60 protein-coding genes and 1 tRNA gene (2 of these 61 running past the window's edge) are annotated in these 54,540 nt (G+C 66.0%); 46 read left to right on the top strand and 15 right to left on the bottom strand.

All coding sequences use genetic code 11. The features are described from left to right. The 6 genes in view from D8S75_RS13970 to D8S75_RS13995 are tightly spaced (at most 15 nt apart) and all read right to left on the bottom strand, a layout consistent with a single transcriptional unit that may run on beyond the window. Positions 1–948 carry the start of a pilus assembly protein gene (locus D8S75_RS13970; protein ID WP_119966966.1) on the bottom strand. Its footprint begins 2,064 nt before the window's first position, so the window shows 948 of its 3,012 coding nt (coding positions 1–948); the start codon lies at positions 946–948; its stop codon lies beyond the left edge, outside the window. 15 nt (positions 949–963) lie between these two features. Next, on the bottom strand, positions 964–1,542 hold the full coding sequence (locus D8S75_RS13975; protein ID WP_119966967.1) for a pilus assembly PilX family protein: 579 nt from the start codon (positions 1,540–1,542) through the stop codon (positions 964–966). Beyond that, on the bottom strand, positions 1,539–2,636 hold the full coding sequence (locus tag D8S75_RS13980) for a PilW family protein (RefSeq protein WP_232829050.1): 1,098 nt from the start codon (positions 2,634–2,636) through the stop codon (positions 1,539–1,541). The genes D8S75_RS13975 and D8S75_RS13980 overlap by 4 nt, the downstream gene beginning before the upstream one ends. Continuing rightward, complete coding sequence (gene pilV / locus D8S75_RS13985; protein ID WP_119966969.1) at positions 2,633–3,175, bottom strand: type IV pilus modification protein PilV; 543 nt, start codon at positions 3,173–3,175, stop codon at positions 2,633–2,635. The genes D8S75_RS13980 and pilV overlap by 4 nt, the downstream gene beginning before the upstream one ends. After that, positions 3,172–3,660 (bottom strand): GspH/FimT family pseudopilin, encoded by a 489-nt coding sequence (locus D8S75_RS13990; protein ID WP_232829051.1) that lies wholly within the window; start codon positions 3,658–3,660, stop codon positions 3,172–3,174. The genes pilV and D8S75_RS13990 overlap by 4 nt, the downstream gene beginning before the upstream one ends. Positions 3,661–3,673: 13 nt before the next feature. After that, positions 3,674–4,063: a type IV pilin protein gene (locus D8S75_RS13995; RefSeq protein ID WP_119966971.1), complete on the bottom strand. Its 390-nt coding sequence runs from the start codon at positions 4,061–4,063 to the stop codon at positions 3,674–3,676. A gap of 243 nt (positions 4,064–4,306) precedes the next feature. Here D8S75_RS13995 and D8S75_RS14000 point away from each other — a divergent pair, with 243 nt between their 5' ends. The 3 genes from D8S75_RS14000 to gph all read left to right on the top strand — a co-directional run bounded on the left by D8S75_RS14000 (position 4,307) and on the right by gph (position 7,395). Next, positions 4,307–5,167 carry a DUF6502 family protein gene (locus tag D8S75_RS14000; RefSeq protein ID WP_232829053.1) on the top strand — a complete coding sequence of 287 codons (861 nt, stop codon included), beginning with the start codon at positions 4,307–4,309 and terminating at the stop codon, positions 5,165–5,167. Further along, positions 5,164–6,633 (top strand): DUF5666 domain-containing protein, encoded by a 1,470-nt coding sequence (locus tag D8S75_RS17880; protein ID WP_269814001.1) that lies wholly within the window; start codon positions 5,164–5,166, stop codon positions 6,631–6,633. Before D8S75_RS14000 ends, D8S75_RS17880 begins: the two co-directional genes overlap by 4 nt. A gap of 69 nt (positions 6,634–6,702) precedes the next feature. Then, positions 6,703–7,395, top strand: coding sequence for a phosphoglycolate phosphatase (gene gph, locus D8S75_RS14015; RefSeq protein WP_119967035.1), 693 nt, complete (start codon positions 6,703–6,705; stop codon positions 7,393–7,395). A gap of 31 nt (positions 7,396–7,426) precedes the next feature. Here gph and D8S75_RS14020 read toward each other — a convergent pair whose 3' ends face one another. Beyond that, complete coding sequence (locus tag D8S75_RS14020) at positions 7,427–9,088, bottom strand: methyl-accepting chemotaxis protein (protein ID WP_119966974.1); 1,662 nt, start codon at positions 9,086–9,088, stop codon at positions 7,427–7,429. 276 nt (positions 9,089–9,364) lie between these two features. Beyond that, positions 9,365–9,958, bottom strand: coding sequence for a chalcone isomerase family protein (locus D8S75_RS14025; protein WP_119966975.1), 594 nt, complete (start codon positions 9,956–9,958; stop codon positions 9,365–9,367). Between the two features lie 350 nt (positions 9,959–10,308). On the opposite strand from D8S75_RS14025, the gene trpE reads away from it, so the two are divergent. The 8 genes from trpE to D8S75_RS14060 are packed head-to-tail and all read left to right on the top strand — an operon-like array spanning position 10,309 to position 16,144. Then, the gene (gene trpE / locus D8S75_RS14030; RefSeq protein ID WP_119966976.1) at positions 10,309–11,808 is read left to right on the top strand and encodes an anthranilate synthase component I; all 1,500 of its coding nucleotides are present in this window, start codon (positions 10,309–10,311) and stop codon (positions 11,806–11,808) included. Then, complete coding sequence (locus D8S75_RS14035; RefSeq protein ID WP_119966977.1) at positions 11,805–12,137, top strand: chorismate mutase; 333 nt, start codon at positions 11,805–11,807, stop codon at positions 12,135–12,137. Before trpE ends, D8S75_RS14035 begins: the two co-directional genes overlap by 4 nt. Beyond that, positions 12,134–12,706: an aminodeoxychorismate/anthranilate synthase component II gene (locus D8S75_RS14040; protein WP_119966978.1), complete on the top strand. Its 573-nt coding sequence runs from the start codon at positions 12,134–12,136 to the stop codon at positions 12,704–12,706. The genes D8S75_RS14035 and D8S75_RS14040 overlap by 4 nt, the downstream gene beginning before the upstream one ends. Further along, positions 12,703–13,365: a LysE family translocator gene (locus D8S75_RS14045; RefSeq protein WP_119966979.1), complete on the top strand. Its 663-nt coding sequence runs from the start codon at positions 12,703–12,705 to the stop codon at positions 13,363–13,365. The genes D8S75_RS14040 and D8S75_RS14045 overlap by 4 nt, the downstream gene beginning before the upstream one ends. A 16-nt stretch (positions 13,366–13,381) precedes the next feature. Then, on the top strand, positions 13,382–14,416 hold the full coding sequence (gene trpD / locus D8S75_RS14050) for an anthranilate phosphoribosyltransferase (protein WP_119966980.1): 1,035 nt from the start codon (positions 13,382–13,384) through the stop codon (positions 14,414–14,416). A gap of 5 nt (positions 14,417–14,421) precedes the next feature. Beyond that, a complete protein-coding gene (locus D8S75_RS17595; RefSeq protein ID WP_198673215.1) occupies positions 14,422–14,562 on the top strand; it encodes a hypothetical protein in 141 nt (46 codons plus the stop codon). Continuing rightward, positions 14,555–15,355 (top strand): indole-3-glycerol phosphate synthase TrpC, encoded by an 801-nt coding sequence (gene trpC / locus D8S75_RS14055; protein ID WP_119966981.1) that lies wholly within the window; start codon positions 14,555–14,557, stop codon positions 15,353–15,355. The genes D8S75_RS17595 and trpC overlap by 8 nt, the downstream gene beginning before the upstream one ends. A gap of 57 nt (positions 15,356–15,412) precedes the next feature. Next, positions 15,413–16,144 carry a uracil-DNA glycosylase gene (locus tag D8S75_RS14060; protein ID WP_119967036.1) on the top strand — a complete coding sequence of 244 codons (732 nt, stop codon included), beginning with the start codon at positions 15,413–15,415 and terminating at the stop codon, positions 16,142–16,144. 41 nt (positions 16,145–16,185) lie between these two features. Here the strand turns inward: D8S75_RS14060 and queA are convergent, their stop codons facing one another. Next, positions 16,186–17,292, bottom strand: a complete 1,107-nt coding sequence (gene queA / locus D8S75_RS14065; RefSeq protein ID WP_119966982.1) for a tRNA preQ1(34) S-adenosylmethionine ribosyltransferase-isomerase QueA — start codon at positions 17,290–17,292, stop codon at positions 16,186–16,188. Between the two features lie 143 nt (positions 17,293–17,435). Here queA and D8S75_RS14070 point away from each other — a divergent pair, with 143 nt between their 5' ends. Next, entirely contained in the window at positions 17,436–18,578 is a 1,143-nt protein-coding gene (locus D8S75_RS14070; protein ID WP_119966983.1) for a GGDEF domain-containing protein, read from the top strand. A 115-nt stretch (positions 18,579–18,693) separates the two neighbouring features. On the opposite strand, the gene D8S75_RS14075 is transcribed toward D8S75_RS14070, so the two are convergent. Further along, positions 18,694–19,977, bottom strand: a complete 1,284-nt coding sequence (locus D8S75_RS14075) for an HD-GYP domain-containing protein (protein WP_119966984.1) — start codon at positions 19,975–19,977, stop codon at positions 18,694–18,696. 62 nt (positions 19,978–20,039) lie between these two features. Between D8S75_RS14075 and recG the strand changes: the two genes are divergently transcribed. Continuing rightward, entirely contained in the window at positions 20,040–22,151 is a 2,112-nt protein-coding gene (recG, locus tag D8S75_RS14080) for an ATP-dependent DNA helicase RecG (RefSeq protein ID WP_119966985.1), read from the top strand. Here the strand turns inward: recG and D8S75_RS14085 are convergent. Beyond that, the gene (locus D8S75_RS14085; protein ID WP_119967037.1) at positions 22,141–24,921 is read right to left on the bottom strand and encodes a bifunctional diguanylate cyclase/phosphodiesterase; all 2,781 of its coding nucleotides are present in this window, start codon (positions 24,919–24,921) and stop codon (positions 22,141–22,143) included. The two genes, recG and D8S75_RS14085, sit on opposite strands and share 11 nt — an antisense overlap. A 139-nt stretch (positions 24,922–25,060) precedes the next feature. Between D8S75_RS14085 and D8S75_RS14090 the strand changes: the two genes are divergently transcribed. The 4 genes from D8S75_RS14090 to ubiA all read left to right on the top strand — a co-directional run bounded on the left by D8S75_RS14090 (position 25,061) and on the right by ubiA (position 29,109). Continuing rightward, on the top strand, positions 25,061–26,026 hold the full coding sequence (locus tag D8S75_RS14090) for a hydrogen peroxide-inducible genes activator (RefSeq protein WP_119966986.1): 966 nt from the start codon (positions 25,061–25,063) through the stop codon (positions 26,024–26,026). 105 nt (positions 26,027–26,131) lie between these two features. Then, positions 26,132–26,632 carry a Dps family protein gene (locus D8S75_RS14095; protein ID WP_119966987.1) on the top strand — a complete coding sequence of 167 codons (501 nt, stop codon included), beginning with the start codon at positions 26,132–26,134 and terminating at the stop codon, positions 26,630–26,632. Positions 26,633–26,648: 16 nt separating this feature from the next. After that, positions 26,649–28,172 (top strand): CYTH and CHAD domain-containing protein, encoded by a 1,524-nt coding sequence (locus D8S75_RS14100; protein ID WP_119966988.1) that lies wholly within the window; start codon positions 26,649–26,651, stop codon positions 28,170–28,172. Between the two features lie 67 nt (positions 28,173–28,239). Next, positions 28,240–29,109 (top strand): 4-hydroxybenzoate octaprenyltransferase, encoded by an 870-nt coding sequence (ubiA, locus tag D8S75_RS14105; protein WP_119966989.1) that lies wholly within the window; start codon positions 28,240–28,242, stop codon positions 29,107–29,109. Between the two features lie 60 nt (positions 29,110–29,169). Here the strand turns inward: ubiA and proC are convergent, their stop codons facing one another. The 3 genes from proC to D8S75_RS14120 all read right to left on the bottom strand — a co-directional run bounded on the left by proC (position 29,170) and on the right by D8S75_RS14120 (position 32,358). Beyond that, positions 29,170–30,009, bottom strand: coding sequence for a pyrroline-5-carboxylate reductase (proC, locus tag D8S75_RS14110; RefSeq protein WP_119966990.1), 840 nt, complete (start codon positions 30,007–30,009; stop codon positions 29,170–29,172). A gap of 68 nt (positions 30,010–30,077) precedes the next feature. Further along, positions 30,078–31,571, bottom strand: coding sequence for a glycerol kinase GlpK (glpK, locus tag D8S75_RS14115; protein ID WP_119966991.1), 1,494 nt, complete (start codon positions 31,569–31,571; stop codon positions 30,078–30,080). 19 nt (positions 31,572–31,590) lie between these two features. Continuing rightward, positions 31,591–32,358: a DeoR/GlpR family DNA-binding transcription regulator gene (locus D8S75_RS14120; RefSeq protein ID WP_119966992.1), complete on the bottom strand. Its 768-nt coding sequence runs from the start codon at positions 32,356–32,358 to the stop codon at positions 31,591–31,593. A gap of 201 nt (positions 32,359–32,559) precedes the next feature. Here D8S75_RS14120 and D8S75_RS14125 point away from each other — a divergent pair, with 201 nt between their 5' ends. The 25 genes from D8S75_RS14125 to D8S75_RS14245 all read left to right on the top strand — a co-directional run bounded on the left by D8S75_RS14125 (position 32,560) and on the right by D8S75_RS14245 (position 49,406). After that, the gene (locus D8S75_RS14125) at positions 32,560–33,636 is read left to right on the top strand and encodes an ABC transporter ATP-binding protein (RefSeq protein ID WP_119966993.1); all 1,077 of its coding nucleotides are present in this window, start codon (positions 32,560–32,562) and stop codon (positions 33,634–33,636) included. A gap of 2 nt (positions 33,637–33,638) precedes the next feature. Next, a complete protein-coding gene (locus tag D8S75_RS14130) occupies positions 33,639–34,715 on the top strand; it encodes an ABC transporter ATP-binding protein (RefSeq protein WP_119966994.1) in 1,077 nt (358 codons plus the stop codon). Beyond that, positions 34,712–35,608 carry a carbohydrate ABC transporter permease gene (locus tag D8S75_RS14135; protein WP_119966995.1) on the top strand — a complete coding sequence of 299 codons (897 nt, stop codon included), beginning with the start codon at positions 34,712–34,714 and terminating at the stop codon, positions 35,606–35,608. The genes D8S75_RS14130 and D8S75_RS14135 overlap by 4 nt, the downstream gene beginning before the upstream one ends. Then, on the top strand, positions 35,601–36,413 hold the full coding sequence (locus D8S75_RS14140; protein ID WP_119966996.1) for a carbohydrate ABC transporter permease: 813 nt from the start codon (positions 35,601–35,603) through the stop codon (positions 36,411–36,413). Before D8S75_RS14135 ends, D8S75_RS14140 begins: the two co-directional genes overlap by 8 nt. Before the next feature lie 12 nt (positions 36,414–36,425). Further along, entirely contained in the window at positions 36,426–36,734 is a 309-nt protein-coding gene (locus D8S75_RS14145; protein ID WP_119966997.1) for a DUF2160 domain-containing protein, read from the top strand. A gap of 92 nt (positions 36,735–36,826) precedes the next feature. Next, complete coding sequence (locus tag D8S75_RS14150; RefSeq protein WP_119966998.1) at positions 36,827–38,560, top strand: ABC transporter substrate-binding protein; 1,734 nt, start codon at positions 36,827–36,829, stop codon at positions 38,558–38,560. A gap of 127 nt (positions 38,561–38,687) precedes the next feature. After that, positions 38,688–40,280 (top strand): glycerol-3-phosphate dehydrogenase/oxidase, encoded by a 1,593-nt coding sequence (locus D8S75_RS14155; RefSeq protein ID WP_119966999.1) that lies wholly within the window; start codon positions 38,688–38,690, stop codon positions 40,278–40,280. 206 nt (positions 40,281–40,486) lie between these two features. Next, positions 40,487–40,855, top strand: coding sequence for a 50S ribosomal protein L14 (gene rplN / locus D8S75_RS14160; RefSeq protein WP_119967000.1), 369 nt, complete (start codon positions 40,487–40,489; stop codon positions 40,853–40,855). 10 nt (positions 40,856–40,865) lie between these two features. Then, positions 40,866–41,186: a 50S ribosomal protein L24 gene (rplX, locus tag D8S75_RS14165; RefSeq protein WP_119967001.1), complete on the top strand. Its 321-nt coding sequence runs from the start codon at positions 40,866–40,868 to the stop codon at positions 41,184–41,186. Between the two features lie 10 nt (positions 41,187–41,196). Continuing rightward, complete coding sequence (rplE, locus tag D8S75_RS14170; protein ID WP_119967002.1) at positions 41,197–41,736, top strand: 50S ribosomal protein L5; 540 nt, start codon at positions 41,197–41,199, stop codon at positions 41,734–41,736. 8 nt (positions 41,737–41,744) lie between these two features. Further along, positions 41,745–42,050, top strand: coding sequence for a 30S ribosomal protein S14 (rpsN, locus tag D8S75_RS14175; RefSeq protein ID WP_119967003.1), 306 nt, complete (start codon positions 41,745–41,747; stop codon positions 42,048–42,050). Between the two features lie 20 nt (positions 42,051–42,070). Then, entirely contained in the window at positions 42,071–42,466 is a 396-nt protein-coding gene (gene rpsH, locus D8S75_RS14180; protein ID WP_119967004.1) for a 30S ribosomal protein S8, read from the top strand. A 26-nt stretch (positions 42,467–42,492) separates the two neighbouring features. Beyond that, positions 42,493–43,026, top strand: coding sequence for a 50S ribosomal protein L6 (gene rplF / locus D8S75_RS14185; RefSeq protein ID WP_119967005.1), 534 nt, complete (start codon positions 42,493–42,495; stop codon positions 43,024–43,026). Between the two features lie 11 nt (positions 43,027–43,037). Continuing rightward, entirely contained in the window at positions 43,038–43,403 is a 366-nt protein-coding gene (gene rplR / locus D8S75_RS14190; protein WP_119967006.1) for a 50S ribosomal protein L18, read from the top strand. A gap of 17 nt (positions 43,404–43,420) precedes the next feature. Next, positions 43,421–43,939: a 30S ribosomal protein S5 gene (rpsE, locus tag D8S75_RS14195; protein WP_119967007.1), complete on the top strand. Its 519-nt coding sequence runs from the start codon at positions 43,421–43,423 to the stop codon at positions 43,937–43,939. Between the two features lie 14 nt (positions 43,940–43,953). After that, the gene (gene rpmD / locus D8S75_RS14200) at positions 43,954–44,136 is read left to right on the top strand and encodes a 50S ribosomal protein L30 (protein WP_119967008.1); all 183 of its coding nucleotides are present in this window, start codon (positions 43,954–43,956) and stop codon (positions 44,134–44,136) included. Positions 44,137–44,146: 10 nt separating this feature from the next. Next, positions 44,147–44,578 (top strand): 50S ribosomal protein L15, encoded by a 432-nt coding sequence (gene rplO, locus D8S75_RS14205; RefSeq protein WP_119967038.1) that lies wholly within the window; start codon positions 44,147–44,149, stop codon positions 44,576–44,578. A gap of 23 nt (positions 44,579–44,601) precedes the next feature. Next, positions 44,602–45,918: a preprotein translocase subunit SecY gene (gene secY / locus D8S75_RS14210; protein WP_119967009.1), complete on the top strand. Its 1,317-nt coding sequence runs from the start codon at positions 44,602–44,604 to the stop codon at positions 45,916–45,918. A 154-nt stretch (positions 45,919–46,072) separates the two neighbouring features. Beyond that, positions 46,073–46,186 carry a 50S ribosomal protein L36 gene (rpmJ, locus tag D8S75_RS14215; protein WP_005793651.1) on the top strand — a complete coding sequence of 38 codons (114 nt, stop codon included), beginning with the start codon at positions 46,073–46,075 and terminating at the stop codon, positions 46,184–46,186. 24 nt (positions 46,187–46,210) lie between these two features. Further along, positions 46,211–46,576, top strand: coding sequence for a 30S ribosomal protein S13 (gene rpsM, locus D8S75_RS14220; RefSeq protein ID WP_091457140.1), 366 nt, complete (start codon positions 46,211–46,213; stop codon positions 46,574–46,576). Positions 46,577–46,594: 18 nt separating this feature from the next. Next, the gene (gene rpsK / locus D8S75_RS14225; RefSeq protein ID WP_119967010.1) at positions 46,595–46,999 is read left to right on the top strand and encodes a 30S ribosomal protein S11; all 405 of its coding nucleotides are present in this window, start codon (positions 46,595–46,597) and stop codon (positions 46,997–46,999) included. A gap of 91 nt (positions 47,000–47,090) precedes the next feature. Further along, positions 47,091–47,714, top strand: a complete 624-nt coding sequence (gene rpsD, locus D8S75_RS14230) for a 30S ribosomal protein S4 (RefSeq protein WP_119967011.1) — start codon at positions 47,091–47,093, stop codon at positions 47,712–47,714. 110 nt (positions 47,715–47,824) lie between these two features. Further along, on the top strand, positions 47,825–48,820 hold the full coding sequence (locus D8S75_RS14235) for a DNA-directed RNA polymerase subunit alpha (protein ID WP_119967012.1): 996 nt from the start codon (positions 47,825–47,827) through the stop codon (positions 48,818–48,820). An 85-nt stretch (positions 48,821–48,905) separates the two neighbouring features. Further along, positions 48,906–49,304, top strand: a complete 399-nt coding sequence (rplQ, locus tag D8S75_RS14240; RefSeq protein WP_119967013.1) for a 50S ribosomal protein L17 — start codon at positions 48,906–48,908, stop codon at positions 49,302–49,304. A gap of 25 nt (positions 49,305–49,329) precedes the next feature. Next, a tRNA-Met gene (locus D8S75_RS14245) sits at positions 49,330–49,406 on the top strand. A gap of 169 nt (positions 49,407–49,575) precedes the next feature. Here D8S75_RS14245 and D8S75_RS14250 read toward each other — a convergent pair. Beyond that, on the bottom strand, positions 49,576–50,082 hold the full coding sequence (locus D8S75_RS14250; protein ID WP_119967014.1) for a MarR family winged helix-turn-helix transcriptional regulator: 507 nt from the start codon (positions 50,080–50,082) through the stop codon (positions 49,576–49,578). Positions 50,083–50,217: 135 nt separating this feature from the next. Between D8S75_RS14250 and D8S75_RS14255 the strand changes: the two genes are divergently transcribed. The 4 genes from D8S75_RS14255 to D8S75_RS14270 all read left to right on the top strand — a co-directional run. Continuing rightward, entirely contained in the window at positions 50,218–50,985 is a 768-nt protein-coding gene (locus D8S75_RS14255) for a glucose 1-dehydrogenase (protein WP_119967039.1), read from the top strand. 37 nt (positions 50,986–51,022) lie between these two features. After that, positions 51,023–51,805, top strand: coding sequence for a 2-ketocyclohexanecarboxyl-CoA hydrolase (badI, locus tag D8S75_RS14260; protein ID WP_119967015.1), 783 nt, complete (start codon positions 51,023–51,025; stop codon positions 51,803–51,805). Between the two features lie 20 nt (positions 51,806–51,825). Continuing rightward, on the top strand, positions 51,826–53,805 hold the full coding sequence (locus D8S75_RS14265) for an AMP-binding protein (protein ID WP_119967016.1): 1,980 nt from the start codon (positions 51,826–51,828) through the stop codon (positions 53,803–53,805). Positions 53,806–53,936: 131 nt separating this feature from the next. Continuing rightward, positions 53,937–54,540, top strand: partial view of a Bug family tripartite tricarboxylate transporter substrate binding protein gene (locus tag D8S75_RS14270; RefSeq protein WP_119967017.1) — the 5' portion only. The gene runs 407 nt beyond the window's last position; only the first 604 of its 1,011 coding nucleotides appear in the window; its start codon is at positions 53,937–53,939; its stop codon lies beyond the right edge, outside the window.

The following is a 54,540-nucleotide window of genomic DNA, read 5'->3' on the forward strand; positions in this document are numbered from 1 at the left end:
CAGCTTTTCTGCGATCTGGGTACCGCTGGAACTGACGGCGAAGTACTCGCCGCCACTCTCCCCGGCCATGCTCTTGAGCAAAGCGCTCCAGCCCGGGCCCTGGCCGGTGGTGATGGGGTCCACGTCCAGCGTATAGGTGGTGATGTTGGACGGCGATTTCTTCATGAACCGTGCCCATTCGTCAGCCACGTTGCTTTGCGAGCCGTTGGGCGTGAGCGCGAGGTCCGCCGGACGGCTCAAGTTGACGCTGGAGTAGGCGTTGCTCAGGCGGTTCGAGGCATTGGTGTTGTCGCTGTTGTTGTCCTGTGCCGCGCCATTGCTGAGGTAGATGATGTAGTTGCGCGCGCAGCCATTGACGACAGGGCTGTTGTAGGCTGTGCCAGCGAACGATTGCAGCGCGTTGTTGGGCTGCTGGTAGATGAGGTTGGAGGCTGGAGTGGGGCCGGAGTTGTTGCCCAGGTAGTCTGTCTTGACTTTCTGGTTGCCCGAATACGGCGCCGCGCCGGTGAAGTAGTAGTAGGCCTCGGCCATGGTCAGGCCGGCCTTGCCTCCGTTGGACTTGTCGTTCAGCTTGTGCAGGCTGTTGAGCAGTGCCATGAACTTGACTTTGTAGTCCGTATCCATGTTGCGGATGGCCGCGCGTACATAGGCACCGTCGATGTTGTTGTTCGGGTTCCCTGTTTCGGTGAACAGCATCAGACCGACGCGAAACTGGTTGGCTGGCAGGCCGTTGATGGTGCTCACCAGGGCCGCGATTTCATTCGTGAACGCGGTGTTCCAGTTGGCGGTGTTGTCCACCAGGATGAGCACGTTGGGTGGATCGGTCGTGGACGAGCCGCTGTAGATGTCAATATCGCTGGTGTACTGCGCCAGCGCGGGCAGCGCGGCGACCAGGCCGAGGGCGCATGCGGTCCATCGGCGCAGATGATGGATAAGCTTGCTGGGCATGGTGTTACTCCTGGTTCATTCGCAATAGCTGGAGACCTCGTTGCCGAAAACGATCACGGCGACGCCCTGGTTCACGGAAACCTGGGTGTTGGTGGCTGCATCCTTGACCTCTGCGCGCACATTCCATTCGCTGTTGGCGCAGCTTTCGGGGTCGGCGCCCGAGACCAGCGCGTCGGAGTCGACGAAAGTGCCGCCGGATCGGACCGGTGGCCGGCAGGGCGCCCAAATGTCGGTGGTGGCCGCATTCTTGGGAGCGGCGGGTAACTCGCTGGGAAGGATCGGCTTGGCACGGTAGCAGCTTGGTGCGGGTTTGAGCCACGCCGTGTAGTCCGGTGTGCCATCACCGTTCATGTCCACCGTGACGGGTGATTGCGCCACCCCGTCGGGGTTCTTGTGAAACTCCGGCGTGCTGATGGTGGCCTCCACGGCCATCTGGGCAGCGGACAGGCTTTCCTGGAAGGCCTGGCTGTTGCCCACGATGCGTAGATTGCTGCTGGAGCTGTTGAAGGCGCTGAGGGCAAAGAGGCTCATCAGCACCAGGAAGATCAGGGCCACCACCAGGGTGGCGCCGTTTTGGGATTCTTTGGTTTTCATGATGAGGCGGTTGGGGCTGGTGGAGGCGACTCGCGCCGGCCTGCAACATTGATGATGCGCACGGTGCTGGTATAGACCCTGCGTTTGAAGCCACTGGTGTCTCCATTGATGCTGATGGGGCCGAGGGCATAGGTTTTTCCTGCATCGTCATAACCATTGGAGCGTTCGGTTGTGCGCGACAGTAAATGGATGCGCATGGCGACCACGTTGGCCCAGTCGTTGTCACGTGCGCCAACAGCGCCGCTGAGTCCTGTCAGGAACACCTCGGGCAAGCCCTTGCTGGCATTGGTGGCGGGATCGGGATCCAGAGGGTCCGTGGTGTCAAAACCGTATTCCAGAACCATGCTCTCGATACCTTCTGCCAGGGGAACGACCGTCATGGCACTGCCGCGCAACTCCGCCATCTTCAGCGTCGGGACAGTGTCCACGCCGCATTCGTTGCAACTGGCGATGTAGTAGATGCGAGAGACGTATTTGCGGGCGGAACTCAGCGTTGTGCAGTTCTTCTCCTTCAGGATCAGTGCGCTAGGATCTGGGGATGCCACGAAGGGCGATGTCACCGGATCCGAGATGCAGCGGGATGTCTGTACATAGACCACATCCGTGGTGGAGATAGAGGCAGGCGCAACGATGTCTGTGTCCAGCCTGTGCACGGCAATGGCGCGTGTGCCTGGCAGTCTGTTGGGAAGGCATGCGAGCGCCGACGCCTCGCTGTCTGTCAGTCCCACGACCGGTAGCGGTGCCTTGGGTGCGTTAGGGATTGACGCGTCCCAGCCAAGTGCTGTGGCGCTGGTGGCGCAGGGGCTGGGGCTGGACATGGTCAATGCGTCCGCCGGCACTTCACCATAGAAGCCCGCCAGCATCAGGTCCTCGTGCAGTAGTTCCACGGCGTAGCGGCCGTTCTCGATCTGGCGGATGCTTTTTTCCAGTTCGTTGCCTGAGCGGCTGGTATGGGCGAAAAGCAGCGAGAGACTGGCAATTAGCACCAAGCCGACGGCCATGCCCACCATCAGTTCGACCAGCGAAAATCCTCGCATCCGGGCATGAGCCTGGTGCGTGGGCGCATAACGGGCAGGGATGGATCGGTGTGTCATGGTGCCAGAGGAGCTAGATTGGCGATCTGTACGACCACAGTGACCACGCGGCGCATGTCTTCGCTGCTGAAGGCTCCTTGGCCGCAGGTGTTCACGGGGGCAGCGCTGGCCTGGACGCCTTGCCAGGCCACGGCGAGCAGGTATTGGTTTGTGGCGGGGTTGGTGATGCAGCCCCGTGCCTTGAGCATGGCGCCTAACTTGGTTCCGCCCTGGGTCTCGGCGGCGCCCTGGATGAGCTTGGACCATTCGCAGAGGTCTTTCTGGACGACGGTCAGCGCCGTGCTGGTGCAATCCCCTGGGTCGGTGGCGCCAATGTCATTGCTCACATACGACAGTGCATCGGCACGGTTGAGGTTGATGCGCTCGGCCATGTCGTTGACCAGGATCAGGGCCTGAGAGCGCTGGTAGCCCTCCAGGTTGGCCACGGTGGTCCGTGCCTGCAGACCGACATAGCCCAGCACGCCAAATGCCACGATCAGCATGGCGATCAGCGCTTCGATCAAAGCAACGCCTTGTTGGGTTGAGCGCGGGTTCGTCATGTCGGGCACTCCGTGGTCGAACTCTTGGGGCGGCCGGAGGGGTCGATAGAGATGCAGCGCTTACGGTTGCCGCTGGTGTTGACGAAAGCGAACCGTGCCACATTGGTGGTGCTGGAAACCCGTCCGTTGCGGTCGAAGGTGAGGGTGGCGGGGCCGGTCAGCGTCACTCCTGAACCCACTTTGTTTCTCTGGCTCAGAATTTCCGTGCCAACGGTCATGCTCCAGCCGTCCACCCAGCCTGCGGATGCGGGACTCAGAGTGACGGGCGCCGGGATGACGCCACGTTTTAGGGCTTCGCTGCGTGCCAGGGTCAGGTCAGCCATGAGATCGAACGCCGCAGCACGCATGCGCTGCGATTCCAGGATGTCACGGAACGAGGGGGTGGCAATGGAAACCAGCACGGCGAGCACCGCCACGGTGATGATCAACTCCACCAGCGTGAAACCGCAGCTGGCTGGTCGTGTGCTCTTGTGGATGGTGGGCACGGCTTTACTCCTGTCACCAGCAGCCGTTGGCTGGTGTCTTGGCTCCGGCATTGTTCAGGGTCATCGTTCCGCACTTGTCCTTGTCTTGGCCGGGTTTTGGCGCGGCCCTGGCGATAAAGGTGGGCGGAGTCACCGCAGGCGCCTCGATGGTGATGGTGTAGTGCGGCCGTACCGACGAGGGGATGTTGACGTTCAGTTCCGCGGTCGATGCCGCGTAGCTGCGCGCATCCAGCAACCGCTGCTGCTGGCGGGTGCCGATATCCATCAGCAGGGATTGCGCTTCCGCGCGGCGGGATTTGCGGACCTGATCCTGGTAGGACGGGTAGGCAATGGCTGCCAGGATGCTGAGCACCGCAACGGTGACCAGCATTTCGATGAGTGTGAAGCCAGCGTAGCGCCGCATTTGGATCCTCCGGAGGTGGGGGGCGATAGGCCTACCACCCTGTTGTTAGGAAATGTATATGGGAAAAAATCACATTTCAATAAAACGCGATCATCATAGCGATGAGCGGCATATTTCAATGGATGAGTGGCATTGTTGAAATTCCGGCATCCGTGTTTGGTTTGTTGCTTTTGTGGCTAAATGAAGCGAAAGAGGGCGTCAAATACGTAAAACCACGCACAATTCCTTTTTTCCCGCTCCCTCATGCACGATCGCCTGTCCTGGACACAATCAGCCATCGCCCGGATACTGCGGCCTGCGGTCCGGTTGGCCTTGGCCATGGGTCTCAAGCACGCGCAACTGGAAGATGTCTTGCGCCAGTTGCTCTTGGAAGAGGCGCGGCATCTCTGGAATGTCAAAGGGGTGGAGCGTCCCAATTTGAGTCAGCTGTCCATGACCACGGGACTGAACCGCAAGGAGGTCACGGCCCGGGTCAGGGAGCCGCGCGATACCTTGCCGAGTACGGAAGGTTCGGCGGTCACCAAGGCCTACACGGCTTGGCTACAGCTGGCAACGGATGACCCGCAGAGACGGCGGCTGCCGATACTGGACAGTGGCGATGGGCCATCCTTCGAGCTGCTGGCTCGCCTGGCGGCACGCGGCGATGTCCATCACCGGGCGGTACTGGAGGAGTTGGTTCGCTTGGGCATGGCCAATGTGCGGGACGAAATGGTGGAGCTGCGTGGAGACTCCTTCATCCCCGTGGACAGTCTGCGCGACATGCTGGCCTTTGTGGGGGACAATGCCCGTGACCATCTCTTGGCAGCGGTGGGCAATACCCTGGGCAGGGAGCCGCGGATGCTTGAGCGCGCGGTCTTCGCTTCTGGTATACCCCTGCAGGAGTGCGAGCGGATTCATCAATTGGCCCGAAAGCACTGGGATGCCGTTCACTACAAGCTGGTGAAGGAAATGACGCAGTCCTACCAGCAGGCGGAAGGTTCTGGTACGGCGCGCATCCGTGTAGGGGTGTATGCGTACTATGAGGATGAGGGTGGGCGTATCGCCATCGCGGATGCGCCATCCCATGGGAGCGAAGAGCAGGCGCTCCGTCAGGAAAGCACATGAAAGTCTGGCTGTATTCCATTTTTCTATCGGTCGTTCTGGGCCTGGCAAGCTGCGGTGGTGGCGGTGAGCCTGCAGGCGTAGGCACGGGGACTGACACCGGGGCGGGAACAGGCACAGATACTGGAACTGGAACTGGAACTGGAACTGGAACTGGAACTGGAACTGGAACTGGAACTGATGGTGGAGCTGGCACAGGCACAGGCACAGGCACAGGCACAGGCACAGGCACAGGCACAGGCACAGGCACAGGCACAGGCACCGATGGAGGAACCGGCACAGGCGCAGGTCCCGATGGGGGCACGGGTGCGGGTTCCGATGGTGGGGCTGGCTCGGGTGCCGGGGACGGTACGGCCAGCGGCCCTTCAGATCCAGGAGGGGTGGGTTCGGGTGGGACCGGAATTTCCGCAGATGCCGCCGGAATTGGTACGGCCGACGGATGGGGCAGCATCATTGTCAATGGTGTGCGTTTCAATACAGACGCTGCACAGGTGGTTGCGGAGGATGTCTCCGGTAGTCTGGAATTGGGGATGACGGTGATCGTCCGTGGCCGAGTGGATGCGGGCTTGCTGACTGGTGTGGCGACCAGCGTCCTGGCCGTGCCTGAATTGCGGGGGACGGTCACGGCGGTGAATGCGGGCGCGGGCTGGTTCGAGTTGCTGGGGGTGCGCGTGTCCGTGGACGACGCGACCCTGTATGCAGGATTAGCCGGGCTTGATGCCCTCAAGACGGGGCAGATCGTCCAAGTGCATGCATTGCCCGAAGGCGCAGGCCGCATGCGTGCCACGCGGGTCCAGTGGATGGCGGCCGCGTCGTCGCAGCGCATGTGGGGCACGGTGCGTGAGCTGAACAGGTCGGCTATGAGCTTCAAGCTCAACGGCATGGCGGTGTCATATGGGCAAGCGGCTTTTGCTGCCGGATGGGCGGCAGCTTCCCTGAATGAAGGGGTGCCGGTCTACGTGATGGGCACCCCGGCAGCAGGGGGCGGTGCATTCGTTGCGTCGGAGATCAGGCGCGGACACGGCCTGCCTGACACCACGGATGCGCCAGTGGCGCTGCTTGGCATCGTGACCGACTTCGCTTCCACCCAGTCGTTCATGCTGCAGGGTGTGCGTGTGAACGCCTCCAATGCGCAGATCACTGGAGGGCCTGCCACGTCGATTGGCAACGGTGTCAAGCTGGAAGTGGCCGGACACATGGTGCAGGGCCAGTTGATGGCCGAGCGTCTGCGCATCCGCCATGTGCCAGGCACGGGTGGCCCCGTGGTGTTCGAGGCGATCGGCCCGGTGGCGCAATTCCAGTCCTTGTCGAACTTCCGTGTCAATGGACAACTGGCCAATGCCAACGGCTCGGACGTGAAGTTCGTTGGCGGAACGGCATCGGGCATGCGCAATGGTGTTCGTGTCCGTGTATCTGGCAGCAAAGTGGTCGATGGCGTGCTGATCGTCACTTTGGTGGAATTCCTCTGACCCCGCAGAATTTTTCGTGGATAAGGCTGGCTCTGGTGATGCGCCGGGCGCGGGCCGCCAATGTTTTGCATGAATATCGCCCTCTATGACGCCGCCATCATCGACCTCGACGGCACCATGGTCGATACGCTGGGCGATTTCGCCGAGGCCCTGGGCCGCATGCTGCGCGACCTGGGGCTCCCGCCCATCGCGCCGCAGCACATCGAGCGCATGGTGGGCAAGGGCTCGGAGCACCTGCTGCGTTCAGTGCTCAATCATGTTCTAGGCCAGAATGGGAAAGCGCCATCAGCTATTGAAATTGAAGCGCTTTATGCCCAGGCCTGGGCCAGCTACCAGCGGCATTACCTGGACATCAACGGGCAGTTCGCCGGGGTTTATCCGGGCGTGGCCGAGGGGCTGCGGGCGCTGCGCGATGCGGGTCTCCGGATGGCCTGCCTGACCAACAAGCCCACGGCCTTTGCCGTGCCGCTGCTGCACGGCAAAGGCCTCGCGTCCTACTTCGAATGCGTGTTCGGGGGCGACGCGTTCGAGCGCAAGAAGCCCGATCCGCTGCCCCTGCGCAAGACCTGCGAGGCGCTTGGCACCCTGCCCGCGCGCACGCTGATGGTGGGGGATTCCAGCAACGATGCCCAGGCGGCGCGGGCGGCGGGTTGCCCCGTGGTGCTGGTGACCTACGGCTATAACCATGGCCAGCCGGTGTCCAGTGTGGACGCCGATGGCTGGGTGGATTCCCTGCGGGACTTGGTGCTCCCGCGCGCCTGAGCGGCGCGGGGCGCGTGTTCCACCGCCCGGTTCAACCGTTGCCGAGCTGGGGCGCCGCCATGGCGGCCTGCAAGGGGCGGGCCTGCCGCGGTGCGGGCACGCCACGCTCGGAGGTGGCGCCGATGCGCGACTTGGCGGCGGCGCTGCTGCCGGTGCCGGTATGGAACACCGACATGGCTTCCACCAGCTGCGCGGCCTGTGTGCGCAGGCTGTCGGCGGCGGCGGCGCTTTCCTCGACCAGGGCGGCGTTCTGCTGCGTGGCCTGGTCCATCTGCGTGATGGCCTCGCCCACCTGCGATACGCCCGTGCTCTGCTCGTTGCTGGCGGCGCTGATCTCGCCCATGATGTCGGTCACGCGGCGGATGGCCTGGACGACTTCCGTCATGGTGGTGCCGGCGCGGTCGACCAGGGCGGAGCCCGCCTCGACACGCTCCACGCTGGCGCCGATCAGCGCCTTGATTTCCTTGGCCGCGTCGGCGCTGCGCCCGGCCAGGCTGCGCACCTCGGAGGCCACCACGGCGAAGCCCCGGCCCTGCTCGCCCGCGCGGGCCGCTTCCACCGCCGCATTGAGCGCCAGGATGTTGGTCTGGAAGGCGATGCCGTCGATCACGGTGATGATGTCGGCGATCTTCTTGCTGCTGTCGTTGATGCCCTTCATGGTCTGCACCACCTGGGCCACCACGTCGCCGCCCTGCGCCGCCACGGTGGAGGCGTTCATGGCGAGCTGGTTGGCCTGGCGGGCGTTGTCGGCGTTCTGGCGAACGGTCGAGCCCAGCTGTTCCATGGAGGCGGAGGTCTGCTCCAGCGCGCTGGCCTGCTGTTCGGTGCGGGCCGAGAGGTCGTTGTTGCCGTGGGCGATCTCGGCGCTGGCGGTGGCCACGCCCTCGGCGCTGCGGCGCACATTGTTCACGATGGCGGCCAGCTTGCCTTGCATGGTGGCCAGGGCGTGCAGCAGCTGGCCCGTCTCGTCCGTGGCCTGGGTGTCGAGCACCTGCGTCAGATCGCCGTCGGCGATCTTTTCCGCGGCCTGCCGGCCCTGCTGCACCGGCGCCACGATGGAGCGCGTGACCAGAGCGGCCAGCAGCGCGCCCAGCACGATGGCCGCGAGCGCGCCCGTGCCCAGCAGCACCTGGCTGGCGCTGGCCATGGCGGTGGTGTCGTTCTGGCTTTCGCGCAGTTGCGTGGCCATGAAGCTGCGCAGCTCGTCCAGCGAGCGCAGGTATTTGTCGGCCAGCGGGCGCAGATCGTTGTCCACCATGGTGGGCACGTTGGGCTCGCCGCCTCGGTGCAGCTCGCGGATCTCGGTGAGCTTGGCGTTGTAGGCGCCACGCGCCGTGGCAATGTCGCCCAGCAGCGCCTTGCCCTTGTCGCTCTGCACCAGTTCCTCGATGCGCTTGGCCTTGGTTTCCGTGGCCGAGGCCGTGGCCTGCGTGTCGGTGGTCAGCTTTTCCATGTAGCCGGGGTCGATGGCCTTGAGGAAGGCCTCGGTGCGCACCCAGTTTAGGCGCACATCCGAGGTCCAGTCGTCCACCAGGGTGCGCTGCTCAATCTCGCGCGTGGCCACGCGTTCGCTGGCTTCCTTGAGCGCGCCGATGCGCCACATGCCGGTGAGTGCGATCAGCGCGGTGATGAGCAGGATGGCGCCAAAGCCCAGGCCCAGGCGGGGACCGACGCGGAGTTTGCTGATATTCATGGTGGATCTCGGGTACGCGGAGAAAGTCGGAAACGGAGGCAGCGGTGCGTCAGGCCGCGGGGTAGGCCGGGGCGGGGTGGCCCGGAGAGCGTGGGCCCGGTTCGTGGCGGGCCAAGGGGTGCATGGTGCCTGTGGAGCGCATGCAGACAAGTGGCAGGGTACTGCAGAGCCGGTGTCGAGGGTACTGCTGGAAAACTCTAATTTCTGTCGGGGAGGCGACAGCCCCGCCTGCGGGCACTCTGCGGCCTTGGGGCAGGGCGATGGCGCGGCGTGGCGTCAAGACTTGCTCTTGCCCAGCAGGGCATCCTTGAGGTTCCAGTCGGCCGGCTTGTTGCCCAGCCAGATGCCCATCAGCGCGCCGAAGAACTCCGGCTCCTTGAAGGGTTCGCCCTGCGGCTTGCCCTTGACGGAAATGACCGTGCCGGTGCCCGGCACCCAGTCGATCGTGAACTGGTCGCCGGCCACCAGCTTCTTGTGCTCGGAGAAGATCTGGCTCATGCGCAGCACGCCGGGAATGAGCTTGGAGAAGGAGGCCTTGTCCATGTTGTCCTCCATGCCGCGCGAGAACAGCTTGCCCAGTTCGCCCGAGTCGATTTCCCGCAGCATGGTGATGGACATGCGCTTGGGGCCGCGCAGCGCCGCGACTTCCTGTTGCGTCTCGGCCGCTTTTTCCAGGTAGAGCCCGGCGGTGTAGACCTTGAACACCGCCTTGTAGCGGACGCCGGCGCCATTGAGCTGGAGCTTGGCGCCGTGCAGATCGATCGATTCGTTGTACTTCACGTCGCCCACGGTGACGGTCTGCGCCAATGCGCTTCCGGCCATCAGCATCGCTGTGATCGCCAGGATGGCTTGTCTGCGAAGGGTGTTCATCCGTACCTCCAAAAATAGAACGATCGTTCGCTTCCTATTGTTGCAAACTGTTTCGAGAAGCGCATCAGGGTTTGCGAGCGGTGACCGGGCGGCGGGGTGCGTCACCCACGCCATCCGGACAGGAAGACGGGCGCATTTGCTACACTTTGGATATGTTCATCCACCGCGTGTTCATCACAGGTCGCAGCGACCGGGGAGCCTGGCCCTGGCGTAAGCCTGTCTGCCTGAACACCTGACGGCACCCGGGACAACCCCGGCGTGCGCCCTCGGCCCCTACGGGGCCCACCCATGAACTGCAGCGCGCCCTCCCTTCTTCGGCCTGCGCGCTGCCCGAGCAGGGAGACTCCCGCGTGATCACCGAACTTGAATTCAAAAGCCTCGCCCGCGAAGGCTACAACCGCATTCCGCTCATGGCGGAAGCCTTCGCCGACCTCGAAACCCCGCTGTCGCTCTACCTGAAGCTGGCCCACAGCAAGGATGGCGGCAAATACAGCTTCCTGCTCGAATCCGTCGTGGGCGGCGAGCGCTTCGGCCGCTACAGCTTCATCGGCCTGCCCGCGCGCACCCTGCTGCGCTCGCGCGGCTTCGGCGCCGAGGCCATCACCGAGGTCGTGACCGACGGCCAGGTGGTGGAAAGCGCACCAGGCAACCCGCTGGACTTCGTGGCCGCCTACCAGAAGCGCTTCAAGGTGGCGCTGCGGCCCGGCCTGCCGCGCTTCTGTGGCGGCCTGGCCGGCTACTTTGGCTACGACGCGGTGCGCCACATCGAGAAGAAGCTGGAAAACTCCTGCCCGCCCGACACCTTGGGCATGCCCGACATCCTGCTGCTGCAGTGCGAGGAACTGGCCGTCATCGACAACCTCTCGGGCAAGCTCTACCTCATCGTCTACGCCGACCCGGCGCGCCCCGAGGCCTACAGCAACGCCAAGAAACGCCTGCGCGAACTGCGCGAGCAGCTCAAGTACTCGGTCAGCGCGCCGCAGGTGCAGGCCTCGCAGGGCTACCCGGCGCAGCGCGACTTCGCCAAGGCAGACTACCTGGCCGCTGTCGAGCGCGCCAAGGAGCTGATCGCCGCCGGCGACTTCATGCAGGTGCAGGTGGGCCAGCGCATCCACAAGCGCTACACCGAGTCGCCGCTGTCGCTGTACCGCGCGCTGCGCTCGCTCAACCCCTCGCCCTACATGTACTACTACCACTTTGGCGACAGCCATGTGGTGGGCGCCAGCCCCGAGATCCTGGTGCGCCAGGAGAGCACGCCCGAGGGCCAGAAGGTCACCATCCGGCCCCTCGCCGGCACGCGCCCGCGCGGCGCCACGCCCGAACTGGACAAGGCGGCCGAGGTGGAACTGGTGAACGACCCGAAGGAACGTGCTGAGCATGTGATGCTCATCGACCTGGCGCGCAACGACATCGGCCGCATCGCCAAGACCGGCAGTGTCAAGGTGACCGAGGCCTTCTGCGTCGAGCGCTACAGCCACGTCATGCACATCGTGAGCAACGTCGAGGGCATCCTCAACGACGGCATGACCAGCATGGACGTGCTCAAGGCCACCTTCCCGGCGGGCACGCTCACCGGCGCGCCCAAGGTGCACGCCATGGAGCTGATCGACCAGTTGGAGCCCACCAAGCGCGGCCTCTACGGCGGCGCCTGCGGCTACCTCAGCTATGCCGGCGACATGGACATGGCCATCGCCATCCGCACCGCCATCGTGAAGGACGGCACGCTCTACGTGCAGGCCGCCGCCGGCGTGGTGGCCGACTCGGTGCCCGAGCTGGAATGGAAGGAAACCGAACACAAGGCGCGCGCGCTGCTGCGCGCCGCCGAACTGGTAGAGGAAGGACTGGAATGACCCGCGCGATCGACAACACACAGCACTGCACCACCATGGAAGACGTGCGCCGCCATATCGACGCGCTCGACGACGTGCTGGTGCCCCTGCTCGTGACGCGCGGCGGCTACATGACGCAGGCCGCGCGCATCAAGAACGACGCCAACCAGGTGCGCGACGAGGAGCGCATCGAGGCCATCGTGGCGCGCGTGCGCGCCCGTGCGGCCCAGGAGGGCGGCCAGCCCGACGTCATCGAGGCCATCTACCGCAGCATGATGGAGGCCTATATCGCCTTCGAACACCGCGAGTTCGCGCGCCTGCGTGCGCCATCGCAAGGGAGCCAGCCATGAAGCTCTTGATGATCGACAACTACGACAGCTTCACCTACAACATCGTCCAGTACTTCGGCGAGCTGGGGGCTGACGTGGAGGTGTTCCGCAACGACGAGATCACCATCGAGGGCGTGGCTGCCCGCGCACCCGACCGCCTGGTGGTCTCGCCAGGCCCCTGCTCGCCGATGGAGGCGGGCATCTCGGTGGCGGCCATCCAGCACTTCGCCGGCAAGCTGCCCATCCTGGGCGTGTGCCTGGGGCACCAGAGCATCGGCGCGGCCTTCGGCGGCAAGATCATCCGCGCGCAGGAGCTGATGCACGGCAAGACCAGCGTCATCACCACTACGCAGAAGGGTGTGTTCGCGGGCCTGCCCGAGAAGTTCACGGTGAACCGCTACCACTCGCTGGCCATTGAGCGCGCGAGCTGCCCCGAGGTGCTGGAGATCACCGCCTGGACCGATGATGGCGAGATCATGGGCGTGCGCCACAAGCAGTTGCCCATCGAGGGCGTGCAGTTCCACCCGGAGAGCATCCTCACCGAGCACGGCCACGCCATGCTGAAGAACTTCCTGGAGCAGCGCGCATGAGCATCGACACCCACCAGCTCCTGATGTTCATCGTCGCCGGCTGGCTGCTCAACCTCACGCCCGGGCCCGATGTGCTCTACATCGTCTCGAACGCGCTGCGTTCCGGCACGCGCGCGGGCATCGTCGCCGGGCTGGGCATCACGGCGGGCTGTTTCGTGCACATCTTTGCCGCCGCCGTGGGCGTGGGCGCGTTGCTGGCCACTTCGGCCACGGCCTTCACCGTGCTCAAGTGGCTGGGCGCGGCCTACCTGCTGTGGATGGGCGTGCGCATGCTGTTCTCACGCGCCGGGGGCGGCAACGGCGCCGCCATTGCCGCCGCGCAGGCGGCCACGCCCGTGGCGGCATCGCTGCGCAGTGTGTTCCTCGGCGGTTTCTGGACCAATGTGCTCAACCCCAAGGTCGCCATCTTCTTCCTGGCCTTCGTGCCGCAGTTCATCGCTCCGGGCACCGAGAACAAGGCACTGGCCTTCGTGCTGCTGGGCGTGCTGTTCAACGTCAACGCCATCCCGGTGAACGTGGGCTGGGCGCTGGCCGCCTCTTGGATGGCGCGCCGTGTCGGCGCCGTGCAAAAGGGCATGCACTGGCTCGACCGCGTGGCGGGCGCCATGTTCATCGGCTTCGGACTCAAGCTGGCCTTCACCGACCAGCCCAGCGCTTAACAGGAGACTTACCGCCATGTCCATCACCCCCCAGGAAGCGCTGCAGCGCACCATCGAGCACCGCGAGATCTTCCACGACGAGATGCTGCACCTCATGCGCATGATCATGGGCGGCGAGCTCTCGCCCGTGATGACCGCGGCCATCGTCACCGGCCTGCGCGTGAAGAAGGAAACCATCGGCGAGATCACCGCCGCCGCGCAGGTGATGCGCGAGTTCTCCACCAAGGTGCACGTGGCGGACCGCACGCACATGGTCGACATCGTGGGCACGGGCGGCGACGGCGCCAACACCTTCAACATCTCCACCTGCGCCACCTTCGTGGCGTCGGCGGCGGGCGCCAAGGTCAGCAAGCATGGCGGGCGCAGTGTGTCCAGCAAGAGCGGCAGCGCGGATGCCATGGAGGCGCTGGGCGTGCACATCAACCTCAAGCCCGAGCAGATCGCGCAGTGCATCGCCGAGATCGGCATCGGCTTCATGTTCGCGCCCAACCACCACCCCGCCATGAAGAACGTGGCGCCGGTGCGCAAGGAGCTGGGCGTGCGCACCATCTTCAACATCCTCGGGCCGCTCACCAACCCGGCCGGCGCGCCCAACATCCTCATGGGCGTGTTCCACCCCGACCTCGTCGGCATCCAGGTGCGCGCGCTGCAGCGCCTGGGCGCCGAGCATGCGCTGGTGGTGTACGGCCGCGATGGCATGGACGAGGTGAGCCTGGGCGCCGCCACGCTGGTCGGCGAGCTCAAGAACGGCGAGATCACCGAGTACGAAATCCACCCCGAGGACTTCGGCCTGCAGATGGCCAGCAACCGCGCGCTCAAGGTGGAAACGCCCGAGCAGTCGCGCGACATGCTGCTGGGCGTGCTGGCGGGCGATGCAGGTTCCGCGCGCGAAATCGTGTGCCTCAACGCCGGGGTGGCGCTGTACGCCGCCAACGTGGCGCCGACCATGGCAGAGGGCATTGCCCAGGCCCGCGCTGCCATCGACTCGGGCGCGGCAAAAGCCAAGCTCGATCAGCTCGTCACGCGCACGCACGCGCTGGCGGTGGCCTGAGCGCCATGTGGCAAGACCCCGGCCTGTGGATCGCGCTGGGCATCTCGGCGCTGTTCATCGTGGTGGGCTTCGCCATGCACCGCGTGTTCGTCAAGATTCTGAAACAGCCCCCTGCAGGGGCCGACAAGGCAGCTCCCCATGAGTGATATCCTCAACAAAATCGTCGCCGTCAAGCACGAAGAAGTGGCCGCCGCGCAAAAGCGCCTGCCCCTGGCCACCATCCGCCAGGACGCCGAGAGCCGCGTGCTCACGCGCGACTTCGAGGGCGCGTTGCGCGCGAAGATCGCCCAGGGCCAGGCGGCCGTGATCGCCGAGATCAAGAAGGCCAGCCCGAGCAAGGGCGTGATCCGCGCCGACTTCATTCCCGCCGACATCGCCCAGAGCTACGCAGAGGGCGATGGCACGGTCAGCGCGGCCTGCCTCTCGGTGCTGACGGACAAGCAGTTCTTCCAGGGCAGCGTGGACTACCTCAAGCAGGCGCGCGCGAGTTGCCAGCTCCCGGTGCTGCGCAAGGACTTCCTCGTGGACGCCTACCAAGTGTACGAGGCCCGCGCCATGGGCGCCGACGCCATCCTGCTGATTGCCGCCTGCCTCGACGATGCCCAGATGCAGGATTTCGAGGCCATCGCGCGCGGCCTGGACATGGCCGTGCTGGTGGAGGTGCACGACCGCGCCGAGCTGGAGCGGGCGCTCAAGCTCAAGACGCCGCTGGTCGGCATCAACAACCGCAACCTGCGCACGTTCGAGGTCACGCTGGACACCACGCTGGGCATGCTCAAGGACGTGCCGTCCGACCGCCTGCTGGTCACCGAGTCGGGCATCCTGAAGCCGGCGGACGTGAAGACCATGCGCGACGCTGGCGTGCATGCCTTCCTGGTGGGCGAGGCCTTCATGCGCGCCCCCGAGCCGGGCCTGGAACTGGCCAAGCTGTTTGCTTGATCTTCAAATTGATAGCTGCTCGCGCTTGCTGGATAAGCGCTGGAGGCCGTTTTGACCATGAATGTTCCGCAGAACGCCCCCACGCAGTTGCAGAGTGCTGACCCGGCCGCCTGGCCCGTGGCGCCGGATTGGCAGCCGCTGGTGCAAGACTTCTTTGCCAGCGCGGCCGGCCGCAAGCTGTTGGGCTTTCTGCAGGCGCGGCTCGACGCTGGCGCCACCATCTTTCCGCCGCGCCCGCTGCGCGCGCTGGAGCTCACGCCGCCCGAGGAGGCGCGCGTGGTCATCCTGGGGCAGGACCCGTACCACGGCCGGGGCCAGGCCGAAGGGCTGGCGTTTTCGGTGGCGCCGGGCGTGCCGCTGCCGCCCTCGCTGCGCAACATCTTCAAGGAGCTGCAGCGCGACCTGGGCACGCCGCCGCCCGCCTTCCCGCAGCCCGGCGGCAGCCTGGTGAAGTGGGCGATGAATGGCGTGCTGCTGCTCAACACCACGCTCACCGTGGAGGAGGGCCAGCCCGCCAGCCACGCCGGCCAGGGCTGGGAGCTGCTCACCGACGCCGTCATCCGCCACGTGGCCGAGGGGCCGCGCCCGGTGGTCTTCATGCTCTGGGGCTCGCACGCGCAAAGCAAGCGCGCCGTCATTCCCCGCGACCGTGGGCACCTGGTGCTCACGGCCAACCACCCCTCGCCGCTGTCGGCCCTGCGCCCGCCGGTGCCGTTCATCGGCTGCGGGCATTTCGGGCAGGCGCGGGCCTTCCGGCAGGCGCACGAGGCGCCGAATGCTATTGAATAGATAGCTGCCGGCGTTTGCATGGCAAGCGCTGGAGGCCTTTTTTACTTCAAATCCTGGCGTTCCAGCAGCATGGCATCGCCATAGCTGAAGAAGCGGTAGCCCTGCGCGATCGCGTGGCGGTACAGCGCCATCACCTGGTCGTAACCAGCCAGGGCGCTCACCAGCATCATCAGCGTGCTCTTGGGCAGGTGAAAGTTGGTCAGCAGCAGGTCCACCACCTGGAATTGGAAACCGGGCGTGATGAAGATATTGGTGTCGCCGCTGGCCTGGCCCGAGCGCGCCCAGGATTCGAGCGTGCGCACCGTCGTCGTGCCCACGGCCACCACCCGGCCGCCGCGCTGGCGGCAGCGCTCCAGGGCGGCGAGCGTGGCCAGGGGCACCTCGTACCACTCGCTGTGCATCTGATGCTCGGCCAGGTTCTCGGTTTTCACCGGCTGGAAGGTGCCCGCGCCCACGTGCAGCGTGACGCTGGCGCGCTCGATGCCGCGTGCCGCCAGGTCGGCCAGCACGCCCTCGTCGAAGTGCAGCGCCGCCGTGGGCGCGGCCACGGCGCCGGGCGCGCGGGCGAACACCGTCTGGTAGCGCTGGCTGTCCTGGGCCGCGTCGGGGTCGTTGCCGGTCGCCTGCTGGCGCTCGATGTAGGGCGGCAGTGGCAGGTGGCCGTGGCGCTCCATCAGCTCCCAGGGGCTCTCGCCGGCCGGGCCGTGCAGCGCGAAGCGGAACAGCGGGCCGTCCTCGCCCGGCCAGCGGCCCAGCAAGGTGGCGTCGAAGCCGCCGGCCTGGCGGCCTCCGGCCATGTGCACGGTGCTGCCGCTCTGCGGCTTCTTGCTGACCTTCATGTGCGCCACCACCTCGTGGCCGGTGAGCACGCGCTCGATCAGCAGTTCGAGCTTGCCGCCGCTGGCCTTCTCGCCAAAGATGCGCGCCTTGACGACGCGGGTGTCGTTGAACACCAGCAGGTCGCCCGCGCGCAGCTGCGCGGGCAGTTCACGAAAGATGCGGTCGGTGGGCGGGAGCTGGCGGCCGTCGAGCAGGCGCGAGGCGCTGCGTTCGGGGGCGGGGTGCTGGGCGATGAGTTCGGGGGGCAGCGCGAAGTCGAAGTCGCTGAGGGTGAAGGCGCGCGGCGCGCTGGCGGAAGATGCGGTCATGGGGGCTTGAGGGCCGGACGGGCCCGTTCCAAGAAAGCGGTGGCAAAGGGCGTGATTGTGGCAAAAACCCGGCAGCGAGGGAGCGCAAAGGGCCTTATGCTGTGTAACCCGCTGTTGCAGTCGTTACTCTTGAGCCGACCCCTATGGATACCTTTGTTTGGGATCAATTCTTCAACACCGGCCTGCCCGAGGTCGATGCGCAGCACCATGGGCTGATCGACGCCTTCAATGATCTCAGCGACGCGCTGCAGCGCAGCAACGCGGGCGATGGCGCGGGCCTGGCCGAGTCCTTCGAGCGCATGGTGAACTTCGCCGAGTTCCATTTCGCCGAGGAAGAGCTGCTGATGCACAACCAGGGCGTGGACCCCCGGCATGTGCACGCGCACACCGCGCTGCACCGGCAGTTCATCGAGCAGGTGGCCGCCATGTGGCGCTCCCGGGAGGCTTTGCAGGACCCGGCGCAGAGTTTCGTCGGCTTTCTCACCTCGTGGCTGGGGTTGCACATCCTGGGCATCGACCAGTCGCTGGCCCGCCAGGTGGCCTGCCTGGCGCGGGGCATGACGGCGCAGGAGGCCTACGCGCAGGAAATCGCGGTGCACGACGAGGGCACCCAGGCGCTGATCCGCATGGTGGGGCGGCTCTACCAGGTGCTGTCGCAGCAGAACACCGAGCTGGCGCAGGCCAACCTGCACCTGGAGGAGCGCGTGCGGCAGCGCACGCAGGAGCTGGCCCAGGCGAACGAGGAGCTCCAGCAAGCCTATGCCCTGCTGGAGGTGCATTCGCGCACCGATGGCCTGATGCAGATCGCCAACCGGTCCTGCTTCGACGACCGGCTGGCGCAGGCCTGCGCCAGTGCCTTCCGGCACGAGCGGCCGCTGGGCCTGCTGATGGTCGACGTGGACCATTTCAAGCGCTACAACGACACCCATGGCCATCTGGCGGGCGATGCCTGTCTGCAGGCCGTGGCCCGGGCCGTGGCGCTGGCCCTGCCCCGCGCCACCGACCTGGTGGCCCGCTATGGCGGCGAGGAGCTGGCCATCATCCTGCCCGACACCGACGTGGGGGGGACGTGCACCGTGGCCCGGCGCGTGGTGGAGGCCGTGCAGGCCCTGGCGCTGCCGCACGGCAGTTCGGGGGTGGCGGCGCATGTCACGGTCAGTGTCGGCGCGGTGGCCCGGGTGCCCAATGGCAAGGACGCGGCCCCCCGCCTGCTGGCCGAGGCCGATGCGGCGCTCTACCAGGCCAAGTCGGACGGGCGCAACCGCTGGCAGATGTCGGCGAGCTGAGAGGACGCAACAACCCTTGGGGCGCTCCCGGCGCGGAGGCGTGGGCCTTGTGCGCTGGCCGCAGGCTGGATCACGCCGGGGAGCGCGCAGCGCCAGAAAACCGCGCGAGGCCCGTCTACCAGGGCTGCCCCGGCATGCCCGTCCACAGCTCGCTGAGGTCCGGGAAGCGCCAGCGGTCGGGGTCTTCGCGGGCCACGATCTTTTCGTGGCAGCCCGGAGCGGCCAGGTCCACCACCTCGGGCGGAATGCGCATGTCGGACTTGGTGGAGAAGAACACCTTCACGCGCGGCGTGACCAGCGACTTCGGCGCCTGCTCCATCACCACGCCGATGCGGCCGGAGGTCAGCCGCACCAGCGAGCCCACGGGGTAGATGCCGATGCTCTTGACGAAGGCCTGGAACAGGCGCGGGTCGAAATGGTCGTTGGTCCACTCGGCCATGCGGCGGATGGATTCGGACGGGTCCCAGCCGCGTTTGTAGGGGCGGTTGGAGGTGATGGCGTCGTAGACGTCACAGATCGCGGTCATCTTGGCGATCAGGCTGATCTTGTCGCCCGGCAGCTTGCCGGGGTAGCCCGTGCCGTCCACCTTCTCATGGTGGTGCAGGCAGGCGTCGAGCACGGCGGCCTCCACGCCGCCGCCCTCCTTGAGCATGTTGTAGCCCTCGACCGGGTGGCTGCGCACCACGGCGAACTCCTCGTCGGTGAGCTTGCCGGGCTTGTTGAGCACCTCCAGCGGAATGGCCGCCTTGCCCAGGTCGTGCAGCAGCCCGGCCATGCCGGCGCTGCGCGTGTGGGCCTCGCTCAGGCCGATCTGGCGGGCCAGCGCCACCATCAGCGCGCACACGGCCACCGAATGCATGTAGGTGTAGTCGTCGGCGGTCTTCAGGCGCGCCAGGCTGATCAGGGCGCCGGGGTTGCGCATCACCGAATTCGAGATCTCTTCCACCAGGCTGGAGGCGTTTTCCGCGTCCACGGCCTTGCCCATGCGGGCCTCGTTGAACATCGAGACCACGGCCTCCTTGGCCTGGCCGCAGATCGAGGCCGCCCGGCGCAGCTCGCTCTGCATACTGGTGGGCTGCCGGTCGTCGGCGGGCGGTGCCGGGGGCGGCGCGGGCGGCGCCACCACCACGGGCGGCAGGGCGTCGAGGCGGCTGAAGTCGGTGTCGATGCGGGCATCGACCTCCTCGCGCGTCAGCGACGCGGTGCCGGCGGCGACATCCTTGCCGCGCGAGATATCGATCCAGACCTCGTGGATGGCGGTGGCGTGGATCAGCTCCAGGTCGTGCGGATCGTCGAGCACGAACTTGGTGCGCCAGAACGGGTGTTCCATCCACGAGCCACAGAATTCATGCAGGTACATGCCCAAGGTGAGGTGCTTCACGTCGATGCGTTTGAGCATGGTGCGTATCCAGAGAGAAACAACGTAACAATCGGCAACCATGTTAGCCTTTTCCGCCAACGATGGCTGACAAACTCCGGAAGACCCCCGCACCACCCAGCGCCGCCCAGAAGGCCTTGCACAAGCTCGGGCTGGTGCGCGACATCGACCTGGCGCTGCACCTGCCGCTGCGCTACGAGGACGAGACCCGCATCACCCCGCTGCGCAACGCGCGCGACGGCGAGGTGGCGCAGATCGAGGCCACGGTCACGGCCAGCGAGGTGCAGCTGCGCCCGCGCCGCATGCTCAAGGTGGTGGTGGACGACGGCACGGGCACCTGCGAGCTGACGTTCTTCAGCTTCTACCCCTCGCACCAGAAAACCCTGGCCGTGGGCGCGCGCCTGCGCATCCGGGGCGAGGTCAAGGGCGGCTTCTGGGGGCGTCAGATGCTGCACCCGCAGTTTCGCGTGGCGGGGGGCGAGCTGCCCGCCGCGCTCACCCCCGTCTACCCCACCACTGCCGGCCTGGCCCAGCCCTACCTGCGCCGCGCCGTGGTGAGCGCCCTGCAGCGCGCCGACCTGTCCGAGACGCTGCCGCCCGGCCTGGAGCCGCCCGTGGGCCGGTTCATGGGTAAAAATGGCGTGCAAGGCGCATTCAGCCTGCGCGAGGCGCTCACTTTTTTGCACCATCCCGCGCCCGATGTGGCGCTGGCCACGCTGGAGGACCACAGCCACCCGGCGTGGCAGCGCCTCAAGGCCGAGGAGCTGCTGGCGCAGCAGCTGTCGCAGCAGCAGTCGCGCCGCGCGCGCGACCGCCTGCGCGCGCCCGTGCTGCGCGCGCGGCACGGGGAGGCCGTGCCGCTGCACGAGCAGCTGCTGGCCGTGCTGCCCTTCGGCCTCACGGCGGCCCAGCGGCGCGTGGGCGAGGAAATCGCCGCCGACTTGGGCCGGCCCGTGCCCATGCACCGCCTGCTGCAGGGCGACGTGGGCTCGGGCAAGACCGTGGTGTCGGCCCTGGCGGCCTGCCTGGCCATGGACGCGGGCTGGCAGTGCGCGCTGATGGCGCCCACCGAGATCCTGGCCGGGCAGCATTTCGCCAAGATGGTGGGCTGGCTGGAGCCGCTGCTGGCCGCCCGTGGCCGCCGCGTGGCCTGGCTGGCGGGCGGGCAGAAGAAGAAGGAACGCGCCGCCATGCTGGCGCTGGTGGAGAGCGGCGAGGCGGCGCTGGTGGTGGGCACGCACGCCGTCATCCAGGAGCAGGTGCGGTTCAAGAACCTGGCGCTGGCCATCGTCGACGAGCAGCACCGCTTCGGCGTGGCGCAGCGCCTGGAACTGCGCCGCAAGCTGGAGGCGCACGGCATGGAGCCGCACATGCTGATGATGAGCGCCACACCCATCCCGCGCACGCTGGCCATGAGCTACTACGCCGACCTCGATGTGTCGGTCATCGACGAGCTGCCACCGGGGCGCACGCCCATCGTCACCCGGCTCATCGCCGACAGCCGCAAGGACGAGGTGATAGCGCGCATCGGCGCCCAGGTGGCGGCCGGGCGCCAGGTGTACTGGGTGTGCCCGCTGATCGAGGAGAGCGAGGCGCTGGACCTCTCCAACGCCACGGCCACGCACCAGGAGCTGAGCGAGGCCCTGCCCGGCGTGATGGTGGGCCTGCTGCATTCGCGCATGCCCGCCGCCGAGAAGAAGGCGGTGATGGCGTTGTTCAGTGCCGGCCAGATGGGCGTGCTGGTCAGCACCACGGTGATCGAGGTGGGCGTGGACGTGCCTAATGCCTCGCTCATGGTCATCGAGCACGCCGAGCGCTTCGGCCTGTCGCAGCTGCACCAGCTGCGCGGCCGCGTAGGGCGCGGCGCGGCGGCCTCGGCCTGCGTGCTGCTCTACGCCACCAACGACAGCGGCCGCGTGGGCGAGACGGCGAAGGAGCGCCTGCGCGCCATGCAGGAGACCAACGACGGCTTCGAGATCGCGCGGCGCGACCTGGAGATCCGCGGGCCGGGCGAATTCCTCGGCGCGCGCCAGTCGGGCGACGCGCTGCTGCGCTTCGCCGACCTGGCCACCGACACGCATCTGCTCGAATGGGCGCGCGCCACCGCGCCGCTGATGCTCGACCGCCACCCACAATGGGCCGAGCGCCATGTGGCGCGCTGGCTCGGCGGGCGGTCGGATTACCTCAAGGCGTAGCGCTGCTCTGGTCGGCGGGCGCCGGCGCGGACAGGTGCGCCGCCTCCCAGTCCTCGATGGGCACGGGACGGCCCAGCAGGTAGCCCTGGCAGAACTGGCAGCCATGCTGGACGAGGAAGGCGCGGTGCGCCGCCGTCTCCACGCCCTCGGCGACGATCTCCAGCCCCAGCGCGTCGCTCATCACCAGGATGGCGCGCACGATGGCGTTGCTGGTGTTGTCGGTGAGCATGTCGCGGATGAACGACTGGTCGATCTTGAGCTGGTCGAACGGCAGGCGCTTGAGGTAGGACAGCGAGGAGTAGCCCGTGCCGAAATCGTCCAGCGCGAAGCGGATGCCCAGCTCGCGCAGCTGGTGCATGCGCTGGATGGTGGTCTCGATGTCGCCCAGGATGACGCTCTCGGTCAGCTCCAGCTTCAGCCTGCCCGCGTCGAGGCGGTGGCGCTCCAGCGCGGTGCGCACCTGGGCCGCGAAATCGGCCTGGTGGAACTGCCGCGCGCTCACGTTGATGGCCAGGGTCAGGTGGCGCGTGGCGCTCTCGCGCTGCCACCGGGCGAGCTGCCGGCAGGCGGTGTCGAGCACCCACTGGCCCATGGGCACGATCAGGCCGGTTTCCTCGGCCAGCGGAATGAAGTCGGCCGGGGAGACCACCTTGCCGTCGGCGCCGATCCAGCGGATCAGCGCCTCGGCGCCCACCACGGCGCCGCGCTGGTCCACCTGCACCTGGTAGAACAGCCGGAAGGCCTGGACCTCGATCGCGTCGCGCAGCGCCATTTCCAGGGCGGCGCGGGCATCGACGGCGGCCTGCATGGGAGCGTCGAAGAACAGCAGGGCATTGCCGCCCTCGTCCTTGGCGCGGTAGAGCGCCACCTCGGCCTGCTTGAGCAGGTTGTCGGGCGTGGGCATGCCGGCGCAGAAAAGGGCGATGCCCATGCTGGTGGTGGCGTAGAGCCGTTTGGCGTCCCCGAGATCGTAGGGGGCGGCGAGGGACTGGTGCACGTTCCGGGCGATGTCCTGGGCCAGGTCGGAGGGGCCGCCAATGTCCGGCACGATGATGCCGAAGGTGTTGCTGCCCAGGCGCGCCACGGTATCGGCCGTGCCGGTGCAGCCCTGGATGCGCCGCGCCATCTCGCGCAGCAGCCAGTCGCCCGTGGCGTGTCCGCGCGTGTCGTTGATCTGCTTGAAGCGGTCGATGTCGATCAGCAGCAGCAGGCCCTGCGCGGTGCCCTGCGCGCTGGCCTCGACGGCCTGCCGCAGGTGCTCGCGCAGCAGGGCGCGGTTGGGCAGGCCGGTCAGCGCGTCGTAGTAGGCCAGCTGGTGGACCAGCGCCTCCGACTGCTTGCGCTGCGTGATGTCCTCCTTGGTGGAGACATAGTGCGTGACCTGGCCGTCCTCGTCGAGGATGGGGGCGATGGTCGCCATCTCCACGTAGGTGCTGCCGTCCTTGCGGGTGTTGACCAGCTCGCCGCGCCACGGCTGCCCGGATTTGAGGGCGGACCACAGGGCCGCGTAGGTGGCGGGCGGGGTGAGGCCTCGGTTCAGGATGCGCGGGTTCTGCCCCAGCACCTCGTCGCGCGCATAGCCGGTGGAGCGCACGAAGGCGTCGTTCACGTACTCGATGCGGGCCTCGGTGTCGGTGATGATGATGGCCTCGGGGCTCTGCTCCACGGCGGTGGACAGGCGGCGCAGGTCGGCATCGCGCTTCTGCAGTTCGCTGGCCATGTGGTTGATGCCCAGCTCCACCGCATGGAGTTCGCGCACGCGCGAGAACTTCCGGATGCGGGTCTGCAGCCGGCCCGCCGCCACCTTGTCGAGCGCCGCGCCGATCTGGCCGGTCCAGGACTCGATCAGGCCGTAGATGTAGAAGCGCGCGGTCAGCGCCGACACCAGGGCGATACCGGCCATCAGCAGGATGCGCCACCAGAAACCCTGGTCGATGCGCGCCACCGTGCGGTCCAGCGGCGCGCCGATGGCCACCAGCAGCGGCGTCTTGGAAAAGCGCGGCGCCCCGATGCCATACATGCGGCGGTTGCCGTCCAGGCCTTCGAGTTCGCTCAGGCGCCGGCCTTCCTTGAGCGCCCGCAGGAACGGGGCGGCGCCTGCCGGCTCCTGGTCCGCCTGGGACGGCCGGCCGGCCGCCGGGTGGTAGGAAAGCACCGTGCCGGTGTCGCTCAGCAGAAAGGCGTTCCAGCCCTCGGGCAGCTTGAATTCGGCGATCAGCTTGTCGAACCAGCCCAGCTGGATCGAGGCGAACAGCACGGCCTTGAGCTGGCCCTGGCCGTCGCGCACCGGGTAGCCGAACACCATGCCCGGCTTGCCCGAGATCCGTCCGAGCAGGAATTCGCCGGAGGTGATGCCGTCGCTGGCCAGCGCATCCTGGAACCACACGCGGTCGGCGACCGAGATCCGCCCGCTGTTGGGGCTGGCGCTGCAAAAGACCGTGCCGTCGGGCAGGACGGCGCCGAGGTTGGCGAAGTCCTCCATCGATTGCAGCAGGCGCTGGGCCAGGCCCGAGCAGTCCTGGGGGTCGAGCGACTGCAGGTTGTCGGCCCGGGCCATGATGCGGAAGGTCTGCTGCATGCTGCGCAGGGCCGCGTCCTCGGTCAGCCGGGCCGCGGTCAGCATGCGCGAAACCTCGGATTCGAGGGCCGTGATGGCATCCTGGCGCCGCTCCCTGTAGTCGAAGAACGACATCAGGAACACAGGAAGGCAGGCCATGCCGATGACCACCCACAGGCGCAGGTGCAGGGATCGGGTGGTTCGGAGCAGCATGATGCCGTGCATCATAGAAGACGCAGGCTGGCCGTGCCCCCGGAAGCCGGATTTCGGGACGCGCGTAGCCCCCCGCCCGTGGCGGGATTCCATGCCGAGGGTGGCGGCGCGGCGCCGGGGTGCTTACACTGCAGCCCTCATGACCCTCACCGAACTCAAATACATCGTCGCCGTGGCGCGCGAGAAGCACTTCGGCCGCGCGGCCGATGCCTGCTACGTGTCGCAGCCCACGCTGTCGGTGGCCGTCAAGAAGCTGGAGGAGGAGCTCGACGTCAAGCTCTTCGAGCGCAGCGCCGGCGAGGTCAGCGTCACCCCGCTGGGCGAGGAGATCGTGCGCCAGGCGCAGAGCGTGCTGGAGCAGGCCGCCTCCATCAAGGAAATCGCCAAGCGCGGCAAGGACCCGCTGGCCGGCGCGCTGACGCTCGGGGTGATCTACACCATCGGCCCCTACCTGCTGCCCGACCTGGTGCGCCAGTCCATCAAGCGCACGCCGCAGATGCCGCTGATGCTGCAGGAGAACTTCACCGTCAAGCTGCTGGAGATGCTGCGCACCGGCGAGATCGACTGCGCCATCCTGGCCGAACCCTTCCCCGACACCGGCCTGGCCATGGCGCCGCTGTACGACGAGCCCTTCATGGCCGCCCTGCCCAGCCACCATCCGCTGGCGGCGCAGCCCTCGGTCACGGCGCAAGAACTCAAGAGCGAGAACATGCTGCTGCTCGGCGCGGGGCACTGCTTCCGCGACCATGTGCTCGAAGTCTGCCCCGAATTCGCGCGTTTCGCGAGCAATGCCGAGGGCATCCGCAAGACCTTCGAGGGCTCCTCGCTGGAAACCATCAAGCACATGGTGGCCGCGGGCATGGGCGTGACCCTGGTGCCGCGCCTGGCAGTGCCGCGCGATGCGTTCGCGACGTCGGCGCGCCGGCGCAAGACGGACGAGCCGCACATCCGCTACCTGCCCATCAGCGAGGGTGACGGCAGCGCGCCGCCCGTGCGCCGCGTGGTGCTGGCCTGGCGCCGCAGCTTCACGCGCTACGAGGCCATCGCCGCGCTGCGCAACGCCATCTACGCCTGCGAACTACCGGGCGTCACGCGCCTGTCCTGACCCCGTGGCCCGGCGGGCCAAGGGCGGGAAGCCGCGCGCCATGCGCTACAGTGTCCTCGTGCCACCAGAGGCACTGTTTGCACCACCTTTCCAGAGGAGAAGAACATGGCCAAAGCCGCCAAGACCACCGCGCCCAGCATCCACATCGGCATCAGCGACAAGGACCGCGCCGCCATCGCCCAGGGCCTTGCCCGCCTGCTGGCCGACACCTACACGCTGTATCTGACCACGCACAACTTCCACTGGAACGTGACCGGCCCGATGTTCAACTCGCTGCACGCGATGTTCATGGCGCAGTACACCGAGCTGTGGAACGCCGTGGACCCGATCGCCGAGCGCATCCGCTCGCTGGGCCATGTGGCGCCGGGCTCCTACGCCGAGTTCGGCAAGCTCGCCAGCGTGCCCGACGCGCCCGCCAAGCCGCCCAAGGCGCTGGAGATGGTGCGCATCCTGGTAGAAGGCCACGAGGCCGTGGCGCGCACCGCACGCGGCCTGTTCGCGGTGGTGGACAAGGCCAGCGACGAGCCCACGGCCGACCTGCTGACCCAGCGCCTGACCGTGCACGAGCAGACGGCCTGGATGCTGCGCTCGCTGCTGGAAGAGTGATCTGGGCGCGCGGCGCATGAGCACCCGCCGCACACCGGTGGCCGTGGCGCCCGCGCCAGGCGCCGAGATCGAGCTCAAGCTCGCCTTGCCCGCAGGCGGCGGCGCGGCCCTGCTGCGCAAGCTGGCCGCCGTGCCTGCCCTGGCGCGCGTCGCGCCGGTGCGCCAGCAACTGCACAACCAGTATTTCGATACCCCGGCGCAAGACCTGCGCGCACGCCGCGCGGCCCTGCGCCTGCGGCGCGTGCAGGGCGCTGGTGCGGGGGAGCAGTGGCTGCAAACCCTCAAGACCGCCGATGCCGAGCTGTCGGCCCTGAGCCAGCGCGGCGAATGGGAAACGCCCGTGCCCGGCCCCGCATTGCAGCCCAAGGCCCTGCGCGCCGCGCCCCCCTGGCGGCGGCTCGATCCCGATGGCACCCTGCTCGCGACCCTGCAACCCTGCTTTGCCACCGACTTCGAGCGCACCTGCTGGACGCTGCGCCAGCGCGGCGGCGTGGTCATCGAGGTGGCGCTGGACCAGGGCCACATCCATGCGGGTGGGAGCAGCGCGCCCATCGCCGAGCTGGAGCTGGAGCTGCTGGCCGGCCCGCCCGAAGCCCTGTTCCGCCTGGCGGCGCAGATCGCGCGGCGCGTGCCCGTGCTGCCGCTGTCGGCCAGCAAGGCGCAGCGCGGCTTTGCCCTGGCGCAGGGCCTGCTCGATGCCCCGCGCCGTGCGCGCCCGCCCGTGCTGGGGCCTCGGCCCGCGCTGCAAGACCTGGCGGCCGCGCTGCTGGGCGAAACCTTCGACCAGTTCTGCACCAACCTGCATGGACTGCTGGATGCCGACCACCCCGAGCTGGTGCACCAGGCGCGGGTCGGCTGGCGCCGCTGGCGTTCGGCGCTGCGGCTGTGTCTGCCCGACCTGGCGCTGCCGCCGCCCACCTGGCCTGGCCTGGAGCCCCTGCTGGGCTTGCTGGGCGAGCTGCGCGACCTGGACGTGGCCTGCACCCAAACCCTGCCGGCCGTGCAGGCGCCCTATGTGGACGGCTCGCCCGCACGGGCCGCCGACTGGGAGCGCACGGCGCAAGCCTTCCAGCAGGCCGTTGCCGTGCAGCGCAAGGCGGTGCGCCTGGCGCTGCAGGAGCCCATGACCGGCCAGGCCCTGCTGGGCCTGGTGCAGTGGATCGCGGCGCTGCCGCGGGCCGCGCCCGCCACGCCGCAACCCGCCCGGCGCTGGGCGCGCCGGCGCACCGAGCGCCTGCACCAACGCTGGAAGAAAGCCCAGCGCCAGGCCAGCGACCCCGCCCGGCTGCACCGCGCCCGCCTGCTGGCCAAGCGCCTGCGCTACACCATCGAAGCCCTGCAGCCCCTGCTGCCGGATGCCGCCCAGCGCTGGCACGCCCAGGCCCTGCAGGCCCAGGAAGAGGTGGGCCGCCTGCGCGATGTGCACATGGCCGTGCTGCTGGCCGCGCGTCTGCAGGCACCGGCCGAGGTGGTGGCGTTTTTGCGGGGCCATGCGGCGGGCTGGGCGCAGGCCCTGCTGCCAGACGACACAGCGGCCTGACCGCAGACCAATCGGCGGTATAAACCGGGGCGCGCGCCTGGCGGCGCTGTCTTTCCGATCCTTTGCCATGACCACCTTGCCCCGCAGCCGCTTCGCTCTGTACCTCGACCTGATCCGCTGGAACCGCCCCGCCGGCTGGCTGCTGCTGCTGTGGCCCACGCTCAGCGCGCTGTGGATCGCGGCCGGGGGCTTTCCGGGCTGGCACCTGGTGGCGGTGTTCACGCTGGGCACCATCCTCATGCGCAGCGCCGGCTGCTGCGTCAACGACGTGGCCGACCGCGACTTCGACCGCCATGTCAAGCGCACGGCGCAGCGCCCCATCACCAGCGGCGCGGTGTCGGTGCGCGAGGCGCTGGGCGTGGGCGCGGCGCTGGCGCTGGTGGCCTTTGCCCTGGTGCTGACCACCAACGCGCCCACGGTGGCCTGGTCGCTGCCGGCGCTGGCGGTGACCATCCTCTACCCCTTCACCAAGCGTTTCTTTGCCATGCCGCAGGCGGTGCTGGGCGTGGCGTTCAGCATGGGCATTCCCATGGCCTTCACCGCCGTGCGCGGCGAGGTGCCTTGGCTGGCGCTGTGGCTGGTGCTGGGCAACCTGCTGTGGGTGCTGGCCTACGACACCGAGTACGCCATGGTGGACCGCGACGACGACCTGAAGATCGGCATGAAGACTTCGGCCATCACCCTGGGCCGCTTCGACGTGGCGGCCATTTTGGCGTTCTACCTGGGTTTTGTGCTGATTTGGGCTGTAGCGCTTGCCCCGCTTGCGCTGGGTGCTCTGTTTTATGTAGCGCTTGGCGCCGTGCTGGCGCAGGTGGCCTGGCACTGGCACCTGATCCGCAGACGCACCCGCGAGGGGTGCTTCCGCGCATTCCGCGAGAACCACTGGATCGGGTTCACCGTGTTCCTGGGGATCGTGGCCAGTTACGCGATCCGCTGATTGCTATAAAAAATATAGCTATTCGCGCCTGTGGAATAAGCGCCGGTGGCAAAAAATGCCTCAAGCGCCGAACTCGTTCCCAAGCTCATGGGCTCGCTGCTCGGCGGCGTGCATGGCGCGCTCGAAGCTGGCACCCACACCGTCCTTTTCCAGCGACTGGATGGCCGCGTAGGTGGTGCCGCCCTTGGAGGTGACGCGCTGGCGCAGCACCTCGGGCGGCTCGTCGGAGCGGCGCGCCAGTTCGGAGGCGCCAACGAACGTGCCCACGGCGAGCTGGTGCGCCTGCGCCGGGGCCAGGCCCATGGCCGTGCCGGCGCGGGTCATGGCCTCCAGGAAGTAGAAGACGTAGGCCGGGCCCGAGCCCGACAGGGCGGTCACGGCGTCGAGCTGCTTTTCGCTCTCCACCCACAGGAATTCACCGGTGGTGGCCATGATGGCCTCCACGCTCTGGCACTGTTCGGCGCTCACGCCCGGGCGGGCGTACAGCGCGCTCATGCCCTTGCCCACCAAAGCGGGCGTGTTGGGCATGGTGCGCACGATGCAGTCGCTGCCCAGCCACTGGGCGATGCTGTCGGAGCGGATGCCGGCGGCCACGCTCAGGTGCAGGGCGCCCTGGGTGTGCTCGCGCGTCTGCGCGGCGGCGTCCTTGAAGGTCTGCGGCTTGACGGCCCAGACCACGATGCCGGCGCGCGCCAACGCAGGGCCGGGGGCGGGCAGGGCCTCGATGCCGAAATTCCTGCGCAGCGCCGCGCGGGCTTCTTCCCAGGGCTCCACCACCTCGATCTGGCTGGCCGGATGGCCTTGGCGGATCAGTCCGCCGATGATGGCGCTGGCCATGTTGCCGCCGCCGATGAAGGCGATCACGGGGAGCTGGGGGGAGGAGGCGGGGGTAGGGCTCATGGTGCGGTGCGGAGTGGCAACTACAGGGGCCACGATGGTAGCGCCAACGGGCCGCTGTCCCGTGGCAGCTACTCCAAAGTGGCTTGGCGCACAGCGTGTTCCCAGCGCGCCATCAGCTCCTGGGCCCGGGCGGCGGGCAGGGTGGGCACGAAGCGCCGCTCGGCGCGCCACAGGCGCGAGAGCTCTTCGGTGCTGCCGTACACACCGCTCGACAGCCCGGCCAGGTAGGCCGCGCCCAGCGCCGTGGTCTCGATCACGGCGGGCCGCACCACCGGGATGCCCAGCAGGTCTGCCTGGAACTGCATCAACAGGTCGTTGATGCAGGCGCCGCCGTCCACGCGCAGCTCGCTCACCGGCTGGCCACCCGCGGCCACGGCGTCGCGGCTCATGGCCAGCAGCAGGGCGGCGCTCTGGTAGGCAATGGATTCGAGCGCCGCGCGGGCGATGTGCGCCAGCGTGGTGCCGCGCGTGAGGCCCGTGATGGTGCCGCGCGCGTCGGGCTTCCAGTAGGGCGCGCCCAGGCCGGTGAAGGCGGGCACCATCATCACGCCGCCCGAGTCGGGCACGGTCAGGGCGAGCGATTCGACCTCGCTGCTGCTGGAGATGGCGCGCAGCCCGTCGCGCAGCCACTGCACCACGGCGCCACCGACGAACACGCTGCCTTCGAGCGCGAATTCGGGCTGTCGCCCAGGTTGTGCCGCGCTGGTCGTGAGCAGGCCGTTGCGCGAGGTCTGGAAGGTCTGGCCGGTGTGCATGAGCATGAAGCAGCCCGTGCCGTAGGTGTTCTTGGCCATGCCGGCGCTGAAGCAGGCTTGGCCGAACAGCGCGCTCTGCTGGTCGCCCGCCACGCCACCAATGCGGATGGGGTGGCCCAGCAGGTCGGCGGCGATGTCGCCGAAATGGCTGCTCGACGGCAGCACCTCGGGCAGCAGCGCCTTGGGGATGCGCAGCAGCGTGAGCAGTTCGTCGTCCCATTGATTGGTGCGCACGTTGAACAGCATGGTGCGTGCCGCGTTGCTCACGTCGGTCACATGCACCGCGCCATGGGTGAGCTTCCACATCAGCCAGCTGTCCACCGTGCCGAAGGCCAGCTCGCCGCGCTCGGCGGCGTCGCGCGCGCCGGGCACGTGGTCCAGCATCCACTGCAGCTTGGTGCCGGAAAAATAGGCATCGACCAGCAGCCCGGTCTTGGCCTGGATGGTGTCGGCATGGCCCTGCTCGCGCAATTGCGCGCAGGCGGGCTCGGCGCGCCGGTCCTGCCAGACGATGGCGTGGTGCACCGGCAGGCCGGTCTTGCGGTTCCACAGCACGGTGGTTTCGCGCTGGTTGGTGATGCCCACGGCGCGCACGCTGCTCGCCGCGATGCCGGCCTTGGCCAGCGCCTCGCGCGCGGTGGCGAGCTGGGTGCGCCAGATCTCCAGCGGGTCATGCTCCACCCAGCCGGGGCGGGGGTAGATCTGGGGCAGCTCAAGCTGCGCCAGGGACACGATGTGGCCCAGCTCGTCGAACACGATGCTGCGCGAGCTGGAGGTGCCCTGGTCGAGTGCAAGCAGGTAGGTCATGGGGGAGTCGGGAAAGAGATCAGTCGGTAGCCACCACCAGCTGCACGTCGGCGTTGGCCAGCAGGGTGGGGAAGGGCTCGGGCGGGGCTTCGTCGGTGAACAGCCGGTCGATCTGGTCGAGCGTGGCGAGCTGCACCATGGCCGGGCGGTTGAACTTGCTGTGATCGGCGGCGAGCCAGACCTCGCGCGCGTGCTCCACGATGGTCTGGGCCACCTTCACCTCGCGGTAGTCGAAATCGCGCAGCGAGCCGTCGGGCTCGATGCCCGAGATGCCGATGATGGCGATGTCGACCCGGAATTGGCGGATGAAGTCCACCGCTGCCTCGCCCACGATGCCCCGGTCGCGCGGGCGCACCATGCCGCCGGTCACGATGACCTCGCAGTCGGGGTTGCCGCTGAGGATGGCGGCCACGTTGAGGTTGTTGGTGATGACGCGCAGGCCCTGGTGGCGCAGCAGCGCCTTGGCGATGGCCTCGGTGGTGGTGCCGATGTTGAGGATCAGCGAGCAGTGGTTCGGCACCAGCCGCGCCACGGCCCGGGCGATGCGCGCCTTGCCATCGGAATGCAGGGATTCGCGCTGGGTGTGGGCCAGGTTCTCCACGGTGGAACTGGGCACGCGCACGCCGCCATGGAAGCGCATCAGCAAGCCCTTCTCGGACAGGCGCTGCACGTCGCGGCGCACGGTCTGCAGCGTCACGCCCAGGGTTTCGGCCAGCTCTTCCACGGTGGCCGATTGGCGGGCACGCACGGCTTCGAGGATCAGGATTTGTCGGGGATTGGTGTTCACGCGGATTCCGGCGGGCTGGTGGTGGCTGTCACTGTAAGGCGAAATGTAAAACGAAAAAAAAGGAACAAAATAAGGGTAAACCTTGATTCATTACGAACAAAAAAGAACAAAAATGAAAAAATACGAAAATCGTTATGGCGCTCGCCTTTGCGGCGCGCAATGAAGGTGCGGGCTCCCGGAGTCCGCGAGAAAGGCGGAGCAATGGAGCTGGTACTGGAGTGCATCAGCAAGAAGGTGGGAGCGCAGACCTGGCTCCATGGCATGGACATGGCCTTGCACAGCAATGCCGTGACCGTGTTGCTGGGTGCCACGCAGGCGGGCAAGACCAGCCTGATGCGCATCATGGCCGGGCTGGACGAGCCCACGGCCGGCGCGGTGCGGGTCGATGGCCGGGACGTGACCGGCATGCCGGTGCGTGAGCGCAACGTGGCCATGGTCTACCAGCAGTTCATCAATTACCCGTCGCTCACAGTGGCGGACAACATCGCCTCGCCGCTGAAGCTGCGCGGCGAGAAGAACATCGGCGCGCGCGTGCGCGAACTCGCCGAGCGTCTGCATATCGACATGTTCCTCGATCGCCTGCCGGCCGAGCTGTCGGGTGGGCAGCAGCAGCGCGTGGCGCTGGCGCGGGCGCTGGCCAAGGGCGCGCCGCTGATGCTGCTCGACGAGCCGCTGGTGAACCTGGACTACAAGCTGCGCGAGGAACTGCGCGAGGAGCTTTCGCAGCTGTTCGCCACAGGCCAGTCCACCGTGGTCTACGCCACCACCGAGCCGGGCGAGGCGCTGCTGCTGGGCGGTTACACCGCCGTGCTCGACGAGGGGCGGCTGCTGCAGTACGGCCCCACGGCCGAGGTGTTCCACGAGCCGTGCTCGCTGCGCGTGGCGCGGGCCTTCAGCGATCCCCCCATCAACCTGGTGCCGGCCGTGGCCATGGCGCAGGGCTTGCGCCTGCAGGGCGGCCTGGAGCTGGCGCCGCGCCGGCCTTTGACTGTGCCGGGCGTGCCCGATGTGACGGTGGGCCTGCGCGCCAGCGCCCTGCGGGTCGAGGCGCGGCCGGGTGATGTGGCGGTGCGGGGCGAGGTGGAGCTGGCCGAGATTTCCGGTTCCGACACCTTCGTGCATGCCGCCACGCCGCTGGGCGAGGTGGTGGCGCAGGTCACCGGGGTGCATTACTTCGAGCTGGGTGCCGCGGTCACGCTGTATTTCAGCCCGGCGCAGATCTATGTGTTTGGCGGCAATGGCGGCCTGTTGCTGGCGCCTCAGCGCCAAGGGGGCTGACCATGGCGCACATCACGCTGGATCTGGCGCATTCCTACAAGCCCAACCCTCGGCAGGACAGCGACTATGCGCTGCTGCCTTTGACCATGGAGTTCGAGGACGGTGGCGCCTATGCGCTGCTGGGTCCTTCGGGCTGCGGCAAGACGACGATGCTCAACATCATGTCGGGCTTGCTCGTGCCTTCGCATGGCAAGGTGCTGTTCGATGGCCGCGACGTCACGCGCGCCACGCCGCAGGACCGCAACATCGCCCAGGTGTTCCAGTTTCCGGTGATCTACGACACCATGACGGTGGCCGAGAACCTGGCTTTCCCCTTGCGCAACCGCAAGGTGCCGCAGGACCAGATCCGCCAGCGCGTCGGGGTGATCGCCGAGATGCTGGAGATGAGCGGGCAGCTCGACCAGCGCGCGGCGGGCCTGTCGGCCGATGCCAAGCAGAAGATTTCGCTGGGCCGGGGCCTGGTGCGCTCGGACGTGGCTGCCGTGCTGTTCGACGAGCCGCTCACGGTGATCGATCCGCACCTCAAGTGGCAGCTGCGGCGCAAGCTCAAGCAAATCCACCACGAGCTGAAGCTCACGCTGATCTACGTCACGCACGACCAGGTGGAGGCCCTCACCTTCGCCGACCAGGTGGTAGTGATGACGCGCGGCCGCGCCGTGCAGGTGGGCTCGGCCGACGCGCTGTTCGAGCGGCCGCAGCATGTGTTCGTGGGCCATTTCATCGGCTCGCCGGGCATGAACTTCCTGCCCGCGCAGGTGGAGGGTGGGTGCCTGCGGGTGGCCGGCCAGGCGCTGGAGCTTCCCGTGCCACGCGGCCTGCCCGAGGGGGCTCTGCAGGTGGGCGTGCGCCCCGAGTACCTGGCGCTGGCACAGCCCGGGCAGCCCGGCGCGCTGCCATGCACCGTGCAGCGCGTGCAGGACATCGGCACCTACTTCATGCTGACCGCGCAGGTGGGCGAGCACGTGCTGCGCGCCCGGTTCAGCCCCGAGCAGCGGCTGCCGTCGCCGGGCGACGCGGTGTGGCTGCAGGCGCTGGGCGAGCACACCTGCTTCTACCAGAACGAGGAGTTGCTGCCATGAGTGCAACGACCAAACCCGTGAACCAGAAGGCCTGGTTCCTGATCCTGCCGGTGCTGCTGTGCGTGGCGTTCTCGGCCATCGTGCCGCTGATGACGGTGGTCAACTACTCGGTGCAGGACATCATCTCGCCCGAGCGCCGCGTGTTCGTGGGCACCGAGTGGTTCGCCGCCGTGATGCGCGACGAGGAGCTGCATGCCGCGCTCTGGCGCCAGCTCACCTTCTCGCTGGCCGTGCTGCTGGTGGAAATTCCGCTGGGCATCCTGCTGGCGCTGTCCATGCCGGCGCAGGGCTGGAAGTCGTCCGCCGTGCTGGTGGTGGTGGCGCTGTCGCTGCTGATCCCCTGGAACGTGGTGGGCACCATCTGGCAGATCTACGGCCGCTCGGACATCGGCCTGCTGGGCGCGGCGCTCAATGCCGCCGGCATCGACTACAGCTACACCGGCAACGCCACGCACGCCTGGATCACCGTGCTGGTGATGGACGTGTGGCACTGGACGCCGCTGGTGGCGCTGCTGTGCTTCGCCGGGCTGCGCAGTATTCCCGACGCCTACTACCAGGCCGCGCGCATCGACGGTGCGAGCAAGCTGGCCGTGTTCCGCTACATCCAGCTGCCCAAGATGCGCGGCGTGCTGATGATCGCCGTGCTGCTGCGCTTCATGGACAGCTTCATGATCTACACCGAGCCCTTCGTGCTCACAGGCGGCGGGCCGGGCAACGCCACCACCTTCCTCAGCCAGTACCTCACGCAGAAGGCCGTGGGCCAGTTCGACCTGGGCCCTGCGGCGGCGTTCTCGCTGATCTACTTCCTCATCATCCTGCTGCTGTGCTTCATCCTCTACAACTGGATGCAGCGCATGGGTACCGCCGACGCGCAAGGGGCCGGCCATGACTGAAAAACGCTTCCAGAAGCGCACGCTGTTCCTGATCGCCTACCTGGTCTTCGCCGTGCTGCCCATCTACTGGATGGTCAACATGAGCTTCAAGACCAACGAGGAGATCCTGTCGAGCTTCTCGTTCTGGCCCCAGCACTTCACCTGGGCCAACTACAAGACCATCTTCACCGATCCCTCGTGGTACTCGGGCTACATCAACAGCCTGATCTACGTGGCCATCAACACGGTGATCTCGCTCACCGTGGCGCTGCCGGCGGCCTATGCCTTCAGCCGCTACCAGTTCCTGGGCGACAAGCATGTGTTTTTCTGGTTGCTGACCAACCGCATGACGCCGCCCGCAGTGTTCCTGCTGCCGTTCTTCCAGCTCTACACCACCGTGGGGCTGATGGACACGCACATCGCCGTGGCGCTGGCGCACCTGCTGTTCAACGTGCCGCTGGCGGTGTGGATCCTGGAAGGCTTCATGAGCGGCATCCCGCGCGAAATCGACGAGACGGCCTACATCGACGGCTACAGCTTCCCGCGCTTCTTCCTCACCATCTTCGTGCCCCTCATCAAGGCCGGCGTGGGGGTGGCGGCGTTCTTCTGCTTCATGTTCTCGTGGGTGGAGTTGCTGCTGGCGCGCACGCTCACCAGCGTGAACGCCAAGCCCATCGTCGCGACGATGACGCGCACGGTGTCGGCCTCGGGCATGGACTGGGCCACGCTGGCCGCTGCTGGCGTGCTGACCATCGTGCCGGGCGCCATCGTCATCTGGTTCGTGCGGCACTACATCGCGAAGGGTTTCGCGATGGGCCGGGTGTAAGGAGATATCGCCATGTTCGAGTGGATGGCCTGGACCACGCCGGTGGCCGTTTTCTTCGTCTGCATCGTGTTCATGCTGATCGGCATGACGGTGTGGGAAATCAAGTCGCCGACGGTGCTGCGCAAGGGTTTTCTGCCCATCGCCACGACGCGTGGCGACCGCCTGTTCATCGGTCTCCTGACGGCGGCCTATATCAACCTGGCCTGGGTGGGCCTGGGCGAGCGCATGGCGCAGTGGTTCTCGCTGGAGGCCGCGCCCTCGGTGTGGATCAGCCTGTTCCTGTCGATGGCGGCGCTCGCTTTTGTGATGCGCAAGGCCTGAGCGCTGGCTCGGAGGATTTCAGAAAACCGGCCCGTTCCTCCCCCGCGGCCGGGGTTCATTTTTAAAGGGGAGGCCCAATGAGGAGACAAGTGATGAAGGTTCAACTGAAGGCAGTCGCATTTGCCGCAGCCGCACTGGCCCTGGGCCAGGCCGCCTGGGCCGGGGAGGCAGAAGCCAAGAAATGGATCGACAGCGAATTCCAGCCCTCGACGCTGAGCAAGGACCAGCAGATGGCGGAGATGAAGTGGTTCATCGACGCGGCCAAGAAGCTGCAGGCCAAGGGCGTGAAGGAAATCTCGGTGGTCTCCGAAACCATCACCACCCATGAGTACGAGTCCAAGACCCTGGCCAAGGCGTTCGAGGAAATCACGGGGATCAAGGTCAAGCACGACCTGATCCAAGAGGGTGACGTGGTCGAGAAGCTGCAGACCTCGATGCAGTCGGGCAAGAGCATTTACGACGGCTGGATCTCCGACTCCGACCTGATCGGCACGCACTACCGCTACGGCAAGATCATGAGCCTGACCGATTACATGGGCGGCGCGGGCAAGGAATACACCAACCCGGGCCTGGATCTGAAGGATTTCATTGGCACCAAGTTCACCACCGGTCCAGATGGCAAGCTGTACCAGCTGCCCGACCAGCAGTTCGCCAACCTGTACTGGTTCCGTGCCGACCTGTTCGATCGCAAGGACATCAAGGACAAGTTCAAGGCCAAGTACGGCTACGACCTGGGCGTGCCGCTGAACTGGAGTGCTTACGAGGACATCGCCGAGTTCTTCACCAACGACGTGAAGCAGATCGACGGCAAGGCGATTTATGGCCACATGGATTACGGCAAGAAGGACCCCTCGCTGGGCTGGCGCTTCACCGACGCCTGGCTGTCGATGGCCGGCACCGCTGACATTGGTGCGCCCAATGGCCTGCCGATCGACGAATGGGGCATCCGTGTGGCCGACGACAAGTGCACGCCCGTGGGCGCCTCGGTGGCCCGTGGCGGTGCCACCAATTCGCCGGCCGCGGTCTATGCTCTGACCAAGTACGTGGATTGGATGAAGAAGTACGCGCCCAAGGAAGCCACGGGCATGACTTTCGGTGAAGCTGGCCCCGTGCCCGCCCAGGGTCAGATCGCCCAGCAGATCTTCTGGTACACCGCCTTCACGGCCGACATGAACAAGCCCGGACTGCCCGTGGTGAATGCGGACGGCACACCGAAGTGGCGCATGGCCCCCGGCCCTAATGGCCCATACTGGAAGCAGGGCATGCAGAACGGTTATCAGGACGTGGGTTCGTGGACCTTCTTCAAGAACCATGATGCTGACCGGACGGCCGCTGCCTGGCTCTATGCCCAGTTCGTGACCGCCAAGACGACCTCGCTGAAGAAGACCGTGGTCGGCCTGACCCCAATCCGCGAGTCCGATATCCAGTCCAAGGCCATGACCGACATGGCGCCCAAGCTCGGCGGCCTGGTCGAGTTCTACCGCAGCCCGGCCCGCGTGGCTTGGTCGCCCACCGGCACCAACGTGCCCGACTACCCCAAGCTGGCACAGCTGTGGTGGAAGAACGTGGCCCAGGCCGTCACGGGCGAGAAGACGCCCCAGGGCGCCATGGATACGCTGGCCGACGAGATGGACCAGGTCATGGCGCGCCTTGAGCGCGCCGGCATGGAGCGTTGCGCGCCCAAGCTCAACAAGAAGGAAGACCCGGCCAAGTGGCTGAGCGACAAGAAGGCGCCATGGGCCAAGCTGGCCAATGAGAAGCCCAAGGGCGAAACCATTGCCTACAACAAGCTGTTGCAGGCCTGGAAGGATGGCAAGGTGCGTTGAGCACCACAGCCTCTCCTGGTGGAATGCCCGGCACCCAGTCCTGGGTGCCGGGCATCGGACCCTGGCTCTTGGGGCAGGGTCATCCCATCGACCGATGTAGCGCGACGCGCGTGGACGTTCCGAACCCATGACTACAGTCCCCACTCCCCTGCAGACCCAGCGCTCCGAACTGATGGAGCGCCTGGGCCGGCCTCGCCTGTATGACCTGGTCATCATTGGCGGCGGTGCGACCGGCTTGGGGGTGGCGCTGGACGCTGCGGCGCGCGGTTTCAGCGTGGCGCTGGTGGAGTCGCACGATTTCGCCAAGGGCACCTCTTCGCGCGCCACCAAGCTGGTGCATGGCGGGGTGCGCTATCTGGCGCAGGGCAACATCGCCCTGGTACGCGAGGCGCTGCACGAGCGCACCACCCTGATGAACAACGCCCCGCACCTGGCGCAGCCGCTGGCGTTCGTCATGCCGTCCTATCGTTGCTGGGAGTCTCCCTTCTACGGTGTCGGGCTCAAGATGTACGATGCCTTGGCCGGGCGCGCCGGCCTGGGGTCGACCGAATTCCTGGGGGCGGTGCGCACGTTGGAGTGCCTGCCCACCGTGCGCTCACAGGGGCTCAAGGGCGGCGTCAAATACTGGGATGGCCAGTTCGACGATGCGCGGCTGGCGCTGGCGCTGGCGCGCACGGCCGCCAGCCGGGGGGCCGTGCTGGTGAATTACTGTGCGGCACGCGAACTGGTGCATGAACAGGGGCGCGTCAGTGGCGTCGTCTGCGAAGACACTGAAACGGGACACCGTTTCACGCTGCACGCGCGCTGCGTGGTCAACGCCACCGGCGTATGGGTGGATGCTCTGCGCCAGCAGGATGGCGAGGCCGTCCAGCGGCCCGTCAAGCCCATCGTGGCGCCCAGTCAGGGCGTGCATGTGGTGGTGGACAGGGAGTTCCTGGCTTCCGACCATGCCCTCATGGTGCCCAAGACCGCCGATGGCCGGGTCTTGTTCGCCGTGCCCTGGCTTGGCAAGGTGATTCTGGGGACCACCGACAGCCCGCGCCACGACCTGGAGCGCGAGCCGGAACCGTTCCCGGAAGAAATGGCCTTCATCCTGCGGGAGTCCGCGCGCTACCTGAGCCGGGCGCCGACGCCGGGTGACATCCGCAGTATCTGGGTAGGATTGCGGCCGTTGGTCAAGCCCCAGGATGACGACGGCAACAACACCAAGAGCCTGAGCCGGGAGCACACCGTGCTGGCCAGCCGCAGCGGCCTCATCACAGTCACCGGGGGGAAATGGACGACTTACCGGGCCATGGCGGAGGATGTGTTGCAAAAATGTTTCACATCGGGCTTTCTCGAAGCCAGGCCGGGGGGCGTCACCACGCGCTTGCCGCTGGTGGGCACGCCGGAAGAGCCTGTGCGCCACCGCATGTGCGATGCCCAGGGGTGGCACTCCTATGGCGCCGAGGCCGGTTTCGTGCGCCAGTTGCCGGGCGCGGGGCGCGATCTGGGCGGCGGGTTGACCGAGGCCATGGTGCGCTTTGCCGCACGGTATGAGTACGCTCGCACGGTCGAGGATGTGCTGGCCCGGCGCTGGCGCATGCTGTTTCTGGATGCGCACCGGGCCGCGCAGATGGCGCATGCCGTGGCCGAGGTTCTGCAGCAGGAAACAGGATGCGATCCCCAATTGGCCCCGTTCATGGCGCTGGCAAAGCAGTATGTACGGCTTCCCTCCTGACCGGGGGGGCTAGAAAGTGCTTGACGATCCTGTGACCTTTTGCGAGAATCACAGGCTTCGCTAAGAAAACAGCGAAATTCTGCCCAGGAAAACTCCGCAAATGGTTTGCGGGGTGGACGACGGGCCCAAGACTGACTGGTTGATCGGCGATGTGCGAGAAGGTCTCGGGCATCGGTGGTTTTCTGGTGCAAGTTGGGAATATTGAAATGATCCAGACAGAAACTCGGTTAGACGTTGCCGACAATACCGGCGCGAAGTCCGTCCTGTGCATCAAGGTGCTGGGTGGTTCCAAGCGCCGCTATGCCAGCGTGGGCGACATCATCAAGGTGAGCGTCAAAGAGGCAGCTCCGCGTGGTCGCGTCAAGAAGGGCGAGATCTACAGCGCCGTGGTGGTTCGTACCGCCAAGGGCATCCGCCGTGGCGATGGCTCTCTCGTGAAATTCGACGGCAACGCTGCAGTGTTGCTGAATGCAAAGCTGGAGCCCATCGGCACCCGCATCTTTGGACCCGTGACGCGCGAACTGCGTAGCGAGAAGTTCATGAAGATCGTGTCCCTGGCTCCTGAAGTTCTTTAAGGACAGCGCGATGAACAAGATTCGCAAGGGCGACGAAATCGTCGTGCTCACGGGGCGCGACAAGGGTAAGCGCGGCACGGTTTCGCTGCGCAAGGACGATTCCCATGTGGTCGTCGAAGGCATCAACCTCGTCAAGAAGCACGTCAAGCCGAACCCCATGAAGGGTACGACCGGTGGCATCGTCGAGAAGGCCATGCCTATCCACCAGTCCAACGTGGCAATTTTCAACGCCGCCACTGGCAAGGCTGACCGCGTCGGCATCAAGGTGCAGGCGGACGGTACGCGCGTTCGCGTGTTCAAGTCCAACGGCGCCGAAATCAAGACGGCCTAAGGGGTAAAAAATGGCACGACTCCAACAACATTACCGCAAAAAAGTCGCCCCCGAACTGATGAAGCAGTTCGGCTACACGTCGCCCATGCAGGTTCCGCGCCTGACCAAGATCACGCTCAACATGGGTGTGAGCGAGGCCGTGGCCGACAAAAAGGTCATGGACAACGCCGTGGCCGACCTGACCAAGATTGCTGGTCAGAAGCCCGTTGTCACCAAGGCCAAGAAGGCTATCGCCGGTTTCAAGATCCGCGAAGGCCAGGCCATCGGCTGCATGGTCACGCTGCGTGGCGTGCAGATGTATGAATTCCTCGACCGTTTCGTTACCGTGGCCCTGCCGCGCGTGCGTGACTTCCGTGGTATCTCCGGTCGCGCTTTCGACGGCCGTGGCAACTACAACGTGGGCGTCAAGGAACAGATCATTTTCCCTGAGATCGAGTACGACAAGGTCGACGCACTGCGTGGTCTCAATATCAGCATCACCACGACGGCAACGACCGATGAAGAGTGCAAGGCACTGCTCGCGGGTTTCCGTTTCCCGTTCAAGAACTGAGGCGGCGTATGGCTAAAGTAGCTCTGATCCAGCGCGAACTCAAGCGCGAAAAACTGGCGGCAAAGTATGCAGCGAAATACGCTGAACTGAAGGCTGCTGCAACCGATGTCAAGCGCACCGAAGAAGAGCGTGAAGCAGCCCGTCTGGGCTTGCAGAAGCTCCCGCGCAATGCCAACCCGACGCGTCAACGCAACCGTTGCGCGATCACGGGTCGCCCCCGCGGCACCTTCCGCCAATTCGGTCTGGCCCGCGCCAAGATCCGTGAACTGGTCTTCGCAGGCGACATCCCCGGTGTCACCAAGGCCAGCTGGTAAGCAGGCAGGAGAGATACAACATGAGCATGAGTGATCCCATCGCTGACTTGCTGACCCGCATCCGCAATGCCCAAATGGTTTCCAAGGCCACGGTGTCGGTGCCTTCTTCTAAGGTGAAGATGGCCATCGCCCAGGTGCTGAAGGACGAAGGGTATATCGACGGTTTCCAGGTCAAGACCGAAGGCGGCAAGTCCGAAATCGAAATCGCCCTGAAGTACTACGCCGGACGTCCCGTCATCGAGCGTATCGAGCGCGTCAGCCGCCCCGGCCTGCGCGTGTACAAAGGCCGCGACTCCATTCCACAAGTCATGAACGGTCTGGGTGTGGCTATTGTCACCACCCCCAAGGGCGTCATGACCGATCGCAAGGCGCGTGCTACCGGTGTCGGTGGCGAAGTGCTGTGCTACGTGGCCTAACCCGCGGCATTGAGGAGAACACTGAAATGTCCCGAGTAGGAAAAATGCCCGTGACCATCCCCGCTGGCGTGGATGTGTCCGTTAAAGATGACCAGATCTCCGTTAAGGGTTCTGGTGGTGCGCTGTCGCTGGCGCAGAACGTGCTGGTCAAGGTTTCCAGCGCCGAAGGCAAGCTGAGCTTTGTTCCTGTGAACGACTCCCGCGAAGCCAATGCCATGAGCGGCACGATCCGTCAGCTGGTCAACAACATGGTGGTTGGTGTCAGCAAGGGTTTCGAGAAGAAGCTGAGCCTGGTGGGCGTGGGCTACAAGGCCGCCGCCTCGGGTGCCAAGCTGAACCTGGCTGTCGGCTATTCGCACCCCGTCAATTTCGAGATGCCTGCTGGTATCACGGTGGCCACCCCCACGCCGACGGAAATCGTGATCAAGGGTGCCGACCGTCAGCGCGTCGGTCAGATCGCCGCCGAGATTCGTGCCATTCGTCCGCCCGAGCCTTACAAGGGCAAGGGTATCCGCTATGCGGACGAAAAGATCACGATCAAAGAGACCAAGAAGAAATAAGGAGCTGCAATATGTTGACCAAGAAAGAGCAGCGTCTTCGTCGGGCCCGCCAGACTCGCATCCGCATTGCACAGCAAGGCATCGCGCGTCTGACGGTCAATCGCACGAACCTCCATATCTACGCAACCGTGATCTCTGGCGACGGCAGCAAGGTGCTGGCCAGCGCATCCACCGCCGAAGCCGATGTGCGCGCAGCACTTGGTGGTTCCGGCAAGGGTGGCAATGCTGCTGCAGCCCAAGCCATCGGCAAGCGTATCGCCGAGAAGGCCAAGGCCGCTGGCGTGGAGAAGGTTGCATTTGATCGCGCAGGTTTCGCCTATCACGGCCGCGTCAAGGCTCTGGCCGACGCCGCCCGCGAAGCGGGTCTGCAGTTCTAAGCGGAACGGAATAAAAAATGGCTAAATTTCAACCCCGAGTGCAAGACGAAGGTCGCGACGACGGCATGCGCGAGAAGATGATCGCGGTGAACCGCGTCACCAAGGTCGTGAAGGGCGGTCGTATCCTCGGTTTCGCCGCTTTGACCGTTGTTGGTGATGGCGATGGCCGCGTCGGCATGGGCAAGGGCAAGTCCAAGGAAGTGCCTGCTGCCGTGCAGAAGGCCATGGAAGAAGCGCGTCGCAACATGGTGAAGGTGTCGCTCAAGAACGGCACGATCCACCACACCGTGACGGGCCACCATGGCGCGGCCTACGTGATGATGGCTCCGGCCCCCAAGGGTACCGGCATCATCGCGGGCGGCCCGATGCGTGCCGTGTTCGAAGTGATGGGTATGACCGATATCGTGGCCAAGAGCCACGGTTCCTCGAATCCCTACAACATGGTTCGCGCCACCTTTGACGCACTGACCAATTCCACCACCCCGGCGGAAGTGGCATCCAAGCGCGGCAAGACGGTCGAAGACCTCTTCGCCTGATAGGAGTCTTGACAATGTCTACGCAACAAACCGTGAAGGTCCAGCTGGTACGCAGCCCGATCGGGACCAAGGAGTCCCACCGTGCCACCGTGCGCGGCCTGGGTCTGCGCAAGCTGAACAGTGTCAGCGAACTGCAGGACACCCCTGCCGTGCGCGGCATGATCAACAAGATCAGTTATCTGGTCAAGGTCCTCTGAGAGGTAGATGATGGAACTCAATAGCATCAAGCCCGCGGCTGGCGCCAAGCATGCCAAGCGTCGCGTGGGTCGGGGCATCGGCTCCGGTCTGGGCAAGACAGCGGGTCGCGGCCACAAAGGCCAGAAGTCGCGTGCTGGTGGCTACCACAAGGTCGGTTTCGAAGGCGGTCAGATGCCGCTGCAGCGACGCCTGCCTAAGCGTGGCTTCAAGTCCCAGACGCTGAAATTCAATGCGGAAGTGACGCTGTCGGCTCTGGCCCAACTGGGTCTGGCCGAAGTGGACATGCTGGCGCTCAAGCAGGCTGGTCTCGTGGGCCAGAATGCCAAGGTCGTCAAGGTCATCAATACCGGGGCTATCGGCGCTGCCGTGAAGCTCAGCGGTATTGGTGCCACGGCTGGTGCCAAGGCGGCCATTGAGGCTGCTGGCGGCTCGCTCGCCTGAATCTGTCTTGAAGGATAGCTCCAGTGGCAACTAGCGCAGCCCAAATTGCAAAAACCGGCAAGTACGGTGATCTGCGTCGTCGGCTGGTCTTTCTGTTGCTGGCGCTGGTCGTGTACCGTATCGGGGCGCATATCCCCGTTCCTGGCATCGATCCGGCGCAGCTTCAGCAGCTGTTCAGCGGTCAGCAAGGCATATTGAACCTGTTCAATATGTTTTCGGGTGGTGCGCTTTCGCGGTTCACCGTGTTCGCATTGGGGATCATGCCGTACATCTCGGCATCGATCATCATGCAGCTCATGACCTATGCGGTGCCGACCTTCGAGCAGATGAAGAAGGAAGGCGAGGCTGGTCGCCGCAAGATGACGCAGTACACCCGCTATGGCACGCTGGGCCTGGCGATCTTCCAGTCACTGGGAATCGCTGTGGCGCTGGAAAGCTCCGCAGGTCTTGTGCTCGCACCGGGTTTCGGCTTTCGCATGACGGCCGTGGTGAGCCTGACGGCAGGCACCATGTTCTTGATGTGGCTGGGTGAGCAGATCACCGAGCGCGGCCTGGGTAATGGCATCTCCATCCTGATCTTCGCAGGTATCGCTGCGGGCCTGCCGGGCTCGATTGGTGGCCTCTTGGAACTGGTGCGCACGGGTGCGATGAGCATCGTCGCAGCCATCTTCATCGTGTTGGTGGTGTGCCTGGTCACCTATTTCGTAGTGTTCATCGAACGTGGACAGCGCAAAATTTTGGTGAACTATGCGCGCAGGCAAGTGGGTAACAAGGTCTATGGTGGCCAGTCGTCCCATTTGCCACTCAAGCTGAACATGGCTGGCGTGATCCCTCCGATTTTCGCGTCCTCCATCATTCTGCTGCCCGCTACGGTGGTGAACTGGTTCAGCACGGGTGACTCCATGCGCTGGCTCAAGGATATTTCGGGCGCCCTGACCCCTGGACAGCCTGTCTATGTCATGTTCTATGCGGCTGCGATCATCTTCTTCTGCTTCTTCTACACGGCCCTGGTGTTCAACAGCCGGGAAACTGCAGACAATCTGAAGAAGAGTGGCGCGTTCATTCCGGGCATCCGACCGGGAGATCAGACGGCTCGATACATTGATAAAATCTTGCTGCGATTGACTCTGGTAGGGGCGTTCTACATCACGTTTGTCTGCCTGCTGCCGGAATTCCTGATCATCAAGTACAACGTGCCGTTCTATTTTGGCGGTACATCGCTGTTGATCATCGTGGTGGTGACCATGGATTTCATGGCACAAGTCCAGAACTACATGATGTCGCAGCAGTATGAATCCCTGCTGAAGAAAGCCAATTTCAAGTCGGGTGGTGGCGCCTGACGCGCCTCGTCCCGACGACTGGCAGGCAAGGTATCGGGGCACCGGGAGCTATCACTGGTGCTGGTTTGATTGAACGCTTGGCGTAGGTTCGCCGGCACAACAAGGTGTTTCAGGCTGATTGCCAAGGCACCAGATCTGGTTTTAGGAGAATGAAATGAGAGTTTCGGCTTCGGTCAAGAAAATCTGCCGCAACTGCAAGATCATCCGCCGCAAGGGTGTGGTGCGCGTGATCTGCACGGACCTGCGTCACAAGCAGCGTCAGGGTTGATTAGGAAAGCATTAGAGGACGCACATGGCACGTATCGCTGGTATCAATATTCCGCCGCATCAGCATGCTGAGATTGGCCTGACCGCCATCTACGGCATTGGTCGCACCCGCGCACGCAAGATCTGCGAAGCATGCGACATCGCTTATTCCAAGAAGATCAAGGATCTGACGGATGGCGATCTCGAAAAGATTCGCGACCAGATCGCGCAATTCACCATCGAAGGTGACCTGCGTCGCGAAACCACGATGAACATCAAGCGACTGATGGACATCGGCTGCTACCGGGGTTTCCGCCATCGCCGCGGTCTGCCCATGCGTGGTCAGCGCACCCGCACCAATGCCCGCACCCGCAAGGGTCCGCGCAAGGGCGCTGCTGCACTGAAGAAATAAAGAGATTGAAAGATCAATATGGCCAAGTCTCCTGCCAATAACGCAGCACAGCGCGTTCGCAAGAAGGTTCGCAAGAACGTGTCGGACGGCGTTGCCCACGTGCACGCATCGTTCAACAACACCATCATTACGATCACCGACCGCCAGGGCAATGCCCTGTCGTGGGCATCGTCGGGTGGTCAGGGTTTCAAGGGCTCGCGCAAGTCCACGCCGTTCGCTGCCCAGGTGGCTTCCGAAATGGCCGGCCGTGCCGCCATTGAACAAGGCATCAAGAACCTCGACGTCGAGATCAAGGGTCCTGGCCCTGGCCGCGAGTCGTCTGTCCGCGCCCTGGGCGCCCTGGGTATCCGCATCACCTCGATCTCCGATGTGACCCCGGTTCCCCACAACGGCTGCCGTCCGCAAAAGCGCCGTCGCATCTAATTCACCCAAGCCCACCGCCGTCTGCGCCCGTTACCACGCCGCAGACGGCTCCCGCAATGGTTTGCGGAAGTTGACATAGAAGGATATTCAAGTGGCACGTTACCTCGGCCCCAAGGCCAAACTCTCCCGCCGCGAAGGCACCGACCTGTTCCTCAAGAGCGCACGCCGCTCCATCGCCGACAAGTCGAAGTTCGACTCCAAGCCCGGTCAGCATGGCCGCACTTCGGGTCAGCGCACGTCTGACTACGGCCTGCAACTGCGTGAAAAGCAGAAGGTCAAGCGCATGTACGGCATTCTGGAGAAGCAGTTCCGCCGCTACTTCGAGACCGCTGACGGCAAGAAGGGCAACACCGGCGCCAACCTGCTGTCGCTGCTGGAATGCCGCCTGGACAACGTGGTGTACCGCATGGGTTTCGGTTCCACCCGCGCCGAGGCGCGTCAGCTGGTGTCGCACAAGGCGATCACCGTGAATGGTCAATCGGTCAACATCCCGTCGTACCTGGTCAAGGCCGGGGACGTGGTGGCCGTGCGCGAGAAATCCAAGAAGCAAGGCCGCATCGCCGAAGCCCTGCAACTGGCACAGCAAGTCGGCATGCCCGCGTGGGTCGAAGTCGATGCCGCCAAGGCCGAAGGCGTGTTCAAGAAGGTCCCCGATCGCGACGAATTCGGTGCCGACATCAATGAATCGCTGATCGTCGAGTTGTACTCGCGCTAAGCACCGGCCTGAACTGCCGAAAATCGTACCTGCACCGCGAGGCATCGCGGTGCAGGCGCTTCACCAGCCTTACCGGTGTAACGAGCTGGGGGTATTGAGAGGAAGTCTGCATGCAAACAAATCTGCTGAAACCCAAGGCTATCAATGTCGAGCAGCTTGGCCACAACCGTGCCAAGGTCGCACTGGAGCCGTTCGAGCGTGGGTATGGCCACACGTTGGGCAACGCCATTCGGCGCGTCCTGCTCTCGTCCATGGTGGGTTACGCAGCGACGGAAGTGACGATCGCAGGGGTGCTGCACGAGTACTCCTCCATCGATGGTGTCCAGGAAGACGTCGTCAACATCCTGTTGAACCTCAAGGGCGTGGTGTTCAAGCTCCACAACCGCGACGAAGTCACGCTGAGCCTGCGCAAGGACGGCGATGGCGTTGTGACCGCACGCGACATCCAGACGCCCCATGACGTCGAAATCGTGAACCCCGACCATGTCATCGCCCACCTGTCGCAAGGCGGCAAGCTGGACATGCAGATCAAGGTGGAAAAGGGCCGCGGCTATGTGCCGGGCAATCAGCGCCGCTTCTCGGACGAAACCACCAAGTCTATCGGTCGCATCGTCCTCGACGCTTCGTTCTCGCCCGTCAAGCGCGTGAGCTACACCGTCGAGAGTGCTCGCGTCGAGCAGCGCACCGACCTGGACAAGCTGGTCGTCGAGATCGAGACCAACGGTGCCATCACGGCCGAAGATGCCGTTCGCGCATCCGCCAAGATCCTGGTCGAGCAACTGGCGGTGTTCGCACAGCTGGACGGCGGCGAGATCCCCACGTTCGAGCCTTCGTCGGGCGGCCGCGGCACCAACGCCACGTTCGATCCGATCCTGCTGCGCCCCGTGGACGAGCTGGAACTGACCGTCCGCTCCGCCAACTGCCTCAAGGCAGAGAACATCTATTACATCGGTGACCTCATCCAGCGCACCGAGAACGAATTGCTCAAGACCCCCAACCTGGGTCGCAAGTCGCTCAATGAGATCAAGGAAGTGCTTGCTTCGCGCGGTCTCACGCTGGGTATGAAGCTTGAAAACTGGCCGCCGGCCGGTTTGGACAAGCGTTAAGTTATAATTTTCGGTTCCCTCCCGGGAAGTGCCTCGGGCAGTACCTGATACGGCTGCCTGATTTAATTATTCAAAGGAAAGCACCATGCGCCACGGACACGGCCTCCGCAAACTCAACCGCACCAGCTCGCACCGCCTCGCGATGCTGCAGAACATGATGAACTCGCTCATCGAGCACGAGGCCATCAAGACCACCCTGCCCAAGGCCAAGGAACTGCGCCGCGTGATCGAACCCATGATCACCCTGGCCAAGGTCGACACCGTCGCCAACCGCCGCCTGGCATTCGACCGCCTGCGCGACCGCGACAGCGTCACCAAGCTGTTCAATGATCTGGGCCCCCGCTTCAAGGTTCGCCCCGGTGGTTACACCCGCATCCTGAAGATGGGCTTCCGCGTGGGTGACAACGCCCCCATGGCCTTTGTGGAACTCGTGGAGCGCGCAGCAGAATCCACGGAATCTGCAGGTTCTTCCGCAGAAGCCTAAAAAGCTGCTATAATTTACGTCTTGCCGCGCGATGGAGCAGTCTGGTAGCTCGTTGGGCTCATAACCCAAAGGTCGGAGGTTCAAATCCTTCTCGCGCAACCAATCAAATCAAGCGTCTAGCTTGTCAAAAAGGCCCACTTCGGTGGGCCTTTTTGTTTTTGCGTCGCCGCAGACGGTCATCGGCGGGTCGCATTCCTGCGGTGGGTGGCGCAAGGGCTGCACCACCCGTGGCTGGCGCGCAAGGTGGCCTTGCCACGCCGGCGCCTGCGCATCAATCCGCCTCCTTGCCCCCGCCCTGTGCCAGATCGACGCGCTGCATGTTGTCGAGCAGCTTGAGCAGATAGTGCAGGGTGTGCGTAATGTCGTTCACCGAGAAGCCATCGAGCGCTTCCTCGTAATAGCCATGGATCTTGGGCTGTGCTTCCACCAGCCAGACCTTGCGGCCCGATTCGGTCATCGTGACCAGGCGTGACCTCCGATCGCGCGGATCGGGTGCGGAGGCGATATGTCCATCGCGCTCCATGCGGCTGATGAGCCCCGAGAGATTCTGTCGGCTCACCATCAGGTAGCGGGCCAGGTCGCCAACACTCATTCCTTCGGCGGCCTGGGGCCTGGACAGGGCACCGAGCACTGCCCATTGCTGTGTCGTGAGGCCTTCGGATTCGACGGCCCGCGTTCCGGTTTTATGCAACATATTTGCGCATTGATAGAGTCGAAAGAAGACCCTGTTCGCCAGGTCCATGCGGGTGCTGAGTTCTTTTTCCATAGGGAAAACCATAGTTTTGGATGTTGATTGCAAATGGTGGCTTGCATGCGCAAGAAAAAGATATGACAATATCTTTACTTAAATGTGTTGGCGATGCAAGCCGCATGACCCAGACGATAGCAAGCTTGGCAACCCATGGAGAGCAACATGCAGAGATTCGAGAGCAAAACCGTCGTGGTGACGGGTGGTGGTGGCGGCATCGGTGGCGCGACGGCGCGCCGCGTGGCCGCCGAGGGCGGCAAGGTCGCCGTCTTCGATAGAAACCTGGACGCCGCCGAAACGGTGGCGGCCGGCATCCGTGCGGCAGGTGGCCGCGCCGCGGCCTTCCAGTGCGACATCACCGACCGCGCCCAGGTGGACGCGGCCGTGGCAGCCGCGCAGGCGCAGCTGGGCCCCGTGGACGTGCTGGTCAACAACGCCGGCTGGGACATCTTCAAACCCTTCGTGAAGACGGTGCCCGCCGAGTGGGAGAAGCTCATCGCCATCAACCTCACAGGCGCGCTGCACATGCTGCATGCCGTGCTGCCGGGCATGGCCGAGCGCCAATACGGCCGCATCGTGAACGTCGCCTCCGACGCGGCGCGCGGCGGCTCCTCGGGCGAGGCCGTGTACTCCGCCTGCAAGGGCGGCCTGGTGGCGCTGTCCAAGACGCTGGCGCGTGAGCATGCGCGCCACGGCATCACCGTGAACGTGGTCTGCCCCGGCCCGACCGACACCGCCCTGCTGGCGGGCGTGGCCGAAGGAGCGCGCGACCCGGCCAAGCTGATCGAGGCCTTCAAGAGCGCCATTCCCCTGGGCCGCCTGGGCCAGGGCGAGGACCTGGCCTCGGCCATCGCCTTCATGGGCAGCGACGACGCCAGCTTTGTCACCGGCCAGGTGCTCAGCGTCTCCGGCGGCCTGACCATGCACGGCTGACCCGCCAACACCCATACCCCCTTCCGTGGAGAACACCATGAATTTCGAAGACATCCTGTACGAAGTGCGCAACGGCGTGGCCTGGATCACCATCAACCGTGCCGACAAGATGAACGCCTTCCGGGGCCAGACCTGCGACGAAATCATCCGCGCGCTGAACAAGGCCGGCTACGACAAGAGCGTGGGCGCCATCGTGCTGGCCGGCGCCGGCGACCGTGCCTTCTGCACCGGCGGCGACCAGTCCGCCCACAATGGCAACTACGACGGGCGCGGCACCATCGGCCTGCCGATGGAAGAGCTGCACACCGCCATCCGCGACGTGCCCAAGCCCGTGATCGCCCGCGTGCAGGGCTTCGCCATTGGCGGCGGCAACGTGCTGGCCACCATCTGTGACCTGACCATCTGCTCCGACAAGGCGCAGTTCGGCCAGGTCGGCCCCAAGATGGGCTCGGTGGACCCTGGCTACGGCACGGCCTTCCTGGCCCGCGTGGTCGGCGAGAAGAAGGCGCGCGAGATCTGGTACCTCAACCGCCGTTACAGCGGTGCCGAGGCCGTGACCATGGGCCTGGCCAACTTCTGCTTCCCGCACGACCAGCTCGACGCCGAAGTGCAGAAGATCGGCGAGGAACTGTGCGAGCGCAGCCCCACCGCGCTGGCGATCGCCAAGCGCAGCTTCAACGCCGACACCGCCCACCAGGCCGGCATCGCGGGCCTGGGCATGTACGCGCTCAAGCTGTACTACGACACCGAGGAATCGCGCGAGGGCGTCAACGCGCTCAAGGACAAGCGCAAGCCCGAGTTCCGCAAGTACGCCAAGTAAGCCCGACCGGAAAGCGTGCCATGGCAACCGATGCCCTCCCTTCGTCCGGCGCTGTGTGGCGGCCCGACCGCCGCACGGTGGACAACGCCAACCTCACGCGCTTCATGCGGGCGCTCGGGGTCGACAGTTTCGAAGCGCTCAACGAGCGCGCCAGCGCCGACCCGGCTTGGTTCCATGACGCGCTGATCCGCTTCCTCGACTATCGGTTTGAACAGCCCTGCGAACAGGTGCTGGACCTGGGCGAGGGGCTGCCCTTTGCCCGCTGGTGCGTGGGCGGCACCACCAACGTGGTGCTCAACTGCATCGACCGGCGCCGTGGCACGCCGCGCTACACACAAGAGGCCCTGGTCTGGGAGGGCGAAGACGGCACGGTGACCACCTGGACTTTCGCCGACCTCGACCGCGAAACCTGCCGCCTGGCCTGGGGCCTGCGCCAGCTGGGTCTGGGCCGGGGTGACGTGGTGGGCATGTACCTGCCAAACCTGCCGCAGGCCGCAGCGGCCATGTTGGCCGTGGCCAAGATCGGCGGCATCGTGCTGCCCATGTTCTCGGGCTTTGGCGCCGACGCCATCGCCCAGCGCCTGAACGACGGCCACGCCAAGGCCCTGGTCACGGTAGACGGTTCGCTGCGGCGCGGCAAGCCGGTGGGCGCCAAGGCGGTCGCCGACGAGGCGCTGCGGCAGTGCCCGGGCGTGCACCATGTGGTCGTGCTGGGCCACCTGGCCACCGAACACGGCTGGCAGGCCGGGCGTGATCACTGGTGGCACGAGCTGGTGGCCGGCGCCCCCGCCGACTGCGCCGCCGTGCCCACCGAGGCCATGCCGGCCGATGCCCCCTTCCTGCTGATGTTCACCTCGGGCACCACGGGCAAGCCCAAGGGCGTCGTGCACTCGCATTGCGGCTTCCCGGTCAAGACCGCGCTGGACCTGTCGATCTGCATGGACCTCAAGCCCGAGGACCGCTTTTTGTGGATGTCGGACATGGGCTGGCTCGTGGGCCCGATTCTGGTGTTCGGCGGCCTGCTGGTGGGCTCGACCGTGGTGCTGGCCGAAGGCGCGCCCAACTACCCGCAGCCCGACCGGCTGTGGCGCCTCATCGAGCGCCACCGCGTCAGCTACCTGGGCCTGGCGCCCACGGTGGCACGGCTGTCGATGTCGCTCGATGGCGCGGCGCTCGATGCCCTGGACCTTTCGTCGCTGCGCGTCATCGTTTCCACTGGCGAACCCTGGACGCCCGAGGCCTGGCAGTGGACCTTCGAGCGCGTGGGCAAGAACAATGTCCCGCTGCTCAACTATTCCGGCGGCACCGAGGTGGGCGGCATCCTCACCGGCACGGTGATCCACCCGCTCAAGCCCTGCGCCTTCGCCGGCCCGGTGCCGGGCACCGGCGCCGACGTGGTCGATGCCGAAGGCGCCAGCGTCGGCCCCGGCGTGACGGGCGAACTGGTGATGCGCAGCCCCAGCATCGGCCTGACGCGCGGGTTGTGGCACGACCGCGAGCGCTACCTGGAGAGCTACTGGTCACGCCTGCCCGGGCTGTGGGTGCATGGCGACTTCGCCAGCCGCGACGCCGACGGCATGTGGTACGTGCATGGCCGCTCCGACGACACGCTCAAGATCGCCGGCAAGCGCACCGGGCCCTCGGAAATCGAGGCTCTGCTGATGGCCACCGGCCTGGTCCAGGACGCCGCCGCCATCGGTGTGCCCGATGCGGTCAAGGGCACGGCGGTGGTCTGCATCTGCGTGCCGCGCCCCGGCATCGACCCGGCGGGCGCGCTCAAGACCCTGTCGGCTGCCGTCGTGGCCGGCCTCGGCGGCGCCTTCCGTCCAGCCCAGGTGGTGCTGGTGGACGACCTGCCGCGCACCCGCAACATGAAGCTGATGCGCCGCGTCGTGCGCGCCTCGTGGCTGGGCGACGACCCGGGCGACCTCAGCACGCTGGTCAACCCTGAATCGGTGCAGGCCATCCGCGCGGCGTTGGCCGCCCAGGGAGGTGCGTGATGCGCCGCGACCACACACCGGCGAAGGCCCCCGCGCCAACACGGGTCGCCTTCGCCGCGCACCGCACCGCCCGGCCGGGTGGGCGGACACCGGCCTGAGAGCCGGCCAGCCATGACAACACAGGAGACACCATGACCACCACCCTCGCACCCCGCCGCAGCCTGCGCTGCCTCGCACGCCGCACCCTGACCCTCGGTGCCGCCGCATTTCTCGCCACGGCCGCGCTGCCGGCCGCCAGCCAGTCCGCCGCGTGGCCGTCCAAGCCCGTGCGCCTGGTGGTGGGCTTCGCACCCGGCGGCGGCACCGACGTGATGGCCCGCGCCCTGGCGCAATCGCTCTCCGAGTCCATGGGCCAGACCTTCATCGTGGACAACAAGCCCGGCGTCAGCGGCACGCTGAGCGCCAGCGAGGTGTCGCGCGCCGTGCCCGATGGCTACACCTTCCTCGTCGCGCCGACCTCGGTGGAAACCGTCAACCCGCTGCTGTTCAAGTCCCCCCTGGTGCCCACGCGCGATCTGGCGCCCGTGATGGGCATCGGGCGCATGCAGATGTACCTGGTGGCGCGCCCGACGATGGAGGCCAAGGACGTCAAGCAGCTCATCGCCCTGGCGAAATCCCAGCCGGGCAAGCTCAACTACGCGTCCTCGGGGCCCGGCACGCCGCCCCATCTGGCCGGCGAGCTGTTCAAGCAAAGTACCGGGACCTTCATCACGCACGTGCCCTACCGAGGCTCCG

This window comes from Simplicispira lacusdiani (genome assembly GCF_003604195.1).
Taxonomy (GTDB): domain Bacteria; phylum Pseudomonadota; class Gammaproteobacteria; order Burkholderiales; family Burkholderiaceae_C; genus Simplicispira; species Simplicispira lacusdiani.

Excerpts from the sequence above, each read along its gene's own strand:
- D8S75_RS14090 (WP_119966986.1), top strand. The coding sequence starts at position 25,061 with ATGACCCTCACCGAACTCAAATACATCGTCGCCGTGGCGCGCGAGAAG.
- D8S75_RS14095 (WP_119966987.1), top strand. The coding sequence starts at position 26,132 with ATGGCCAAAGCCGCCAAGACCACCGCGCCCAGCATCCACATCGGCATC.
- D8S75_RS14060 (WP_119967036.1), top strand. The coding sequence starts at position 15,413 with ATGAATGTTCCGCAGAACGCCCCCACGCAGTTGCAGAGTGCTGACCCG.
- D8S75_RS14020 (WP_119966974.1), bottom strand. The coding sequence starts at position 9,088 with ATGAATATCAGCAAACTCCGCGTCGGTCCCCGCCTGGGCCTGGGCTTT.
- D8S75_RS14035 (WP_119966977.1), top strand. The coding sequence starts at position 11,805 with ATGACCCGCGCGATCGACAACACACAGCACTGCACCACCATGGAAGAC.
- rplQ (WP_119967013.1), top strand. The coding sequence starts at position 48,906 with ATGCGCCACGGACACGGCCTCCGCAAACTCAACCGCACCAGCTCGCAC.
- gph (WP_119967035.1), top strand. The coding sequence starts at position 6,703 with ATGAATATCGCCCTCTATGACGCCGCCATCATCGACCTCGACGGCACC.
- rplO (WP_119967038.1), top strand. The coding sequence starts at position 44,147 with ATGGAACTCAATAGCATCAAGCCCGCGGCTGGCGCCAAGCATGCCAAG.
- D8S75_RS14235 (WP_119967012.1), top strand. The coding sequence starts at position 47,825 with ATGCAAACAAATCTGCTGAAACCCAAGGCTATCAATGTCGAGCAGCTT.
- D8S75_RS14085 (WP_119967037.1), bottom strand. The coding sequence starts at position 24,921 with ATGCTGCTCCGAACCACCCGATCCCTGCACCTGCGCCTGTGGGTGGTC.
- rplR (WP_119967006.1), top strand. The coding sequence starts at position 43,038 with ATGTTGACCAAGAAAGAGCAGCGTCTTCGTCGGGCCCGCCAGACTCGC.
- rplF (WP_119967005.1), top strand. The coding sequence starts at position 42,493 with ATGTCCCGAGTAGGAAAAATGCCCGTGACCATCCCCGCTGGCGTGGAT.
- D8S75_RS14140 (WP_119966996.1), top strand. The coding sequence starts at position 35,601 with ATGACTGAAAAACGCTTCCAGAAGCGCACGCTGTTCCTGATCGCCTAC.
- trpC (WP_119966981.1), top strand. The coding sequence starts at position 14,555 with ATGAGTGATATCCTCAACAAAATCGTCGCCGTCAAGCACGAAGAAGTG.
- rpsH (WP_119967004.1), top strand. The coding sequence starts at position 42,071 with ATGAGCATGAGTGATCCCATCGCTGACTTGCTGACCCGCATCCGCAAT.
- glpK (WP_119966991.1), bottom strand. The coding sequence starts at position 31,571 with ATGACCTACCTGCTTGCACTCGACCAGGGCACCTCCAGCTCGCGCAGC.
- pilV (WP_119966969.1), bottom strand. The coding sequence starts at position 3,175 with ATGACGAACCCGCGCTCAACCCAACAAGGCGTTGCTTTGATCGAAGCG.
- D8S75_RS14025 (WP_119966975.1), bottom strand. The coding sequence starts at position 9,958 with ATGAACACCCTTCGCAGACAAGCCATCCTGGCGATCACAGCGATGCTG.
- badI (WP_119967015.1), top strand. The coding sequence starts at position 51,023 with ATGAATTTCGAAGACATCCTGTACGAAGTGCGCAACGGCGTGGCCTGG.
- recG (WP_119966985.1), top strand. The coding sequence starts at position 20,040 with ATGGCTGACAAACTCCGGAAGACCCCCGCACCACCCAGCGCCGCCCAG.
- D8S75_RS14125 (WP_119966993.1), top strand. The coding sequence starts at position 32,560 with ATGGAGCTGGTACTGGAGTGCATCAGCAAGAAGGTGGGAGCGCAGACC.
- D8S75_RS14145 (WP_119966997.1), top strand. The coding sequence starts at position 36,426 with ATGTTCGAGTGGATGGCCTGGACCACGCCGGTGGCCGTTTTCTTCGTC.
- proC (WP_119966990.1), bottom strand. The coding sequence starts at position 30,009 with ATGAGCCCTACCCCCGCCTCCTCCCCCCAGCTCCCCGTGATCGCCTTC.
- D8S75_RS17880 (WP_269814001.1), top strand. The coding sequence starts at position 5,164 with ATGAAAGTCTGGCTGTATTCCATTTTTCTATCGGTCGTTCTGGGCCTG.
- rplN (WP_119967000.1), top strand. The coding sequence starts at position 40,487 with ATGATCCAGACAGAAACTCGGTTAGACGTTGCCGACAATACCGGCGCG.
- rpsM (WP_091457140.1), top strand. The coding sequence starts at position 46,211 with ATGGCACGTATCGCTGGTATCAATATTCCGCCGCATCAGCATGCTGAG.
- rpsE (WP_119967007.1), top strand. The coding sequence starts at position 43,421 with ATGGCTAAATTTCAACCCCGAGTGCAAGACGAAGGTCGCGACGACGGC.
- D8S75_RS14150 (WP_119966998.1), top strand. The coding sequence starts at position 36,827 with ATGAAGGTTCAACTGAAGGCAGTCGCATTTGCCGCAGCCGCACTGGCC.
- rpmD (WP_119967008.1), top strand. The coding sequence starts at position 43,954 with ATGTCTACGCAACAAACCGTGAAGGTCCAGCTGGTACGCAGCCCGATC.
- rpsK (WP_119967010.1), top strand. The coding sequence starts at position 46,595 with ATGGCCAAGTCTCCTGCCAATAACGCAGCACAGCGCGTTCGCAAGAAG.
- queA (WP_119966982.1), bottom strand. The coding sequence starts at position 17,292 with ATGACCGCATCTTCCGCCAGCGCGCCGCGCGCCTTCACCCTCAGCGAC.
- D8S75_RS14070 (WP_119966983.1), top strand. The coding sequence starts at position 17,436 with ATGGATACCTTTGTTTGGGATCAATTCTTCAACACCGGCCTGCCCGAG.
- D8S75_RS14000 (WP_232829053.1), top strand. The coding sequence starts at position 4,307 with ATGCACGATCGCCTGTCCTGGACACAATCAGCCATCGCCCGGATACTG.
- D8S75_RS14045 (WP_119966979.1), top strand. The coding sequence starts at position 12,703 with ATGAGCATCGACACCCACCAGCTCCTGATGTTCATCGTCGCCGGCTGG.
- D8S75_RS14075 (WP_119966984.1), bottom strand. The coding sequence starts at position 19,977 with ATGCTCAAACGCATCGACGTGAAGCACCTCACCTTGGGCATGTACCTG.
- D8S75_RS13995 (WP_119966971.1), bottom strand. The coding sequence starts at position 4,063 with ATGCGGCGCTACGCTGGCTTCACACTCATCGAAATGCTGGTCACCGTT.
- D8S75_RS14135 (WP_119966995.1), top strand. The coding sequence starts at position 34,712 with ATGAGTGCAACGACCAAACCCGTGAACCAGAAGGCCTGGTTCCTGATC.
- D8S75_RS14250 (WP_119967014.1), bottom strand. The coding sequence starts at position 50,082 with ATGGTTTTCCCTATGGAAAAAGAACTCAGCACCCGCATGGACCTGGCG.
- rplX (WP_119967001.1), top strand. The coding sequence starts at position 40,866 with ATGAACAAGATTCGCAAGGGCGACGAAATCGTCGTGCTCACGGGGCGC.
- trpD (WP_119966980.1), top strand. The coding sequence starts at position 13,382 with ATGTCCATCACCCCCCAGGAAGCGCTGCAGCGCACCATCGAGCACCGC.
- D8S75_RS13980 (WP_232829050.1), bottom strand. The coding sequence starts at position 2,636 with ATGACACACCGATCCATCCCTGCCCGTTATGCGCCCACGCACCAGGCT.
- rpmJ (WP_005793651.1), top strand. The coding sequence starts at position 46,073 with ATGAGAGTTTCGGCTTCGGTCAAGAAAATCTGCCGCAACTGCAAGATC.
- D8S75_RS14155 (WP_119966999.1), top strand. The coding sequence starts at position 38,688 with ATGACTACAGTCCCCACTCCCCTGCAGACCCAGCGCTCCGAACTGATG.
- rpsN (WP_119967003.1), top strand. The coding sequence starts at position 41,745 with ATGGCTAAAGTAGCTCTGATCCAGCGCGAACTCAAGCGCGAAAAACTG.
- D8S75_RS17595 (WP_198673215.1), top strand. The coding sequence starts at position 14,422 with ATGTGGCAAGACCCCGGCCTGTGGATCGCGCTGGGCATCTCGGCGCTG.
- D8S75_RS13975 (WP_119966967.1), bottom strand. The coding sequence starts at position 1,542 with ATGAAAACCAAAGAATCCCAAAACGGCGCCACCCTGGTGGTGGCCCTG.
- ubiA (WP_119966989.1), top strand. The coding sequence starts at position 28,240 with ATGACCACCTTGCCCCGCAGCCGCTTCGCTCTGTACCTCGACCTGATC.
- D8S75_RS14265 (WP_119967016.1), top strand. The coding sequence starts at position 51,826 with ATGGCAACCGATGCCCTCCCTTCGTCCGGCGCTGTGTGGCGGCCCGAC.
- D8S75_RS14130 (WP_119966994.1), top strand. The coding sequence starts at position 33,639 with ATGGCGCACATCACGCTGGATCTGGCGCATTCCTACAAGCCCAACCCT.
- D8S75_RS14100 (WP_119966988.1), top strand. The coding sequence starts at position 26,649 with ATGAGCACCCGCCGCACACCGGTGGCCGTGGCGCCCGCGCCAGGCGCC.
- D8S75_RS14255 (WP_119967039.1), top strand. The coding sequence starts at position 50,218 with ATGCAGAGATTCGAGAGCAAAACCGTCGTGGTGACGGGTGGTGGTGGC.
- rplE (WP_119967002.1), top strand. The coding sequence starts at position 41,197 with ATGGCACGACTCCAACAACATTACCGCAAAAAAGTCGCCCCCGAACTG.
- D8S75_RS14040 (WP_119966978.1), top strand. The coding sequence starts at position 12,134 with ATGAAGCTCTTGATGATCGACAACTACGACAGCTTCACCTACAACATC.